Source organism: Thalassococcus profundi (assembly GCF_003344785.1).
Taxonomy (GTDB): domain Bacteria; phylum Pseudomonadota; class Alphaproteobacteria; order Rhodobacterales; family Rhodobacteraceae; genus Puniceibacterium; species Puniceibacterium profundi.
In genome coordinates this window covers 203095-259852 of the sequence record NZ_QPMK01000001.1, presented here as the reverse complement: position 1 = coordinate 259852, position 56758 = coordinate 203095, and the positions used below count along the sequence as shown (strand labels likewise).

General features: G+C 66.9%; 49 protein-coding genes and 1 tRNA gene (1 of these 50 cut by a window edge). 27 read left to right on the top strand and 23 right to left on the bottom strand.

All coding sequences use genetic code 11. The annotated features are described in order from the left end of the window. Positions 1 to 1001 carry the 5' portion of a tartrate dehydrogenase gene (locus tag DU478_RS01175; protein ID WP_114509090.1) on the bottom strand. The gene continues 142 nt to the left of window position 1, outside the view, so 1001 of the gene's 1143 nt are visible here — the first part of the coding sequence; the start codon lies at positions 999 to 1001; its stop codon lies off the left edge, out of view. A gap of 113 nt (positions 1002 to 1114) precedes the next feature. Between DU478_RS01175 and DU478_RS01170 the strand changes: the two genes are divergently transcribed. From DU478_RS01170 to DU478_RS01120, 11 genes are all read left to right on the top strand, one after another. Further along, a complete protein-coding gene (locus DU478_RS01170) occupies positions 1115 to 2029 on the top strand; it encodes a LysR family transcriptional regulator (protein WP_114509316.1) in 915 nt (304 codons plus the stop codon). Between the two features lie 125 nt (positions 2030 to 2154). Then, on the top strand, positions 2155 to 3120 hold the full coding sequence (locus tag DU478_RS01165; protein ID WP_114509315.1) for a TAXI family TRAP transporter solute-binding subunit: 966 nt from the start codon (positions 2155 to 2157) through the stop codon (positions 3118 to 3120). A gap of 91 nt (positions 3121 to 3211) precedes the next feature. After that, complete coding sequence (locus DU478_RS01160; RefSeq protein ID WP_114509089.1) at positions 3212 to 5416, top strand: TRAP transporter permease; 2205 nt, start codon at positions 3212 to 3214, stop codon at positions 5414 to 5416. An 814-nt stretch (positions 5417 to 6230) separates the two neighbouring features. Beyond that, positions 6231 to 6830, top strand: coding sequence for a ZrgA family zinc uptake protein (locus tag DU478_RS01155; protein ID WP_114509088.1), 600 nt, complete (start codon positions 6231 to 6233; stop codon positions 6828 to 6830). A 2-nt stretch (positions 6831 to 6832) separates the two neighbouring features. Beyond that, positions 6833 to 7522 carry an ABC transporter ATP-binding protein gene (locus DU478_RS01150; protein WP_114509087.1) on the top strand — a complete coding sequence of 230 codons (690 nt, stop codon included), beginning with the start codon at positions 6833 to 6835 and terminating at the stop codon, positions 7520 to 7522. Then, positions 7519 to 8769, top strand: a complete 1251-nt coding sequence (locus DU478_RS01145) for an ABC transporter permease (RefSeq protein ID WP_114509086.1) — start codon at positions 7519 to 7521, stop codon at positions 8767 to 8769. Before DU478_RS01150 ends, DU478_RS01145 begins: the two co-directional genes overlap by 4 nt. Positions 8770 to 8774: 5 nt before the next feature. After that, positions 8775 to 9278 (top strand): DUF3299 domain-containing protein, encoded by a 504-nt coding sequence (locus DU478_RS01140; protein WP_114509314.1) that lies wholly within the window; start codon positions 8775 to 8777, stop codon positions 9276 to 9278. Next, entirely contained in the window at positions 9269 to 9769 is a 501-nt protein-coding gene (locus DU478_RS01135; RefSeq protein ID WP_114509085.1) for a DUF3299 domain-containing protein, read from the top strand. The genes DU478_RS01140 and DU478_RS01135 overlap by 10 nt, the downstream gene beginning before the upstream one ends. A gap of 373 nt (positions 9770 to 10142) precedes the next feature. Continuing rightward, positions 10143 to 11594: a xylulokinase gene (xylB, locus tag DU478_RS01130; protein ID WP_114509084.1), complete on the top strand. Its 1452-nt coding sequence runs from the start codon at positions 10143 to 10145 to the stop codon at positions 11592 to 11594. Positions 11595 to 11708: 114 nt separating this feature from the next. Beyond that, complete coding sequence (locus DU478_RS01125; protein WP_114509083.1) at positions 11709 to 12593, top strand: MBL fold metallo-hydrolase; 885 nt, start codon at positions 11709 to 11711, stop codon at positions 12591 to 12593. Between the two features lie 33 nt (positions 12594 to 12626). Continuing rightward, positions 12627 to 14369: a SulP family inorganic anion transporter gene (locus DU478_RS01120; protein WP_114509082.1), complete on the top strand. Its 1743-nt coding sequence runs from the start codon at positions 12627 to 12629 to the stop codon at positions 14367 to 14369. Here DU478_RS01120 and DU478_RS01115 read toward each other — a convergent pair whose 3' ends face one another. The 7 genes from DU478_RS01115 to DU478_RS01085 all read right to left on the bottom strand — a co-directional run bounded on the left by DU478_RS01115 (position 14370) and on the right by DU478_RS01085 (position 25302). Continuing rightward, positions 14370 to 14978 carry a ferric reductase-like transmembrane domain-containing protein gene (locus DU478_RS01115; protein WP_114509081.1) on the bottom strand — a complete coding sequence of 203 codons (609 nt, stop codon included), beginning with the start codon at positions 14976 to 14978 and terminating at the stop codon, positions 14370 to 14372. A gap of 2 nt (positions 14979 to 14980) precedes the next feature. After that, positions 14981 to 15469: a peptidase associated/transthyretin-like domain-containing protein gene (locus tag DU478_RS01110; protein ID WP_114509080.1), complete on the bottom strand. Its 489-nt coding sequence runs from the start codon at positions 15467 to 15469 to the stop codon at positions 14981 to 14983. A 629-nt stretch (positions 15470 to 16098) separates the two neighbouring features. Beyond that, positions 16099 to 16175: transfer RNA gene (locus tag DU478_RS01105), tRNA-Pro, on the bottom strand. Positions 16176 to 16219: 44 nt separating this feature from the next. Further along, entirely contained in the window at positions 16220 to 17185 is a 966-nt protein-coding gene (locus DU478_RS01100) for a DMT family transporter (protein WP_114509079.1), read from the bottom strand. A gap of 89 nt (positions 17186 to 17274) precedes the next feature. After that, a complete protein-coding gene (gene pbpC / locus DU478_RS01095) occupies positions 17275 to 19296 on the bottom strand; it encodes a penicillin-binding protein 1C (RefSeq protein WP_114509078.1) in 2022 nt (673 codons plus the stop codon). Further along, complete coding sequence (locus tag DU478_RS01090) at positions 19286 to 19846, bottom strand: putative glycolipid-binding domain-containing protein (RefSeq protein ID WP_114509077.1); 561 nt, start codon at positions 19844 to 19846, stop codon at positions 19286 to 19288. The genes pbpC and DU478_RS01090 overlap by 11 nt, the downstream gene beginning before the upstream one ends. Further along, a complete protein-coding gene (locus DU478_RS01085; RefSeq protein WP_114509076.1) occupies positions 19843 to 25302 on the bottom strand; it encodes an alpha-2-macroglobulin family protein in 5460 nt (1819 codons plus the stop codon). The genes DU478_RS01090 and DU478_RS01085 overlap by 4 nt, the downstream gene beginning before the upstream one ends. A gap of 146 nt (positions 25303 to 25448) precedes the next feature. On the opposite strand from DU478_RS01085, the gene DU478_RS01080 reads away from it, so the two are divergent. Further along, positions 25449 to 27959: a response regulator gene (locus DU478_RS01080; protein WP_114509075.1), complete on the top strand. Its 2511-nt coding sequence runs from the start codon at positions 25449 to 25451 to the stop codon at positions 27957 to 27959. 9 nt (positions 27960 to 27968) lie between these two features. Here the strand turns inward: DU478_RS01080 and yaaA are convergent, their stop codons facing one another. The 3 genes from yaaA to DU478_RS01065 all read right to left on the bottom strand — a co-directional run bounded on the left by yaaA (position 27969) and on the right by DU478_RS01065 (position 31519). Beyond that, positions 27969 to 28739, bottom strand: coding sequence for a peroxide stress protein YaaA (gene yaaA, locus DU478_RS01075; RefSeq protein WP_114509074.1), 771 nt, complete (start codon positions 28737 to 28739; stop codon positions 27969 to 27971). 275 nt (positions 28740 to 29014) lie between these two features. Next, positions 29015 to 31066, bottom strand: coding sequence for a DNA helicase RecQ (gene recQ, locus DU478_RS01070; RefSeq protein ID WP_114509073.1), 2052 nt, complete (start codon positions 31064 to 31066; stop codon positions 29015 to 29017). A gap of 159 nt (positions 31067 to 31225) precedes the next feature. After that, on the bottom strand, positions 31226 to 31519 hold the full coding sequence (locus DU478_RS01065) for a YggT family protein (RefSeq protein WP_114509072.1): 294 nt from the start codon (positions 31517 to 31519) through the stop codon (positions 31226 to 31228). Positions 31520 to 31649: 130 nt separating this feature from the next. Here DU478_RS01065 and DU478_RS01060 point away from each other — a divergent pair, with 130 nt between their 5' ends. The 6 genes from DU478_RS01060 (at position 31650) to arfB (ending at position 36957) form a co-directional block, all read left to right on the top strand. Then, entirely contained in the window at positions 31650 to 32186 is a 537-nt protein-coding gene (locus DU478_RS01060; protein ID WP_114509071.1) for an acyl-CoA thioesterase, read from the top strand. Between the two features lie 200 nt (positions 32187 to 32386). Further along, positions 32387 to 33724 (top strand): MFS transporter, encoded by a 1338-nt coding sequence (locus DU478_RS01055; protein ID WP_114509070.1) that lies wholly within the window; start codon positions 32387 to 32389, stop codon positions 33722 to 33724. Beyond that, positions 33721 to 34662: a penicillin-insensitive murein endopeptidase gene (gene mepA / locus DU478_RS01050; protein ID WP_114509069.1), complete on the top strand. Its 942-nt coding sequence runs from the start codon at positions 33721 to 33723 to the stop codon at positions 34660 to 34662. Before DU478_RS01055 ends, mepA begins: the two co-directional genes overlap by 4 nt. 9 nt (positions 34663 to 34671) lie before the next feature. Further along, positions 34672 to 35550 carry an esterase-like activity of phytase family protein gene (locus tag DU478_RS01045; protein ID WP_233501077.1) on the top strand — a complete coding sequence of 293 codons (879 nt, stop codon included), beginning with the start codon at positions 34672 to 34674 and terminating at the stop codon, positions 35548 to 35550. Between the two features lie 94 nt (positions 35551 to 35644). Next, positions 35645 to 36286: a queuosine precursor transporter gene (locus tag DU478_RS01040; protein ID WP_114509068.1), complete on the top strand. Its 642-nt coding sequence runs from the start codon at positions 35645 to 35647 to the stop codon at positions 36284 to 36286. 251 nt (positions 36287 to 36537) lie between these two features. After that, positions 36538 to 36957 (top strand): alternative ribosome rescue aminoacyl-tRNA hydrolase ArfB, encoded by a 420-nt coding sequence (arfB, locus tag DU478_RS01035; RefSeq protein WP_114509067.1) that lies wholly within the window; start codon positions 36538 to 36540, stop codon positions 36955 to 36957. Between the two features lie 174 nt (positions 36958 to 37131). Here the strand turns inward: arfB and DU478_RS01030 are convergent, their stop codons facing one another. The 3 genes from DU478_RS01030 to DU478_RS01020 all read right to left on the bottom strand — a co-directional run bounded on the left by DU478_RS01030 (position 37132) and on the right by DU478_RS01020 (position 42430). After that, entirely contained in the window at positions 37132 to 39750 is a 2619-nt protein-coding gene (locus tag DU478_RS01030; RefSeq protein WP_233501076.1) for a TIGR02302 family protein, read from the bottom strand. Positions 39751 to 39786: 36 nt separating this feature from the next. Beyond that, positions 39787 to 41052 carry a diaminopimelate decarboxylase gene (lysA, locus tag DU478_RS01025; RefSeq protein ID WP_114509066.1) on the bottom strand — a complete coding sequence of 422 codons (1266 nt, stop codon included), beginning with the start codon at positions 41050 to 41052 and terminating at the stop codon, positions 39787 to 39789. A 199-nt stretch (positions 41053 to 41251) separates the two neighbouring features. Beyond that, positions 41252 to 42430 (bottom strand): acetyl-CoA C-acyltransferase family protein, encoded by a 1179-nt coding sequence (locus tag DU478_RS01020; protein WP_114509065.1) that lies wholly within the window; start codon positions 42428 to 42430, stop codon positions 41252 to 41254. A 164-nt stretch (positions 42431 to 42594) separates the two neighbouring features. Here DU478_RS01020 and DU478_RS01015 point away from each other — a divergent pair, with 164 nt between their 5' ends. The 3 genes from DU478_RS01015 (at position 42595) to tdh (ending at position 45578) form a co-directional block, all read left to right on the top strand. Beyond that, positions 42595 to 43161 (top strand): helix-turn-helix domain-containing protein, encoded by a 567-nt coding sequence (locus DU478_RS01015; RefSeq protein WP_114509064.1) that lies wholly within the window; start codon positions 42595 to 42597, stop codon positions 43159 to 43161. Between the two features lie 189 nt (positions 43162 to 43350). Beyond that, entirely contained in the window at positions 43351 to 44535 is a 1185-nt protein-coding gene (locus DU478_RS01010) for a glycine C-acetyltransferase (RefSeq protein WP_114509063.1), read from the top strand. Further along, the gene (tdh, locus tag DU478_RS01005) at positions 44535 to 45578 is read left to right on the top strand and encodes an L-threonine 3-dehydrogenase (RefSeq protein WP_114509062.1); all 1044 of its coding nucleotides are present in this window, start codon (positions 44535 to 44537) and stop codon (positions 45576 to 45578) included. The genes DU478_RS01010 and tdh overlap by 1 nt, the downstream gene beginning before the upstream one ends. Before the next feature lie 159 nt (positions 45579 to 45737). Here the strand turns inward: tdh and DU478_RS01000 are convergent, their stop codons facing one another. From DU478_RS01000 to DU478_RS22820, 3 genes are all read right to left on the bottom strand, one after another. Next, positions 45738 to 45953, bottom strand: a complete 216-nt coding sequence (locus DU478_RS01000; protein WP_114509061.1) for a hypothetical protein — start codon at positions 45951 to 45953, stop codon at positions 45738 to 45740. Positions 45954 to 46000: 47 nt separating this feature from the next. After that, positions 46001 to 47344 carry a mechanosensitive ion channel family protein gene (locus tag DU478_RS00995; RefSeq protein ID WP_114509060.1) on the bottom strand — a complete coding sequence of 448 codons (1344 nt, stop codon included), beginning with the start codon at positions 47342 to 47344 and terminating at the stop codon, positions 46001 to 46003. A 70-nt stretch (positions 47345 to 47414) separates the two neighbouring features. Further along, positions 47415 to 47555, bottom strand: coding sequence for a hypothetical protein (locus DU478_RS22820; RefSeq protein WP_158545722.1), 141 nt, complete (start codon positions 47553 to 47555; stop codon positions 47415 to 47417). 334 nt (positions 47556 to 47889) lie between these two features. Between DU478_RS22820 and leuC the strand changes: the two genes are divergently transcribed. Next, positions 47890 to 49290, top strand: coding sequence for a 3-isopropylmalate dehydratase large subunit (leuC, locus tag DU478_RS00990; RefSeq protein ID WP_114509059.1), 1401 nt, complete (start codon positions 47890 to 47892; stop codon positions 49288 to 49290). 83 nt (positions 49291 to 49373) lie between these two features. Next, positions 49374 to 49979, top strand: a complete 606-nt coding sequence (gene leuD / locus DU478_RS00985) for a 3-isopropylmalate dehydratase small subunit (protein WP_114509058.1) — start codon at positions 49374 to 49376, stop codon at positions 49977 to 49979. Between the two features lie 39 nt (positions 49980 to 50018). On the opposite strand, the gene DU478_RS00980 is transcribed toward leuD, so the two are convergent. Beyond that, complete coding sequence (locus DU478_RS00980) at positions 50019 to 50234, bottom strand: hypervirulence associated TUDOR domain-containing protein (RefSeq protein WP_114509057.1); 216 nt, start codon at positions 50232 to 50234, stop codon at positions 50019 to 50021. A 492-nt stretch (positions 50235 to 50726) separates the two neighbouring features. On the opposite strand from DU478_RS00980, the gene DU478_RS00975 reads away from it, so the two are divergent. The 3 genes from DU478_RS00975 to leuB all read left to right on the top strand — a co-directional run bounded on the left by DU478_RS00975 (position 50727) and on the right by leuB (position 53704). After that, entirely contained in the window at positions 50727 to 51545 is an 819-nt protein-coding gene (locus DU478_RS00975; RefSeq protein ID WP_114509311.1) for a hypothetical protein, read from the top strand. Positions 51546 to 51601: 56 nt separating this feature from the next. Further along, complete coding sequence (locus tag DU478_RS00970) at positions 51602 to 52519, top strand: endonuclease/exonuclease/phosphatase family protein (protein ID WP_114509056.1); 918 nt, start codon at positions 51602 to 51604, stop codon at positions 52517 to 52519. 78 nt (positions 52520 to 52597) lie between these two features. Next, entirely contained in the window at positions 52598 to 53704 is a 1107-nt protein-coding gene (gene leuB, locus DU478_RS00965; RefSeq protein ID WP_114509055.1) for a 3-isopropylmalate dehydrogenase, read from the top strand. 37 nt (positions 53705 to 53741) lie between these two features. Here the strand turns inward: leuB and DU478_RS00960 are convergent, their stop codons facing one another. The 4 genes from DU478_RS00960 to argH are packed head-to-tail and all read right to left on the bottom strand — an operon-like array spanning position 53742 to position 55775. After that, positions 53742 to 54059 carry a DUF2834 domain-containing protein gene (locus DU478_RS00960; protein WP_199488276.1) on the bottom strand — a complete coding sequence of 106 codons (318 nt, stop codon included), beginning with the start codon at positions 54057 to 54059 and terminating at the stop codon, positions 53742 to 53744. Next, the gene (locus tag DU478_RS00955; protein ID WP_147276310.1) at positions 54056 to 54241 is read right to left on the bottom strand and encodes a hypothetical protein; all 186 of its coding nucleotides are present in this window, start codon (positions 54239 to 54241) and stop codon (positions 54056 to 54058) included. The genes DU478_RS00960 and DU478_RS00955 overlap by 4 nt, the downstream gene beginning before the upstream one ends. Beyond that, a complete protein-coding gene (locus tag DU478_RS00950; protein ID WP_114509052.1) occupies positions 54238 to 54387 on the bottom strand; it encodes an argininosuccinate lyase in 150 nt (49 codons plus the stop codon). The genes DU478_RS00955 and DU478_RS00950 overlap by 4 nt, the downstream gene beginning before the upstream one ends. Continuing rightward, positions 54384 to 55775 (bottom strand): argininosuccinate lyase, encoded by a 1392-nt coding sequence (gene argH / locus DU478_RS00945; RefSeq protein WP_114509051.1) that lies wholly within the window; start codon positions 55773 to 55775, stop codon positions 54384 to 54386. Before argH ends, DU478_RS00950 begins: the two co-directional genes overlap by 4 nt. Before the next feature lie 24 nt (positions 55776 to 55799). Here argH and DU478_RS00940 point away from each other — a divergent pair, with 24 nt between their 5' ends. After that, positions 55800 to 56354 carry a TlpA family protein disulfide reductase gene (locus DU478_RS00940; protein ID WP_114509050.1) on the top strand — a complete coding sequence of 185 codons (555 nt, stop codon included), beginning with the start codon at positions 55800 to 55802 and terminating at the stop codon, positions 56352 to 56354. Positions 56355 to 56362: 8 nt separating this feature from the next. Here the strand turns inward: DU478_RS00940 and DU478_RS00935 are convergent, their stop codons facing one another. Then, positions 56363 to 56572, bottom strand: coding sequence for a hypothetical protein (locus DU478_RS00935; RefSeq protein ID WP_114509049.1), 210 nt, complete (start codon positions 56570 to 56572; stop codon positions 56363 to 56365). Positions 56573 to 56758 lie beyond the last annotated feature (186 nt).

Here is a 56758-nt window from a genome sequence, read left to right as displayed (position 1 = left end):
TCGCCCAGGTGGTCGAGCATCTGGCTTGCCGTCCAGAAGGTGGCGACGGGGTTCGCGATGCCCTTGCCGGTGATATCGAAGGCCGAGCCGTGGATCGGCTCGAACATCGACGGGTAGCGACGCTCGGGATCGATATTCGCCGTCGGCGCGACGCCAAGGCTGCCCGCGAGCGCGCCGGCGAGGTCCGACAGAATGTCGGCGTGCAGGTTCGTCGCCACGATGGTGTCGAGGCTCTTGGGGTCCTTGACCATGCGCACGGTCATCGCGTCCACCAGCATCTTGTCCCATGTCACGTCCGGAAACTCTTGCGCGACCTCGGCGGCGATCTCGTCCCACATGACCATGCCGAAACGCTGCGCGTTCGACTTCGTCACCACGGTCAGAAACTTGCGCGGCCGCGAGCGCGCCAGTTCAAACGCGTAACGCATGATCCGCGTGACGCCGGTGCGGGTGAAGATCGAGACCTCTGTGCCGACCTCCTCGGGCATCCCCTGGTGCGTGCGCCCGCCGTTGCCGGAATACTCGCCTTCGGAGTTTTCGCGCACGATCACCCAGTCGAGATCGCCGGGCCCGACGCCCGCCAGCGGTGAAGTGATGCCCGGCAAGATCTTCGTCGGGCGGACGTTGGCGTACTGGTCGAAGCCTTGGCAGATCGGCAGGCGCAGCCCCCAGAGCGTCACATGATCGGGCACGTCCGGCGCGCCGACGGCGCCGAAGAAGATCGCGTCGAAATCCTTGATCTGGTCACGGCCATCCGCGGGCATCAGCGCGCCGGTCTTCTTGAAGCGGTCAGAGCCCCAGTCGAATTCCGTCACGTCGAAGGTGAACCCGCCATCACGCCGCGCAAGCGCGTCAAGTGCCTGAAGACCGGCGGCGATGACCTCGGGCCCGATCCCATCGGCGGGAATCGACGCGATCCTATAGGTCTTGACCGCACCATCTGCCGGGGAGGCGCGGGTTCCGGATGCGGTCTCGGCGCCGTGGTCTTGCAGGATCGTCATGCAGTCTCCTCCTCGCGTCACATGATTTATCGACAAGCGTACAGGCCGCCGGAGGAGCTTCTCAATTCCGGCGTGATTATATACAGTGATGAAATAATAATTTGGGCCGAATGATGAACATCACGCAGGTTAAGTGCTTTCTGGCGGCCGCGGACAGCCTTCATTTCGGGCGTGCCGCACAATCGCTTGGCATTCTTCCCGCGACGCTTGGCCGCCATATCCGTCAGCTTGAGGATCATCTTGGCGTCACGCTGTTCATTCGGACAACCCGGTCGGTTTCGCTGACCGAAGCCGGTTCGCAGGTGGTCGCGGACGCGCGCACGCTTCTGGAGCAGGCGGAGGCCCTCGAGACCAAGGCACGTGCCGCGCGCAGTAGCCGGGCTCATGTTCTCAGGGTCGGTGCGATCGACAGTGCGGCGGCCGGTCTGATCCCGCAGATCCTGCAGCCGATGCACGAGACGCATCCCGATCTCGAGATCCAGATCGTCGAACAGAAGACGATCCACCTGCTCCCAAAGCTGCTGAGTGGCGGGCTCGACATCGCCTTTTGCAGACCGCCCGATGTACGTGACCCGCGGCTTGTATTTCGAACCCTGTTCTACGAAACGGCCGTAGTGGCGGTCCCCCAATCGCACCCGCTTTGCGGACGCGAAAAGATCGAGATCGCCGACCTTTCGGAAGAACCGCTCATCGTTCCGGACCGACGATCGCGGCCCCACTCGCACGACCTGACAATGTCACTGTTCATGCGCGCAGGGCTTGCCGCCCGCGTTGCACAGGTCGCCGAGGAAAAGCAGACGATCGTCAATCTCGTGGCGGCGGGGACGGGCCTGGCGATCGTGCCGCGATGGACCTCGCGGCTGCGGGTGAAGGGCGTGCGGTTCATTCCGATCAAGACGCCAGGCGCAACGGCCCAAGCCAAGCTGATCCTGGCGGCAGCTTGGCCGCGCGGTACTCGGGACCCGTTGCGCGACGCGTTCATGTCTGTCCTCGACGCAGAGATCGAGGCGCTGGAAGCATCTGCCTGATTATATCATAAAAGAATATAATCTTCGGTCAGTTGGCCGATGGCGATCCTTCACCCACTCTGGATTTCGGAGAACGCACCGAAGCAAATGCGGTGCGTTTCTGGGAGAAAACGGAGGAGGAAACAATGAAGTTCACAGCATTCCTGACAGCCGCCGCTTGCGTGGCCGCACTTCCTGTTGCGGCACAGGACAATGCCGACTGGCCGGCCAGCATCACCATCGGTACCGGCAGCCAGGGCGGCACCTATTTCGGCTATGGCAGCGGATTCGGCGCAATGATCAGTGAAGAGCTGGGCGTCAACGCGGGCGTCGAGATCACCGGCGGCCCGGTCCAGAACGTGACCCTGGTGGAAACCGGCGAGCACCAGCTTGGCTTCGTCACGCTTGGCCCCGCCGACGAGGCGCGGCGCGGTGAAAGCCCCCTGATGCCGACTCCGCACGAAGGCGTGCGCGCGCTGTTCCCGATGTACCAGACGCCGCTGCAGGCCGCGGTCCTCGCGTCTTCGGACATCGAAAGCTTCGAGGATCTGCAAGGCAAGCGCGTCGGCGTCGGCCCGGCCGGCGGGACCTCGGCCACTTATTGGACGCGGTTCTTCGAGAACGCCGAAGGCTATGACAACGTCACAATCTCGAACGCGGGCGGTTCGGACACGGCCGGCCAGCTCAAGGACGGGTTGATCGATGCCTTCGTCTACGCGGCCGGCCTTCCGACCGGCGCCTATTCGCAGCTCGCGGTCGAGAACGACGTCCGGTTCCTGTCGATGGACGACGAGACCCGCGGCACGATGAAGGACATCGTACCGGCCATGTCCGACTTCACGATCCCGGCGAACACCTACGAGGACCAGCCCGAGCCCCTCGAGACCACTTCGCTGTGGAACTTCGCCATCGCCCATGAGGACATGTCCGAAAGCCTCGCCTACGAGATCACCGCGCTGGCGATGGAAAACCACGACCGCATGATGACGAACCACGCCGCGGCACGCGAAACGCTGCCGGAGAACGTGGGCAAGAACACCGTGATCCCGTTCCATCCGGGCGCCGCCCGCTGGTTCGAGGAAAACGGCTATGACGTGCCGTCGGTCGAGTAATTCGGCACCCTCCCTGTCGAAAACCTGACCATTCCGGGCGACGCTTGTGCGGCCGCCCGGATCACTCCCTGTGTGCCGAGGGGTCCGAACGATGAGCCAAGCGCAGCAAACGACGCCCGGTGACAGCCGGGAAGATGGCAAGACCGCGATCGAGCAGGAACTGGCCCGGGCCAACGTGGACAACGACCCCGTGGCCGCGAACCAGAGACTATTCACGGGCGGCCGCAACGCCCTTATCGCGATCCTTTGCGTCGCCTACACGGTCTTCCACCTCCTGGTGATGAACGTCTATCCGCTCGAGACTTGGGCGTATCGCCTCACCCACGTTGGCGGCGGCCTGCTTCTGGGCTTTCTGCTGTTCGGCTCGACCGCGTTTCCGGACGGTACGGACGCAACTCAGCGAGAGAGCATCGCATCGAAAATTCTGCTGGCGCTCTCCGGTGCCGGTATCCTCTACGGGCTGCTTGGCGTCGCGGCGATCTGGATCAACGGCACGATCCTCGGAGAGCGCATGCCGCCGCAATGGGCCATGTCGACGTTCGGCATACCGCTGACGCTGGGAACCGCGCTGGCCATCGTGCACGGGTGGATCTTCCCGCATCACGGCCGGATGCGTTTCGCGCCGGGTGACGTGCTGCTCGCGCTGGCTGCCATGGCGTTCACGGGTTACCTCATTTTCTTTGCCCGACAGCTGCAGCTCCGCGCCGGGATGCCCATGGCGCTGCCCGGCGACATGTGGTCGGCCATCACGGGCGTGTTGCTGATCATCGAACTGACGCGCCGCCTCGCGGGCCTGGCACTTGTCATCATCGCATCGGTTTTCGTTGCTTACGCCTTTGCCGGGCCTTGGCTTCCGGGGATATTCGAACACCGCGGTTACGACGTGAAGCGGTTCTTCTCGTACATCTTTACCGACAACGGCGTGCTGGGCGCGCCGATCGCTATCTCGTCGACCTACATCATCCTGTTCGTCGTCTTCGCGGCCTTCCTTCAGACCACCCGCGTGGGAGAGTACTTCGTGAACTTGGCGTTCGCCGCAGCAGGGCATCGGCGCGGCGGGCCGGCCAAGGTGGCGATCTTCGCCTCTGGCCTGATGGGCATGATCAACGGGACCTCGGCGGGCAATGTCGTGGCGACTGGCTCGCTGACCATCCCGATGATGAAGAAGGTCGGCTACCGCAAGCAGACCTCCGCAGCCGTCGAGGCGGCAGCCAGCACCGGCGGGCAGATCATGCCGCCGATCATGGGGGCGGGCGCTTTCATCATGGCCGAGATCACCGGCATTCCCTACATGGACATCGTCTATGCCGCGATCATCCCAGCGGTCATCTACTTCGTGTCGGTCTACTTCATGGTCGATCTGGCCGCGAAGAAGGCGAACATGAAAGGCTTGCCGCGCGACGAACTGCCTAAGCTCGCGAAGCTGGCCAAGCAAATCTACCTCTTCCTGCCGATCGTGGTGCTGATCTACGCGCTGTTCGCGGGCTACTCGGTCATCCGTTGCGGGACGCTGGCTATGATCACGGCGGCCGTGGTGTCGTGGCTCACGCCGCACCGCATGGGACCGCGGCAGTTGTTCCAGGCGCTCGACAACGGCGCGCGCATGGTGCTGCAACTGGTCGCCGTCTGTGCGACGGCCGGCATCATCGTCGGTGTCATTGCGTTGACCGGCATCGGGTCGCGCTTCTCGACCGTGCTGCTGGCGCTTGCGGATCAAAGCCAGATCCTCGCGCTGTTCTTCGCCATGGTCGTATCGATCATCCTTGGCATGGGTATGCCCACGACGGCTGCCTATGCCGTTGCAGCAAGCGTGATCGCGCCGGGCGTCATCAATCTTGGCGTGGCACCCCTGACTGCGCATCTCTTCATATTCTATTTCGCAGTGATGTCTGCGATCACACCGCCAGTGGCTCTCGCCGCCTATGCAGGCTCTGCCCTCGCAGGGTCCGACCCGATCCGGACCAGCGTCGAAAGCTTCAAGATCGGCCTGGCGGCTTTCGTCGTACCCTACATGTTTTTCTATTCACCAGCGATGCTCCTGAACGGAACCTGGTTCGAGATCGGCCATATAGCCGTCACCGCCATCATCGGCGTGTACCTTCTGTCATGCGCCGTTCAGGGCTGGTTTTTCGGACATGCAAACCCCGCGGTGCGGATCGCTCTTGCAGCAGGTGGGCTCACGATGATCGCCGGCGGCTGGATCACGGACGGGATCGGGCTGGCCATTGCGATTGCGTTGATCGCTGTTCAAAGGGGGCGAGTCGGCGCATCAGAATTCGCGCATGGCTCCGATTAAATCCGGAAGGTCTGAGACTGCACGCCTTGATCTCTTGCGGGCCTTCCAAGGGCTCTCACGATCAGTCTCGATAGCCACACCCACGGGATAGGAATTTTGGATATAGGGTAGGCTCCTGCGTAGTATCATGACCGAATGATGCCGTCTGCAGCAATGAGCTGCTCTGGCATTGGGAAAAAGGATGCAAACTGCCGAAGCCAATTTCTACTCGGCGTGATCGATTAGCCGGAACTTAGAGCAATCTCGCAGCATCATTTAATGTCCGGTTTCGACTGATCGGCTTGCTCTTCTCGCACTCTTGGCGAACTTCCGGTTTCCGCCCAATCTTCGTGCATTGGATCACTGATAGGCAATGGGCTTGCCGATGCGCGACATCGGTCGACAGCGATGTTTGGTCGGGTTCCCGCGATGCGAAAAATATGGGCGAACACGACGAAAAAATGTGGTCACGCTTCTGCGGCTAACCGTCTAATTTCATTGAATTCCCTACGAAGAAATATTCGCGCCCCTACACCGGTGACGGCGCGCCGTGGGTTTCACGGCGCGGCGTTTTGCAAGGGCGCTATTCAGGACGTTTGACAGTGTGCGGTCCGGGCTGAATCCGCGTTCAGACGCAGGAAACAATACCGGACGCGCTTTCCTCGATCACACAATTAGTGGCGGGCCGCGATCCGGCGCCTGACGGGCAGAGGTGGGATGGCGTCCTGATGCTCGGCCCGCCGCCCGAAAAACGCGGATGTGACCGCGCCGCGTGGCGCCGGGGCGTTGCAAAGGTCCGTGCAACTCTTCATCAATCGTCGGGAAAGGACCTGCCATGAGACCGATCCCTCTGACGCTCGTCGCCGCTTCGCTCGCCACGGGAGCCGTCGCACAGGACAGCCGCGAAATCGACGCGCATGTGCACGGCGTTTCCACCGCGGAAATCGCCATCGAGGACGGCACGGTACATGTCGGCATCCTGGCCCCCGGCATGGACATCGTCGGCTTCGAATACGAGTCCAGTTCTGCCGAGGACAGGGATGCGGTCGAGGCCGCCATCCGCCAGATGCTGATGCCCGAGAATGTGGTGACCCTGCCCGCCGCCGCCGGTTGTCACCTGACAAAGGTCCTGGCCGAACTGCACTCCGGCGATCGCGACCATGACGATGCGGAAGATCACATGGCGGAGGATCACGAGCAAGAAGAACACGCCGGGGACAACCATGACGGCAATCACGCCGACGAGGCCCAGCACAGCGCGTTCCATTTGACCTATGCCTTCGACTGCGAGGACCAGGGTGCGCTGACCACCATCGGCTTCCCGTTCTTCGACACCTTCGAAAACGCGCAGGAAATCGCGGCGCAATTCGGCACCGAATCCGGCGCCGGTCGGGCCGAGATCGGCCGCGCCGCGCCTGAATTGAAGCTGGAGTGACCATGACGGACCCGGCACTGGCCCTGGACGACGTCCGCTTCCGCTGGCCGGGGCGGTCATCGTTCGCGCTGTCCGTGCCGGAGTTCCGCATGGCGCAGAGCGAAAGCGTTTTGCTTCTGGGTGAAAGCGGGTCGGGCAAGTCGACGCTGCTGTCGCTGATTTGCGGCATCGTCACCGCCGACAGCGGCTGTGTCGCGGTCGGAGGCACCGATATTGCGACCCTGCGCGCCGGAGCGCGGGACCGGTTCCGGGCCGAACGGATCGGCGTGATCTTCCAGCATTTCAACCTGCTGCCCTATGCCAGCGTATCGGACAATATCCTGCTGCCGCTGCGTTTTGCCCCGGAGCGGCGCAAGCGCGCGGCACCGGACGAGGCCGCGGGTCTCTGTTCGGCCCTCGGCTTGCCCGACGGGATCACCGGCACCACAGCCGGTCGCCTGTCGGTCGGTCAGCAGCAGCGGGTCGCCGTCGCGCGCGCCCTGATCGGACAGCCGCCGCTGATCGTCGCCGACGAACCGACCTCGGCCCTGGATGCCGCGACGCAGGACAGCTTTCTCGGGCTGCTCTTCGACCGCATCGCCGCCACCGGATCGTCGCTGCTGATGGTCAGCCACGACGAACGCCTGGGCGCGCGGTTCGACCGGGTCGTGCGCCTCGCAGACATCGCGCGAACCGAACGGAGGACGGCATGATCCTGCGCCTCGCCCTTGGCTCGCTCATGGCGCGGGCTCTGACGGTCGGGATGACGATCCTCGCCATCGCCCTGTCGGTCGCGCTGTTCCTCGGTGTCGAAAAGGTTCGCACCGGTGCGCGGGCCAGTTTCGCCGACACGATCTCGGGGACCGACCTGATCGTCGGCGCGCGGTCCGGGTCGGTCCAGCTGCTTCTGTATTCGGTGTTCCGGATCGGCAATGCGACGAACAACGTGACCTGGGAAAGCTACCAGGACATCGCCGCCCGGCCCGAAGTCGACTGGATCGTGCCCATCTCCCTCGGCGACAGCCACCGGCAGTTCCGGGTGATGGGCACGACGCAGGCGTTCTTCGACCACTACAAATATCGCGGCGGTCGGTCTCTCGAGATCGGGCAGGGCCACGGTCTGGACGACCTTTACGATGCGGTGATCGGCGCCGAGGTCGCGGCGACGCTGGGTTACGAGGTCGGCGACCCCGTCGTGGTGTCGCACGGGCTGGCCAGTTTCACCGACCACGACGATCAACCCTTCCGCATCGCCGGGATCATCGACCGCACCGGCACGCCGGTCGACCGGACGGTGATCGTCAGTCTCGAAGCCATCGAGGCGATCCACGTCGACTGGCGTTCGGGCGCGCAGGTCCCCGGCCAGACGACGCCGGTAGAGCGGATCCGGGAGATGGACCTGACACCTTCCGCCATCACCGCCGCCCTTGTCGGCGTCGAGTCTCGTCTGCAGATCTTCGGCCTGCAACGCGCGATCAACGAATACCCCGAAGAACCGCTGCTCGCGATCCTTCCCGGCGTCGCGTTGCAGGAGCTCTGGCAGATCGTCGGCGTGGCCGAAACCGCGCTCATCGGCGTCTCTGCCATGGTGGTGATAACCGCGTTGCTGGGCATGATGGCGATGATCTTCTCCTCTCTGAACGAACGGCGCCGGGAAATGGCGATCTGGCGGGCCATGGGGGCGCGGCCCGCGACGATCCTCGGCCTGCTGGTGCTCGAAGCGGCGCTGATGGCCGCCATCGGCGCGGTTCTGGGGCTGGTTCTGCTCTACGTCGGACTGACCGTCGCGCAGCCGCTGGTCGACAGCGCTTTCGGCCTCTGGCTGCCGATCGCCCCACCGTCGGCGCGGGAACTGTCGGCTCTCGCAGCTGTGATCGGTGCGGCGGCGCTGACGAGCCTGCTGCCCGCGCTTCGGGCCTATCGCCTGTCGCTGGCCGATGGCATGATGATCCGGATATGACCCAGATGCCCCTGTCCCGACGCACCGTCCTTGCCTGCGCCGCAGCGAGCCTCGTGCCCGGTCGTGCCTTGGCCAACCCGTTCCGGGAAATCACCTGGGACGATCTGATCCCCTCCGGCGTCCCCTATGGCGAGATCGTCGGCCCCGGCCAGATCGACGAGGTGAACGACACCTGGGTTCCCGAGTTCGACGCGAATGCGCGCAAGGTGAACACCCGGCTGGACGGCAAGCCGGTCAAGCTGCCCGGCTACATCATCCCCTTCGACGTGACCTCGGCCGGTGTCACCAGCTTCATGCTCGTGCCTTACGTAGGGGCCTGTATCCATGTGCCGCCACCGCCGCCGAACCAGCTTGTCTTCGTAACCACGCAGACCCCCTGGCCCAACGAATCCCTCTGGGATCCTGTCTGGGTCTACGGACGTCTGTCGGCCAAGGCGATGTCGACCCAGATCGCCGATGTCGGCTACCAGCTCGAGGCCAAGACGATCGAGGCCTACCAATGGCAATAGCCGTGCCGTCGCGCCGTACCCTGCTGCTCGGCCTCGCAGCCGCGGGCCTCGCCCGCGCCGGTTTCGCCGATACCGTGATCGACATCGAATGGCGCGACCTCTTGCCCGAAGACGATTTTTCGCTTCCCGGCAACCTTGCAGGCATCCTGCCGCATGACGAAAGCAGTCTTGCCGCGCGCCAGCCCGCGTCGACGGGCGTGCGCACCGACTGGACGGGCCGGATCGTCAGGTTGTCGGGCTTCATCGTTCCGATCGACCAGAGAGCGACCGGCGTCACCGCATTTATCCTGGTGCCCTATGTCGGTGCCTGCGTGCACGTGCAGCCGCCCCCGGCCAACCAGCTTGTCTTTGTCACCACCGAAACGCCCTATGAAAGCTCTGGCATGTTCGAACCGGTGACCGTGACCGGCATGTTCGGAACGGCGTCGATGTCGACCCAGCTGGCCGATATCGGATATGCACTCTCCGCCGAGGATATCCGCGCGTACTAGGACAGCGTCGGAACGGCTATGCCCGTGCCCTCGCTCTGAATACCCGTCCGGACCGCTTTGCCATGGCGGCCGCGGTGAAGGCGCTGCACCGACCGACGGACAGATCGTGCGAAAAGCCATGCCAGTATCGCGGCTTCGGAGCGCGCCGACACGGCGGCGCGGAACAACTGCGCTTCCATGCAGGCAGCGAAAGCAGTAGGAGACGGATCAGGTCGCGCACCGCCGGTGCCGCTGACCCTGGAAACCGACGGCGAACATCCCTGCGCGCCGTCCGCGACATGTGTCCGGCGCGGCGTATCGGCATCGGAAACCATCGGGCCCGCGCATGACGCGCCCCGGCACACGACGGCGAAGCGCAGGAAGGAGGAGGACCATGGCCTATCTGGGAATTGATCTCGGCACGTCCGGGTTGCGGGCGCTGCTTGTCGATGCGGACGGCGTGCCGCTGGCCTCGGCCGAGCGGCATTACGACGTTGCGCACCCCCATTCCGGCTGGTCCGAACAGGATCCGGCCGACTGGATCGCCGCGCTGGACGGTGCGGTCGAGGAGTTGCGCGCCAATTGCCCGGAGTTCGCAGGCCTGCGCGGCATCGGCGTCGCCGGTCACATGCACGGTGCGACCCTGCTGGATGCCTCCGACGCGGTTCTGCGGCCCTGCATCCTCTGGAACGACACCCGGTCCCATGCCGAGGCCGCCCGGCTCGACGTCGCCGACGACGTCCGCGCGCTGTCGGGCAACATCGTCTTTCCGGGCTTCACCGCGCCCAAGCTGGACTGGGTCCGCGCCCATGAACCCGAGGTTTTCGACCGCGTCGCCAAGGTGCTTCTGCCGGCTGCCTACCTGAATCTCTACCTCACCGGCGATCACGTCGCGGACATGTCCGACAGCGCCGGGACCTCGTGGCTCGACGTCGGCGCGCGGGACTGGTCCGACCGGCTGCTCGACGCAGGCCACATGCGCCGCGACCAGATGCCGAGGCTTGTGGAGGGGGCGGCCGAGGCGGGCCGTCTACGCGAGTCGCTTTGCAGCAAGTGGGGCCTGAAAGGTCCGGTCAGCGTCGCCGGCGGGGCCGGGGACAACGCCGCCGCGGCCTGCGGCATCGGCGCGCTGGCCGAAGGCGACGGCTTTGTCTCGCTGGGCACCTCGGGTGTGCTGCTGGCGGCGCGGGACGGCTACCGCCCGGCGCCCGACACCGCGCTGCACACCTTCTGCCACGCGGTGCCGGGGCAATGGTACCAGATGGGCGTGATGCTTTCGGCCACCGACAGCCTGAACTGGCTGGCGCGGATCGCCGGGTGCAAACCCGCCGACCTGACCGCTGGGCTCGGCCCGGATCTGCAAACGCCCGGCCCGGTGCGGTTCCTGCCGTACCTTTCGGGCGAACGCACGCCGCATAACGATGCGGAGATCCGCGGCGCCTTTACCGGCCTTGCCGCGGGCAGCGACCGCGACGACCTGACCCGCGCCGTGCTCGAGGGCGTGGCCTTTGGCCTGCGCGACAGTTTCGAGGCGCTGCGGGCGACCGGCGCGCGGCTCGACAGCCTCATCGCCATCGGCGGCGGGACGGCCTCGGCCTATTGGCTACGGCTGATCGCGACGGTGCTGGGCGTGCCGCTGAGGCGTCCCGAGGGCGGCGAATTCGGCGCGGCGCTGGGTGCCGCGCGGCTGGGCATGGTGGCCGCGACGGGCACCGATGCGGGCGAGGTGATGACCCGGCCTGCGCTGGGCGACGCCATCGACCCCGACCCCGGAATGCGCGATGCGTTCGACGACGCCTATGCGGCGTTCCGCGCCGCTTATCCGGCGATCAAGGCGGTGCAATAGCGCGGTGCGACAGCCGTTGACATCGGCGGCGCAAAACACATAAAAATTAATGAATATGATGTGGGGCATGTGACGACTGCGCCGCCCATCACGCCTTGCCTTCGGGAGGACTTCATGACCGCATATCCCATCGACCTCACCGTGCAGCCCGAGGTCACCGCGCATTTCGACGCGGCGACCAACACCATCAGCTATATCGTCAAGGACCCGGGCTCCGACGCATGCGCCATTGTCGATTCGGTGATGGACATCGACTATGCCGCCGGGCGCATTACCTACGACCACGCCGACGCGCTGATCGCCGAGATCGAAGAGCGGGGCCTGACGCTCGAATGGATCATAGAAACCCATGTCCATGCCGACCACCTGTCGGCGGCGCCGTACCTGCAGCAGCGGCTGGGCGGCAAGATCGGCATCGGGTCGAAGATCATGGAGGTGCAGGACACCTTCGGCAAGATCTTCAACGAAGGCACCGAATTCCAGCGCGACGGGTCGCAGTTTGACGCGCTCTTTGAAGATGGCGACACCTACCGGATCGGCGGCATGACGGCGGTGGCGCTCTACACCCCCGGTCACACGCCCGCCTGCATGGTGCATGTGCTGGGCAACGCTGCCTTTGTGGGTGACACGCTCTTCATGCCCGACGGCGGATCGGCCCGCGCGGATTTCCCCGGCGGCGATGCCGGGCAGCTCTACGATTCGATTCAGAAGGTGCTGAGCCTGCCGGACGAGATGCGGCTTTTCATGTGCCACGATTACGGCCCCGGCGGGCGCGACATCCAGTGGGAGACCTCGGTGGCCGAGGAGAAGGCCAACAACATCCACGTCGGCGGCGGCAAGACCCGCGAGGAGTTCATCCGTTTTCGTACCGAGCGCGACGCGCAGCTGGCCATGCCCAAGCTCATCATCCCGTCGCTGCAGGTGAACATGCGCGCCGGCACCGTGCCGACCGACAAGGACGGCCGCCCGATGCTCAAGGTGCCGCTGAACGGACTCTGAGACCTTCGCGCCCGTCGATAGAAAGACAAAGTCATGCCTCCGCGCCTGCGCAGCTACTTGCCGATCCTCGACTGGGGCGCGCGCTATGACCACGCGGCGCTGTCGAACGACCTGATCGCCGCCGTCATCGTCACCATCATGCTGATCCCGCAGTCGCTGGCCTACGCGCTGCTGGCCGGGCTGCCGCCAGAGGCGGGCCTCTACGCCTCCATCGCGCCCATCGTCCTCTACGCGATCTTCGGCACCAGCCGGGCGCTGGCGGTTGGGCCGGTGGCGGTGGTGTCGCTGCTCACCGCCTCGGCCATCGGGCAGGTCGCGGAACAGGGCACGGCGGGCTACGCGGTGGCGGCGCTGACGCTGGCGTTCCTGTCGGGCGGCTTCCTGGTGCTGCTGGGTGTGTTGCGGCTGGGCTTCCTGGCCAATTTCCTCAGCCACCCGGTGATCGCGGGCTTCATCACCGCCTCGGGCATCCTGATCGCCACCAGCCAGCTCAGGCATATCCTCGGTGTCGATGGCTCGGGCCATACGCTGCCCGAGATGCTGCACGGTCTCTGGTCGCATCTGGGACAGATCAACGTCATCACCGGCCTGATCGGGCTGGCCGCCACGGCGTTTCTATATTGGGCGCGCAAGGGTCTGAAACCGGCGCTGCGCCGCGCGGGCCTTGGCGCCAGGGCGGCGGACGTGGCGACCAAGGCCGGGCCGGTAGCGGCGGTGGTGCTGACGACGCTGGCGGTCTGGGTGCTGGACCTCGACGCGCTAGGCGTGCGGATCGTCGGCGCGGTGCCGCAAAGCCTGCCGCCGCTGACTCTGCCCGGCCTCACGCCCGACTTGCTGGCCCAACTTCTGCTGCCCGCGATCCTGATTTCGGTGATCGGATTCGTCGAATCCGTCTCGGTCGCCCAGACGCTCGCCGCGAAGAAGCGCCAGCGTATCGATCCGGATCAGGAGCTGATCGGCCTCGGCGCCGCCAACCTTGGCGCCGCTTTCACCGGAGGCTTTCCGGTCACGGGCGGGTTTTCCCGCTCGGTGGTGAATTTCGACGCCGGCGCCGAAACACCCGCCGCAGGTGCCTTTACCGCCGCAGGTCTTGCCATCGCGGCGGTGGCGCTCACGCCGCTGGTCTATTACCTGCCCAACGCCACGCTCGCGGCGACGATCATCGTCGCGGTTCTCAGCCTCGTGGACGTCACCATCCTGCAGAAGACCTGGGCGTACAGCCGCGCCGATTTCACCGCCGTCGCCGCGACCATGGCGCTGACCCTGCTGGCGGGGGTCGAGGTCGGAGTCGGTGCGGGCGTCGGCCTGTCGATCCTGCTGCACCTTTTCAAGACCTCGCGCCCGCATGTGGCCGAGGTGGGCCGCGTTCCGGGGACCGAGCATTTCCGCAACATCCACCGGCACGAGGTCATCACCCAGGACGACCTTGTGACGCTGCGGGTGGACGAGAGCCTTTATTTCGCCAATGCGCGCTTTCTCGAGGACCTGCTGCAGGCGCGGGTCAGCGACGGCTGCGACGTGCGCAACGTGGTGCTGATGTTCTCGGCGGTGAACGCAGTGGATTACTCGGCGCTGGAAAGCCTCGAGGCGATCAACAGCCGACTGTCGGACATGGGCGTCGGTCTTCACCTGTCCGAGGTCAAGGGGCCGGTGATGGATCGGCTGCGGGCGACGCATTTCCTCGACCATCTGAACGGCAAGGTCTTCCTGTCGCAATTTCACGCATGGCAAGCCTTGGCCCGGCCCGAAACCGACCCGGCGCTGGCAACGCAATGATCAGGCGCGACGCCGCATGAACAGGCGCCAGACGCGCAGATCAGCCAGCACCTTGGCGGTGGCGGCAAGCGCGAGTGCGCAGAGCATCCATTTCGACACCGTGCCCATCGTCCCGTCGATCAGCGCGGCGTGGACGACGGTGGTGAGGACGACCACGGCGACCAGCGCGCTGTGACCGAGGCGGAAGCGCCGGGGCGACAGGCGCGGGCGCAGGGCCGCTACCAGCGCCGCCGCAAAGGTGGCCCACATGGCGATCACGCCCCAGGCGGAGAACGATGTGGCCGAGGTGAAGGTCAGCGCATCCACCACGTCCGGCGGACTTGTGATCCAGAGGCCGCCCACATGCACAAGGACGGCGACCAAAAGACCAACGCCGATGAACCGGTGCACATACCGACTGCGCCGCATGCCAAGGCCGGGCAGGAGCCCGCCCGCCAGCAAAGGTTGCAGCAACAGACAAGAAAGGCCGATCACACCGGCAAGACCCGCCGCGATATAGACCGGCTGGCGCCATTCCAGCAGCGGGCTGGTGGCGGCCACGGCGACAGGTCCGCCAAGGGCCGCCGCCAGACCGCCCCAGAGCAATGCGGATTTGATCCGGGGCGTCACGCTCAGGCGGGTTGCAGGACGAAATCGGCCTGCAGCGACGTGTCGCGCGCGCTGGCCATCACCGGGCGCAGGAACACGGTCTGAAAATCGCCGCTGTCATAGGCGAGATGCCCGTGCGCCTGTCCGAAGGCCGGCACGATCTGCGGCATGTCCATCTGGAACTGCCCATTGGCGTCGGTCAGCGTGGCGCCATGGCTCTGCGGGTCGCGCTCGTGGCCTTCGGTCGTATGCGCCCAGATCTGGATGCGCTGGTTCGGCAGCGGTGCGCCGTCGCCGGCGCGGCGCACGGTGCCGGTCATCAGGAACCCGCCGCCGCCGATGCTTTCGACGATGGGTGCGCCGGGACGGTAGTTGTTGGCCCCGCCGCGCATCGACGGCGTGGGCGCCACGCCCTGCGCGCGGGCAGGCACGATCAGGCCGTTTGCCGCGGTGAGGATCATCGCACCGGCTCCGGCGAGGACGGTACGGCGATTGGGGTGATCAAATGTCATGTCGGTCCTCCGTCTCTGGACGCGTGTTGCAGGCGTTACGGGTTTGATTGCTTCATAACATAGACACGCACGGATCGTTGGCGAACCGGTTGCACAGCATCGTGAAGACCGCCGTGCGGAGACGGGTCGGAGTGTGAGACTAGCGAACCATGGGACTTCTTTGGGGCGGTTTCCGCCAGCTTGAAGTCACGTAGCCCGATCTTGAGACGGCAAAGAGAGCGCCCAGTTTCCAAGCGCGGCTTGTCCGAAACGAGCGCAGCCCCAGAGCAACGTTGCGGACGAAGCGGACGTTGCCAAGCCGCGCATCGACGGGCCGCGGTGCGGCGATGCAACGTATCTGTGGCAGAGCTTTATGCCCGCAGATCCGAAAGAGATCGGATCGGTGCGATTGTGGCAGACACATCGCCGTGCCGGGGGGCGGCCCGGCGATGCGCGGCGGCCTTCGGCCTTGATTCCGCGCGGGCGAGAGTTGCGAAAGGCTCGTCGCCGATCCTCAGGGCGTCATGAATCGGCGCGTCCGCAACGCGCGCAAAGGACATGACTGGCACGCCGACCAAGGCCACAGCGCCATCCGAAGTCCATTGCCGGACCCGACAGGGCGGAGGCGTCGATCATTCATCAAGGGAAACTGGTCGGAGTGAGAGGATTCGAACCTCCGACCCCCTGCTCCCGAAGCAGGTGCGCTACCAGGCTGCGCTACACTCCGACCGTGCGGGCGGGATAGTGCGTAACGCGCGGTTTGGCAAGGGGTCAGTCGCGCCGCGCGGTTCGACGTGCAAAGAGCTGCAAGAGCGTGCTGATCCGCGGCAGGATCGCGGTATCGTAGCGGCTGCGATTGCGCAGCACCGGCGTGTTCTCGGAGGCGCCGCCGCCGCCTTCGCGCAGCACGATGTAGACGCCGCTGGCGATGATGATCGCCGCACCGAAGAGCGTCACGCCATCGGGCCATTCGTCGAAGAAGGCCGCGCCGAAGACCACCGCCCAGAGGATCTGAGAATACTGCATGGGCGCCACGATCACCGCCTCGGCCGCCTTGTAGGCGTAGATGATGACGACCGAGGCGACAAAGCCCAGCACCGCCATGGTCGCGTTGAGCGCCAGGTGTTCCAGCGGCATCGGCACGTAGACGAAGGCCGTAAGCGCGCCCATCACAACAAAATTCGTCAGCATCGGGTAGAGCACCAGCACCTCGGCGCGTTCGTCGTTGCCGATCTTGCGCACGATGATCGAGGCAAGCGCCGATCCGACGGCGGCCACCAGCCCGGCAAGGTGCGCGGGCGTCAGGGCGGTGACCCCGGGGCGCAGCACCACGATCACGCCGCAAAGGCCGACGATCACCGCGATCCAGCGGCGCAGGCGCACGCGCTCGCCCAGGATCGGGATCGACAGGATGGTGATGATCAGCGGCGCCGCGAAGATCAGCGCGTAAACCTGCGCCAGCGGCAGGTTCGAAAAGGCATAGAAGGCGGCACCGCCGGTGATCACCGCGGCCGCGGTGCGGATCGCGGTCCACCAGGGATGCACCGGGCGCAGGTGGCCGGGCTGCGAATCGCGGATCAGCATGACCACCACCAGCGGAAAGCTGAACAGCACGCTGAAGAACACGATCTGGAACGGGCTGTAGGTCGCGCCCAGCCCCTTCACGATCAGGTCGTGCGTGGCGTAGAGGGCAAAGGACAAAAGCGACAGCAGCGCGCCCCTGGCATTGGGTCCCATGACGGCTCCGCGGAAATGGTGGCGTTAACATCGCCTCCTTAGAACGGGGCGCGGGCAAGGGGAAACACAAAAGCCGCGACAGGCGGGCTTCAGCGCAGTTCGATCTGCACCCGCGCCGCGCGACCGGCGCTGTCGATCACCGAAAGGGTGGAAAAGCCGGGTTCGGTCAGCGGCACGGTAAAGGCCGGTTGGCGGAGGTTGGCGGCGATCACCGCGCCGTTGGCCAGCACCGTGTAGGGCGGGGCGCCGTCGCGCAAGCGCATCGGCACGCCGTCGCCGCCTGCCATCCGCGCGCCGTCGGGGGGGAAGGCGAGGGTCAGCGGCGGCACGTTCGGTTCGGTTCCCGCGCCGAAGCGGCGCAGCGGCAGCGGCAACTCGGCGTTCGCGACCAGCAGCGCGTCGGGAGGCGGCGGCGGCAGCGGTTCGTGCCGCACCTGACCCAGCACCTCGAACAGCAGCGGCGCGGCGAGGTCGCCGCCGAAGGCGCCCGGCACCGGCGTGCCGTCGGGCCGGCCCATCCAGACGCCGGCCACGTGCCGCCCGTCGAAGCCGATGGCCAGCGCGTCGCGGTGGCCGTAGGACGTCCCTGTCTTGAAGGCCACGCGCCCCGGTTGGCCGGCACCGGGCGGCGGCGCGATCCCGGCCAGCACATGCCCGACCGACCAGGCAGCGCGGGCGCTCATCACCCGTTCGGCCTCTGCCGTGGCGGCGTCCATCCGCCAGCGCAGGGGCCGCGCATCGCCCTGCTGCGCCAGCATCGCGTAGACCTGCACGAGGTCTTCGAGCGCGAGGCCCAGCCCGCCAAGGCTGATCGCCAGCCCGGCCTGTCCGCCGGGCAGGGCGGGCGTGGCGCCGCTGCGGCGCAAAGCGGCCATCACATGCGCCGGTCCCAGCGCCTCGGTCAGCCGCACCACGGGAATGTTGAGCGACAGCTGCAGCGCCCGCGCCACCGACAGCTCGCCGCGGAACACGCCGTCGAAATTCTGCGGCGCGTATCGGCCGAACTGCACGGGCGTGTCCGAGATCAGCGTTTCGGGATGCGCCAGCCCGCGGTCGAAGGCCAGCCCGTAGACCAGCGGTTTCAGCGTCGAGCCGGGCGAGCGCAGCGCCCGGGTCATGTCGACGAAGCCCTGCCCGGCGCCGGTGTCGTATCCCGGCGATCCGACCGAGGCGAGGATGTCTCCGGTCTCGTGATCCGCCAGGACGATGGCCAGCGACAGCCGCGGGTCGCGGCGCGCCATGGCGCGTGTCGCCAGCTGTTCCAGACGCGCCTGCAGGCGGGCGTCCACGGTCAAGGGATGCCGCCCCGGTCCGATTGCCACGGCCCGGTCGGCCAGGTGCGGCGCCAGCATCGGCATCGGCAGGCGCCTGTCCGGCGACGGGTCGCGCCGGGCTGCCGCAGCCGCCTCCGCGCTCAGCACGCCGGCGTCGGCCATTCGCGCCAGCACCCGATCGCGGGCTGCATGGGCTGCGTCGGGAAAGCGGTCCGGGCGGCGGGCCTCGGGCGCCTGCGGCAGGGCCACCAGCAGCGCCGCCTCGGCCGGGGTCAGGCGCAGCGGTTCCTTGCCGAAGTACGACAGCGTCGCGGCGCGCAGCCCCTCGATATTGCCGCCGTAGGGCGCCAGGTGCAGGTAGAGCGACAGGATCTGCGTCTTGTCCAGCCGCCGCTCCAGCGCCAGCGCCACACGCACCTGCCGCAGCTTGCCGCGCCAGTCGCCGGTCGGCCCGTCCTCGAGCAGACGCGCCACCTGCATCGTCAGCGTCGAGCCGCCCGAGACCACGCGCCCCGCACGTATCGTCTGGCTGGTCGCGCGCAGCATCGCCCAGGCATCGACCCCACCGTGCCCGTGGAACCGCTTGTCCTCGTAGGCCAGCAGCATCCGCAGGAACAGCGGATCGACCCGGTCGGCGGACACCGCCATGCGCCAGAAATCTCCCGGCACCGTGTAGGCGCGCAGCAGCGTGCCATCGCGCGCCCGCACCTCGGCCGAGGTGTCGTGCACCAGCGGCGGCAGCACCGTGTCGGCGATCCACAGGTCCAGACGGTCCCGTGCCAGCGCCCCGGACCAGAGCACCAGCACCAGCGCCAGCAGCCAGCGTTCAGGGCGCATGATTCGCTTCCCAGAGGTCCGGGTAGAGCGTGACGAACCCGTGCTCGTTCACCTTGAGCTGGGTCTGGTAGCCGGTCTGCGCGGCGGTGTAATGCACAAGGCCGCCGCGGGCGCGGGTATAGGTCTGGTCCAGCGGCTCCAGCGGCAGGTCGGGACTGCGCAGCCAGGCCGCGCGCACCGTCATGCGGCCGATGTCGGGCAGGCGCCGCAGCGGCATCAGGTTGGTGGCGGGGGTGAAGCCCAGGTCGATGTCCACCGCGCCCGCGAGCTGCGGCTGTGGCGCGTCGTTGACAGTCCAGTCGTTTCCCAGATGCAGCACGTGTAGCGCGATCTTGTCGCCGCCGTGCAGGCCGGAGATATCGGCGCTCGTGGTGTGCCAGTCGGTATCGCAGCGCACGACGTAATCGAGCGCCGACCAGTCGCCGTCGATGCCGAAGCGTGCATGGCCCACCAGCATCCAGCCGCTGGGCAGCTGGCTCAGCCGGCAGCTGTCCTCACCCGAGCGGTCGAGGGCGCGCCAGTGCAGGGTGGCGACGGTGCGTGCGGTCATGGCGCGATGCTGACCTGCCCGGTCTCGGTGCGGGCACGGTATTGCGGGCGGTACATGTCCTCGACCGAGGCGGCGGGATGATGGAACGTGCCGGGGCTCACGGCCCGGACGATATAGGCCAGCCGCAAGGGCCGGTCGCTGCGCCAGTTCACCGCCGCGAGGAACCGGTCGGCGCGGAATTCGGCATGTTCGGCCTCGGCCGTTTCGAGCCATTCCAATGCCGCGATATCTCCTCCGCGCAGCAGGTTGGGGTTGTCGATCTCGAACCCCGCGGGCAGCGGATCGTCGATCATCAGCCGTGCGCCGGTCTCTTCGGCCGGGCGCACGGTCAGCACCGTCACCAGCCGGTCGCCCTGCGCCACGGGGCTGTCCAGCGGCGTGCCATCCATGCGGAAATAGGCGCGTTCTATGGCATAGCCGTATCCGCCCGCCGGGGCCGGAACCTCGGGCACGCCGAGGGTCGTCAGCGTGATGTCGGTGGGTCCGGTGCCGGTGTTGGCGATTTCCTGCGCGGTCAGCGCATCGCCCTCCAGCCGCCGCACGAAGGGCCCGGTGACCGGCGTGCCGTCGACCGTCAGGCCTGACACCGTCGGGTCTTGCACCAGCGCATGGGCGGCCAGCAGCGCCCAGCTTTGCTCCTGCGTGGACAGGGTGCGGCCGGCGGCGGCGACCCGCGTCACCAGGGCCTCGCGGTCCACGGCGGTCGACCCGTTCTCCGCCGCCAGCGTCAGCAGCCCCGCCGCGTCGCGCAGCGCTGTGCCGTAATCCTCGCGCCAGACCGGCGCATCGTCCTGCGGCGCAGCAGAGAGTCGCGCGGCAGCCTTGGCGAACATCGCATCGGCGCGGGTCTGGTCGCCGTATTGCGCCAGCGCGGCGCCCAGCTGCGCCAAGGCCAGGGGCGTGGCAAAGCTGTCGGACTTGGTGTCGGCATAGTAGCGCAGGTCGCCCATCGCCGCCTGTCCTTCGCGCGCCAAGACCATCAGCGCATAGGCGATGTCGGCGCCGCCGCCGTTGCTGTCGGCATCGAAATCCGGCGCATAGGAAATCCGGTTGCGCAGATTGTCGAGGGCCGCGTCGAAGGCGCGCTGCGGCACGTCATGTCCGGCGGCGCGGGCGCGGCCCAGGAAATCCGTGACGTACCCATCGAGCCAGAAATCCCCCGAATCCGCCCGCCAGAGGCCGAAGGCGCCGCCTGCCGTCTGCCGGGTCAGGATTCGCGTCACCGCCTCGTCGATGCGGGTTTCCATCCGGTCCCGGTCGCCCAGCCCCATCGCCTCGGTCACGGACGACAGGTACAGCAGCGGCATCGCCTGCGATGCCACCTGTTCGGTGCAGCCATAGGGATAGCGGTCGAGCGATGCGATCAGCCCGGGCGCGTCGAGCCGCGCCAACGGTCCGGCCGAGAGGTACGCCGACGCCGTGTCGGGCCGCAACCCGTCGAACACCGCGCCGTCCAGCGTGAAGGTCTGCCCGGGCGCGAGGCTGAAGCGCCGCGTGGCCGAGACCGGCGGATCGTTGGCCCGAATGCCCAGCGTCAGAGTCTTGTCCAGCCGCGTGCCGTCCGGCGTGGTCAGGGCCACGCGCAGCGTCGGGTCGCCGGGCTGACCGGCGGTCAGCGGCACCGTGATACGCTGCGTGGCGCCTGCCGCAAGGTCAAACTCGGACGGCAGGGCGGAGGTGTCGAGTTGCAGCCCCGCATCGGAGACGACCTCGATCCCCATGCGGCCTGCCGGACCCGAGGCGTGCACGATGTCCAGCTGCAGCCGGGTGCTGTCGCCGGGGGCGAGGAACCGAGGCAGGGCGGCACTCACCACCACCGGGTCTCGCACCAGCACATCCGCTTCGGCCTCTCCGACGCCGTTTGCCGTCCAGGCCACGGCCATCAGCCGCACGGTGCCGTTGAATTCGGGAATGTCGAAGGAGAGGGCGGCGGTGCCATCCGGCCCGACAGTGATCGGTCCCGAGAACAGCGCCACCAGCTCTTCGGTCGGCGGCGGGGATTGCAGGCGCATGTCCGACAGCGCATCGCCGCCCGACCGAACCTGCCCCATGGCGCCGTTCATGCCGTCGATGAGGCGGCCATAGACATCGCGGATCTCGACTCCCAGCCGCCGTTGCCCGAAGTAATGCGCGGACGGATCGGGGCTGTCGAACCCGGTGAGGTTGAGGATGCCCAGGTCAACCGCGGCGACGGTGGCATAGGCGGTGTCGCCCTCTGCCGCGCCGTCGACGCGCAGCGTGGCCTCCAGCGGTCCGCGCGGCTGCGACTCTGCCGGCGCGTCGAGGCTGACCGACAGCCGCTTGTCGCCGGGGTCGATGCCGGCATGGGCGAGGCCAAGGCTCCGTGCCGGGTTCTGGCCCGCCGCCACGTCCATCGGGCGGATCACCTGCGCGGTGACGTAAGCGCCTGCGCCCCAGTCGTCCGTCACCTCGAGCGGGATCACCGTCTCGCCTTCGCCGACCTCGACCGCCTGCATGGAGATCACCCGGTCGGCCAGCACGGTGACCAGCGCCGTGCCCGCGTAGCGCGGCACGATGCGCAGCTCTGCCGTGTCGCCGGGGCGATAGGCTTCGGCATCGAGCGACAGCTCCAGCGTGTCGGGCGTGGCGGAAGTGTTGGCGGGCGCGTACCAGCCCGCGTAGAGCTCGACCGACGACGCGACATAGGCGCCGTCGCTGCGTTCCACGACCAGCTCGTACCGGCCCCATTCCACCGGCGCCTCGACCGTCACAGGGTCCACGCCCAGTGTCGCGTCGCCGGTCGCGACGCTGCTGCGGGTGGTGACCGGTTCCCAGTCCCAGTTGCCGTAAAGCTCGTACCACTGGTAGCGCGTGGTGATCCGGTTGAGCGTCCAGCGGACCTCCATCTCGGCCGGTTCAAGCTCAGGGCTCACCGCACGCAGTTCGAACCCGGCGCGGGTGTTCTCGGCCACCACTCCATCGAAGAGCGGCCTGATGCCGATCATCGGCGCGGCGGGGGCAACGGGGCGGGTGATGCGGCGTTCGACCGGGCGGCCCGATCCTTCGGACAGGCGCAGGGTCGCTGTCATCTCGAACGGCGTGCCATCGGTTTCCGGCTCCGGCAGCGTCAGCGCGATGCTGGCACTGCCCCCGGCGTCGGTGCGCAGATCGCCGGGCAGGCTGCGGGCGGTGCGTCCCGTCTCGGCGTCGAAGCGGCCGAAGAGGTAGCCGGGATAGGCGTCGAGGCTGCGCTGCGGCGCCAGAGACACCTCGCCCTCGATTGGCAGGTCGGCCCCCGGCGCGCCAAAGAGGTAACGGGCGTAGACGTCGAGCCTTGGCGGTTCGGAGACCCGGATCGGCCCCTCGGGCAGGGTCAGGTCGAAGTCGATCTTCTCGGGCACGAAATCCTCGACCAGCAGGGTGCGGTCGGCGAGCGGCGGGGCCTCGGGGTCGGCGAAAAGCGCCAGCCGCCAGGTACCGCGCGGCACCGAAGGCGCCAGCGGCAGGTCGAAGACATGACCGCCGGCGCGATCCTCGGTCGACACGAGGCGCGCATGTTCCACCCCGTCGGGCCGGGTCAGCACCGCCGTCACCGGCAGGTCCGGCAAGGCGGCGGCCTGCGCATCGCGCATCAGCGCGGTGGCATGGATCACCTCTCCGGCGCGATAGGCCCCGCGGTCGGTGGCGAGGAAGGCGTCGATGGCGCCGGCGGGCGCGCGCCCCTCGACGCCCCGGTCCGACAGGTCGAAGGCCGGATCGGTGAGCGACAGGAAGGCCATGTCGTCATCGCCTCGCGTCGCCATGACCAGCGCCGGGGCCGCCCCGCCGGTGCCCCGCATCAGACCCGCGCCGAAGCGTGCGACGCCCTCCGCGTCGGTCTGCGCCGTGTCGAGCACCCGGTTCGATGCGGAGAGCAGCGTGACCTCCAGCCCCTCGAGCGCCGCGGCATCGCCCAGACCGCGGGCAAAGACCGTGAGCCCGTCGGTGCCTGCGAGCGTGGTCAGGCCGATGTCCGACAGGATGAACCATTGCGTCGCGCCCGGGTCGTCGTAGACATCGACCCCCGGCACCGCCGCGGACAATGTGTAAACCCCGGCGGGCAGGTCGCCCAGCACATCGCCCATCGGCAGGCGGGTCAGCACGTCGGCGTTCAGCCGGTTCTCGACCGTGCCTTTGCCGGTCCAGATCTCCTCGGCGATCTGGTCGTCGAAGCGCTGCTTCTGGTACTGCGACAGGGGGCGTCCGAAGTAATCGTCCTGCATGGTGCGCAGCAGGTTGCGGTCGCTGACCCGACGCAGGGTCAGATCGACTTCGGAGAGGTTCACCGTCTCGATCGGGATGCCCGCATCGGCGCTGCGCGGCAGCACGTAGGCGCGGCCGGGGAACCGAAGGTCGGGTTGACGGTCGCGGACGTAGAGGTCGAGGCTCACGTCCTTCACCGTCTCTTCGCCGCTGGCGGCGGGCAGACCGGCGCGGAAGGTGATGCGGTAGCGGCTGCCGTGGGTCACGCCCTCGACACAGACGCGGCGGTCCTCGGCCTGCACGGCGAGGCGCGGATCGGGCAGGCCGACGAAAGGTGTGTAATCGAGACCGGCCCGAACCAGCGGTTCCGAGAATTCGGCGCAGATGCGCGGGCTGGCGAGGTCCGATTCCACCGTGTGCTCGACGATGCGGAAGCCGTATTTGCCGATGGCCTCGTCGAGCAAAGCGGTGATCTCGGGCCGCGGCGCCAGTGCGTCGGCCAGCCGCAGCGCCGGGATCGTCTCGGACCCGCGGTTGTCGTCTTCCAACGCGCGGGCCAGGGTCAGCAACGCCTCGGCGCGCAGCGGCGCGGGACCGGCGCGCAGGTAGGCGTTGATCGCGGCAAGCCGCACGCGGTCGCGGAAATTCCGGGCCTCGGAGCCGTTCAGCGTCGCGGCAAAGCGCTCCGACAGCCGCGCGTAATCCAGCCAGCCCGCCGCCGCGTCGGTCTGCGCGAGCGCCGCCCCGGTCCAGTGCACGGCGCTGCGCAGGTTGCCTGCGGCCTCCTGCTCGCGCGCGGTCTGGGTCAGCTGGTCCACCGTCCACTGCCCGCCGCCGTGGCGCACGGCGAGCGCTTCGGCCTCGTCCCGCGCCGCGGCAAGGTCGCCGCGTTCGAGAAAGCCAAGGTCGGTGGCGCGGGCGGGGGCGAGGCTCAGCGTGTCGGGGTCGGTGGGCAGCACCTGCGCCGAGATCGCACCTTCGTAGGGCTGCCGGTCGCTGATCGTGCTTTTCGGGAAACAGGCATTGGATCGGCTGTTGAAGGTGAAGGCCCGGCAGGCGGAATTGTTGAGGCAGGCGGCCTGGCAGGCGTCGAGCGTGGTGTCGAACAGCGCCTGAAGATCGGCGCCGTAGAAATCCACGTCGCGGGTGACCACAAGCCGCCGGTCGGGCACCGGGGTCCCGTCCGTGGCCTGCGCCAGCGCCGGACCGGCCAGCAACAGCATAAAGGCGAGGGCGGACAGGATGGGGCGCATGACAAATCTCCCGATGCGGAAATATCTTATCGTGGCATGCCGGGTGCCGCACTGGCAACGATTCCCCCACCCCATCCAAAGCTCGGCGGTTAAACGGATATTCACCACCATCCGCCAAGACGGTTCCCGGCGGGACGGAGGGCGGCATGGACATCGCCAAGAAGCTGGCAGAGGAACGGCGCGCGCGGCTGGCGGCGGAGCGCCTGCTCGAACTCAAGCAGGCAGAGCTTTTTGCGGCGAACCGCAAGCTGGGCCTGCATGCCAAGCAGCTGGGCCACGAGATCGTCGAAACCAGGGCCGAAGTCGCCACCGTCCGGACCGAGAACCAGCGGGTGAAATCCGCGCTCGGCGTGGCGCAGCAAAAGATCGTCGTGGTCGAAAGTCAGCTCTGGAAAGCGCTTGAGACGGTGCGCGACGGCTTTGCCATGTTCAATGCCGACCGGCTGCTGGAACTGGCCAACCCGTCCTACCTGCGCATCTTCGATGGGCTCGACACGATCCGCCCCGGCGCGAGCTTTGCCCATGTGGTCGACATGATGGTCGAAGAAGGCATCGTCGACCTGCAGGGCGAAGCGCCGGAGACATGGAAACTGCGCATGCTGTCGCGCTGGGACGAAACCCCGATCCCGCCCGAAACCATCCGCCTCTGGACCGGGCAATTCATCAAGATTCAGGACCGCCGCACCCCGGACGGCGGCATCGTGAGCCTTGCCGTCGACATGACCGATCTCATGCGGATGTGGTCGGCGATGCATGAGATCCCCGACGGTTTCGTACTCTATGATGCCGAGGACCGGCTGCTGGTCTGCAACGAGCCCTGCCGCCGACTTTACGCGCAAAGCGCCGATGCCATCGTCCCGGGCGCCACCTTCGAAGAGATCCTGCGCGCCGGTCTGGCCAGGGGTCAGTACCTCGATGCCATCGGTCGCGAGGAGGACTGGCTCGAGGAACGGCTGGCCCATCATCGCCGCCCGATGACCGAGCTGGAACAGCGCCTGCCCGACGGCAGATGGATCAGGGTCTTCGAAAAGCAAACCTCGGACGGCGGGCGGGTCGGGCTGCGCATCGACATCTCCTCGCTCAAGGCGACCGAGGCCGACCTCAAGGCGGCGCGCGAACGCGCCGAGGCGGCCAACCGGGCGAAATCGACCTTCCTCGCCAACATGAGCCACGAGATCCGCACGCCCATGAACGGCGTCGTCGGTATGGCCGACCTGCTGCTCGAGGCCGATCTGAGCGAGGAACAACGGCTCTATGCCGAAACGATCCGCAATTCCGGCGAGTCGCTTCTGGTGATCATCAACGACGTGCTGGATTATTCCAAGATCGAGGCCGACAAGCTGATCCTGCACCCCGAGCCCTTCGATCTGGAAAAGGCCGTGCACGAGGTGATGATGCTGCTGCAGCCGATCGCGCGCGACAAGGGCCTGGCGCTGCTGGTGGATTACGACATGTTCCTGCCGACGCGGTTCATCGGCGATCCGGGGCGGCTGCGGCAGGTGCTGACCAACCTTCTGGGCAACGCGGTGAAATTCACCGTTCAGGGCCATGTGCTGGTGCGGCTTCTGGGCGTGCCGCAGGACGACGGCCGGATCGCCCTGACCCTCACCGTGGAGGACACCGGCATCGGCATTCCACACGACAAGATCGAGCACGTCTTCGGCGAATTCAACCAGGTCGAGGACGACCGCAACCGCCAGTTCGAAGGCACCGGCCTGGGCCTGGCGATCACCCGCCGGCTGGTCACCCTCATGGACGGCGAGATCTGGGTCGAGTCGGAGCTTGGCCGCGGGTCGTGCTTCGGATTCCGCGTGACCTTGCCGGTGGACGAACCCGTCGAGGTGCCGGGTATCGCCCTGCCTGCCCAGATGCGCCGCGCGCTGGTGGTCGACGATCTTGGCCCCAATCGCAGCATCCTGGCCCGACAGCTCGAATTTCTTGGCCTGCAGGTCGATTTCTGCCAGACCGGCGGAGACGCGCTGGATGCCATGACCGATCCTGCCGACCTCGTGGTGATCGAACAGGATCTGCCCGATACCGACGGCCTGACTCTGGCCGCAAAGCTGCGACATCAGGGCCGTGCCTGTCCGATCCTCGTGATGAGCGGCTCACCCGCCGCCCTCAACGGCGATCCGGCGCGCACCGCGGTGCAGGCGGTCCTGCAAAAGCCGGTGCAGCGCCGGACGCTGTTCACCGCGCTTGCCGCGTTGAACACCGGGGCTGCGGCGCCGCCCCAGGCAGCGCCCGCAAAGGCACATCCGGGCGGGTCGCTGCGGGTCTTGCTGGCCGAAGACAACAAGACCAATCAGATGGTCTTCCGCAAGATGGTCAAGGCGCTCGACCTCGACCTGCGCATCGCCAACGATGGGTTCGAGGCGGTCGCGGCCTTTCAGGAGGCGCGGCCCCACCTTGTCTTCATGGACATTTCCATGCCCGGCATGGACGGCAAACAGGCGACCCGCGAAATCCGCGGGCTGGAAGGCGCGGGGCCGCATGTGCCGATCGTGGCGGTGACCGCCCATGCGATGGACGGCGACCGCGCGGCGATCCTTGCGGCGGGATTGGACGACTACCTCACGAAACCGCTGCGCAAGGCCGATCTTGTCGCGATGATCGCGAAATACGGCACCCTCACAGCGACGGCGGCGCGGGCGTGATGCGCCGGCTCAGGCTTCTGCCGGCCGCACAAAGACCGGCTGGTCCGGGCTGCTCAGATCGGCGCGGTAGGCATAGCCGCCGGTGTCGAAGTCCCGCAAGGAGTCGGGGTCGGTCAGGCGGTTCTGCACGATGAACCGCGCCATCGCGCCACGCGCGCGCTTTGCATAGAAACTGACGATCTTCGGCACGCCGGTCTTGTCTTCCATGAACTGCGGCGTGACGATCCTGAGGCCCAGTTTCCCTTGCGGCACCGCGCCGAAATATTCCTGACTGGCGCAGTTGACCAGCACATTCGTCCCCAGCGCCTCGGCCTGCGCGCGCAAGCCCTTCGCCAGCGTGTCGCCCCAGTAATCGTAAAGCGACGTGCCACGGCGGGTCTTGAGGCGGCTGCCCATCTCCAGCCGATAGGGCTGGATCGCGTCGCGCGGGCGCAGAAGACCGTAAAGCCCCGACAGGATGCGCAGGTGATCCTGTGCCCAGTCCATGTCCTCGGGATCGAAGGATGTGGCCTCGAGCCCCTGGTAGGTGTCGCCGGCAAAGGCCAGCGCCGCGGGGCGGGTGGCGTCGGTGCCGGGATCGGTGGCGAAGGCGCGGAACCGGTCGCGGTTGAGCCTGGCCAGGTCGTCCGACAGGTCCATCAGCGCCTTGAGCCCGCCCAGCGTAAGGTTACGCGCGGTTTTGGCAAGCCGGACGGCGTCCTCCGCATAGTGCGGCGCGGTCTGCGCCATGTCCCGTTCGCTCCAGTTCAGCCGCTTGGCCGGAGAGATCACCACCAGCATCCGTCGCTCCCGTCGTCGTCGTTCGGGGGCTATCTAGTCCAGCCGGACGGAGCGGGAAAGCCGTTCGGCATGGGATTCGGTCGGGATGTGGCTTTTGGCCGCTTCGGGGGGGGGGCGCCCGTGCCGGACGGTACGATAGACGTCGTCCGATGCGCTTGGGCCTCAGCGCATAAGTATCGCCCCAAGGGGCGATACGAGAGACCAGTCTCTCGTGCTCTCTGAGGGTTATTGTAAACCGAAGAAGGAGCGAGACTTGCGCACCGGGAACAGAGAGGTCAGTCGCGCGTGGCGAGGATGTCGAGGAAGGCGGCGCCGAAGCGGTCCATACGCCTGTCGCCCAGCAGGCGCGCCAAGGGGGCGGAGCCGTCGCTGCGCAGCTCAGCCACCTTGGCCAGCAGGGAGGCAGAGCAGCTCAGCGGCTTCTCGGTGCCGTCGGCACCGCGGGCGAGATCGGCCTGGGCCTGCATCAGCCGGTCGTAGACCGCGCCTTCGCGGCGGCCGGCAAGACGGCGCCGGGTCGGGTGCATCTCTTCGCCGGCGCCGGTGATGACCGACAGGAAATCGGCGCCGTATCGTTCGAGCTTCTTGGCGCCGACACCGCTGATCCGGGCCATGGCATCAAGGCTGTCGGGCCGGGTTTCTGCCATTTCGATCAGGGTCTTGTCGGGAAAGATCACGTAAGCGGGCACATGCGCGGCCTCGGCCAAGGCGCGTCGCCTGGCCTTGAGCGCCGAAAGCAGCGGCGCGTCCTCGTCGCTGACCATGGCGCGGACGGCGGGGCGGCGCTCGGCCGCCTGCATCGTGTCGCGGCGCAGGTCGATCGTCTCTTCGCCGCGCAGGAGCGGGCGGGCGGATTCGGTCATCACCAGCGCGCCGTGGCGGCTGGCGTCGGGACGCATCAGGTCGCGGCCCATCATCTGCCGGAACACCGATTGCCACTGCAGGCGGCTGAGGTCGCGGCCGACGCCGAAGGTCGGCAGGCCGTCGTGTCCGCGCTGGCGGATCTTGTCCGTCTCGTTGCCGGTCAGGATGTCGATCAGGTGCCCGGCGCCGAAGCTTTCGCCGGTGCGCAAGGCTGCCGACAGGGCCTTGCGCACCGCCTCGGTGCCGTCGAAGGATTCGGGCGGGCTGTCGCAGAGGTCGCAGTTGCCGCAGGGGTCATGGCTTTCGCCGAAATAACGCAGCAGCTGTTGACGCCGGCAGCCCAGGGCCTCGGCCAGACCGAGCAGCGCATTCAGGCGGCCATGATCGGCGGCCTGACGCTCTGCCGGGGCCAGACCTTCGTCGATCTGCGCGCGGCGCAGGCGGATGTCGTCGGCGCCGTAGAGCGTCAGCGTTTCGGCCGGGGCGCCGTCGCGCCCGGCGCGGCCGATTTCCTGGTAGTAGCTTTCGATGCTTTTCGGCAGGTCCGCGTGCGCGACCCAGCGGATGTCGGGCTTGTCGACGCCCATGCCGAAGGCGACCGTGGCCACGACGATCAGCCCGTCCTCTGTGGCGAAACGTTCCTCGACATGGCGGCGTGCCTCGGCCTCCATCCCGCCGTGGTAGGCACAGGCGAGGTGGCCGGCCTCGGTGAGCGCCCGCGACAGGGTCTCGGTCTTGGCCCGGGTGCCGCAGTAGACGATGCCCGACTGGCCCTTGCGCGCCGCGGCGAAACTCAGGATCTGGTTGCGGGGATTGTTCTTGGCGGCGAAGGCCAGGTGAATGTTCGGCCGGTCGAAGCCGCGCAGGAAGGTCTGCGGTGCCGTGCCGTCGAAGAGCCGGGTGACGATCTCGATCTGCGTTTCCGCATCCGCGGTGGCGGTGAAGGCGGCCAGCGGCACGTCGAGCGCCCGGCGCAATTCGCCGATGCGCAGGTAGTCGGGGCGGAAATCGTGGCCCCATTGGCTGACGCAATGCGCCTCGTCGACGGCGATGAGCGACACGCCCGCCTGCGAGAGCATCCGCTGAGTGCCGGCGTTCGCCAGCCGTTCGGGCGCGAGATAGAGCAGTTTCAGCGTACCGGCGTGCAACTGGACCCAGACCGCGTCGGTTTCCTCTTCTGTGTTGCCCGAGGTCAGGGCGCCCGCGGCGACGCCCGCTTCGCGCAGTCCGCGGACCTGGTCGCGCATCAGGGCAATGAGCGGCGAAATCACCACGGTCACGCCGGGACGCATCAACGCGGGCAACTGGAAACACAGGGATTTGCCGCCGCCCGTGGGCATGATCGCCAGCACGTTTTCGCCCTGCGCCACGGCCTCGACGATTTCGCCTTGGCCGGGACGGAAGGCATCGAATCCAAAGACGTCACGCAGCAGCGTGTCGGCGCCGGAAAGATCGCGGGGCATCGGGCAACCTGTCGGTTTTGTCTATATCTGCTCTTATTGCGACAGTCGCATACTAAGAATCGGTTAACAAGACAGGGACGCCCGCCACGGCTTCATCTTGCCAATAAACCTCCGGGGGTGTCGCGGCTAGCCGCGACGGGGGCAGAGCCCCCTCCTGCATCAGTAGCTGTAGAAATATCCGGCGTTGTTGGCGAGGATGATGCGCAGCGCATAGACGCCGATCAGGGCCACCAGCGGCGCGAGGTCGATGCCGCCCATGGCCGGCAGGATGCGGCGGATGCGGGAATAGATCGGCTCCAGCAGGCGGTTCAGGCCGTCCCAGATCTGTGCCACCAGAGGCTGACGCAGGTTCAGCACCTGGAAATTGATCAGCCACGACATGATCACGTGGGCGATGATGAAGAACCACACCACGTCGAGCAGCAGCATCAGGATCTGGAAAAGCGATTGCATCTGGCCGGGCCTCTTGCGTTGAACCGCCCCAGACCTAAGCGCCGCCTGACCAAAGGGCAAGAGTGCCGCGAGGTCGCGGTTGACGCGGCGCGGCCGGTGGCGGACTCCGGGGTCTGAAAGGAGCCTGCCCATGTATCCCTTCCTGCGCCTGGCCAAGGATCTCTGGATCACCCGCAACGCGCCGCCTCTGGAGCCGTTCGAGACCCATGTGTCGCAGCACATCTGCTGGCCCTGGGATCTCGATTTCTGGAACGAGCTCAACAACGGCCGGACGCTGACGCTGTATGATCTGGGGCGCATCCCGATGGCACGGCGGGCCGGGCTGATCGCGGCGATGAAGCGCGAGCGCTGGGGGCTGGCCATCGCTGGGGCGTCAGTGCGCTACCGCCGGCGGGTGCACGGGATGGAGCGGATCGAGATGCGCTCGCGCCTGCTGTGCTGGGATGCGCGGTTCATGTATATTGAGCAGAGCATGTGGAAACGGACCGGCGACTGTGCCAGCCACGCGCTGTATCGCGCGGCGGTCACCGACCGGAACGGCATCGTCGGGACGGACCGCGTGCGCGCGGCGATCGGTGTCGAGGGCGAGGCGCCCGAGGTTCCGACCTGGGTGCGGGCCTGGATCGACGCCGAGGACGCCCGGCCTTGGCCGCCGATGCAGGACTGAAGGCAGGTTTCGGTCGCAAGATCGGTCGGAGCCTGCCTCGGAATGCTTGCCCAACCGGCGGCCAGCCCCCGAACGCCGGGAAAACCGGGGGCCAGCCCCCGGACCCCCGGAGGTTTATAGGCAAGATGAAGGCCCGGACGGCAGCGCGCTCTTGCGCCGTGGCGCGCGGGCGGGTCATATCGCGGCAAACGGGGGGCGACATGGCACAACCTTCACCGCGCAAGCGCATCTGGGGCTGGTTCTTTTTCGACTGGGCGAGCCAGCCCTACAACACGCTTTTGCTGACCTTCATTTTCGGGCCCTACGTGACCCAGGTGCTGGGCGACGGGACGGCGGCGCAGACGGCCTGGGGCTTTGGCATCGGGGCGGCGGGCGTCGTCATCGCGGTGCTGGCGCCGGTTCTGGGAGCGCTCGCGGATACCGGCGGCAACCGGCTGCGCTGGATCTGGGGGTTCTCGGCGCTTTTCGTGATCGGGTCTGGGATGCTCTGGTTCGCCGAGCCCAATGATTTCGATCTCTACCGGACCCTGTTCTTCTTCGCGCTGGGCCTCATCGGCATGGAGTTCGCGACGATCTTCACCAATGCCATGCTGCCCGACCTCGGCCCGCGCGACCAGATCGGCAAGCTGTCGGGCAACGGCTGGGCCTTCGGCTATGTCGGCGGGCTGGTGACGCTGGTGATCATGCTGACGCTCTTTGCCGAAAGCGGCGACAGCGGGCGCACGATGATCGGTCTCCCGCCGATCCTGGGCCTCGATCCGGCGCAGCTCGAGGGGACGCGGTTCGTCGGGCCGCTGACGGCGCTCTGGTACGCGGTCTTCATGATCCCGTTCTTTCTCTGGGTGCGCGATCCGCGGCCCGTGAAAGCGCCGCAGGGGGCTCTGGGCTTGGCGCTGCGCGATCTTCGCGGCACGCTGAAAGGACTGCCGCGGACACCGTCGCTTTTCGCCTATCTCGCCAGTTCGATGTTCTACCGCGACGGGCTGAACGGCATGTATGCCTTCGGCGGCATCTACGCGGCCGGCGTGCTGGGCTGGTCGGTGGTCGACGTGGGCATCTTCGGAATCAGCGCGATCATCGCCGGCGCGGTTTTTGCCGTCATCGGTGGCCGCGCCGACAGCGCCTTCGGTCCCAAGCCGGTGATCACCGCCTGTATCCTGCTGCTGACGCTTGTGGCGGTGGGCATCGTGCTTGTCAGCCCGACCTCGGTCTTTGGCGTCGCGGTGCCGGAAGGTTCGCCCGCGCCCGACGTCGCCTTCTACGTCTTCGGCGCCACCATCGGAGCGGCGGGCGGGGCGCTGCAATCCGCGAGCCGCACGATGATGGTGCGCCAGGCGGATCCGGCGCGCATGACCGAAGCGTTCGGGCTTTATGCGCTGGCGGGCAAGGCGACGTCGTTCCTGGCGCCGACGCTGATCGGCTTTGCCACCTGGGTCAGCGGATCGCAGCAAATCGGTGTTGCCCCCCTGATCGGGCTTTTCGTGATCGGGCTTTTTCTGCTAGTCTGGGTCAAACCCGACGGAGATCGAGCAGCATGAGATACCCCCTGATCCTGGCGAGCCTTGTCCTTGCCCTGACCGCCTGCGGCGGCGGCAACGACGCGCCCGAGCGCAGCGGCCCGGCCGTCCCCCTGCCCACCGTCGGCGACAGCGCCGGGGTGCTGTCGAGCAAAGAGGCCAAGCAGCTTTTCGGTTACAAGCGCTCCGGTTCGCAACAGGCGCCCGCACCCTACGGCAGCTATGCCAAGGGGTGCGTCGCGGGGGGCGTGGAACTGCCCGAGACCGGCCCGACCTGGCAGGCCATGCGGCTGTCGCGCAATCGCAACTGGGGCCATCCGGAGGTCGTCGATTTCGTCCAGGACCTGTCGCGCAAAGCGGCGCAGCAGCCGGGTTGGAACGGGCTTTACATCGGCGATATCAGCCAGCCGCGGGGCGGGCCGATGCTGTCGGGCCACGCCAGCCACCAGATCGGCCTCGATGCGGATATCTGGATGCTGCCGGCGCAGAACCTGACGCTCAGCCGCCAGCAACGCGAGGAGATCTCGTCGGTGTCGCTGCGCCGGGCCAACGGTGCCTATACCAACGATCAATGGACGCGGCAGCATCACGAGATCATCAAGGCCGCCGCATCCGACCCTCGCACGGCGCGGATCTTCGTTTTTCCCGGCGCCAAGGTGCGGATGTGCAACGACGAGACCGGCGATCGGGCCTACCTGCGCAAGATCCGTCCCTGGTACGGGCATCACTACCATTTCCACGTGCGGCTCAACTGTCCGGCGGGAGCCTCGGGCTGCGTCGACCAGACACCGCCGCCAGCGGGAGACGGCTGCGCCGATGCGCAGGCCTGGGTGAACAACATCCTGAACCCGCCGCCGCCGAAACCGCGCGATCCCAACGCCAAGCCTCCGGCACCGAAGCGGCCTATCACCCTGGCCGATCTGCCGCGGCAATGCGCCGACGTGCTGGCTGCGCAATAACCTCTGCGCATGGCCCGCTCTGTCCTGCTCGGCTTCGCCGCCGTGATGCTTGTTGCCGAGTGCGCGCAGCCTGCCATGGCGCAGCAGGTCGGATATCTGGACCGCATCGAATTGCCCGCTACCTTGCCGGGCGGCCTTTCGGGGCTCGAGATTACCGAAACCGGAAACCGGCTCTTTGCCATCGGGGACCGTGGCCAGATCGTGACTGCACGGGTGGAACGCGATGCCGAAGGGATGCTCGGTCTGTCCGACCTTCGTGTGTGGCCTCTGCGCAACCCCGACGGCAAGGAGGTGCATGGCCTCAGCGCCGATGCCGAAGGGCTGGCTCTGGCGGAGGACGGAACGCTCTTCGTCTCGTTCGAGGGACGCGGCCGGGTCTGGCGCTATGCCGAGCCGGGCGGGCCCGCCACTTATCTGCCGAGGCATCCCGATTTCGACCGCCTTCAGACCAATTCCGGCCTCGAAGCTCTGGCGGTGGACGCGCGCGGGCGGCTTTACACGCTTCCTGAACGGTCGGGTGCGCTGACTCGGCCCTTTCCGGTCTACCGCCTGGCAGGCGGCACCTGGGATCAACCCTTCAGCGTTCCCCGACGCGGCGGGTTCCTTCCGGTCGGTGCCGACATCGGACCGGACGGGCGGTTCTATCTGCTGGAGCGCGCGTTCAATGGGTTTTCCTTCCGGTCCCGTGTTCGACGTTTCGACCTGGGCGAAACGCACCTGTCGGGCGAAGTGACACTGCTCGAGACACCACTCTTTGCCCGCGGCAATCTCGAAGGCCTGTCGGTCTGGCGCGACGGCAGCGGCGTCCTGCGCCTGACCATGGTGGCCGACGACAACGACAACGCGCTGCAACGCCGCGAACTGGTCGAGTATCGCGTGACGGAGTGACTTGCGCCGCCGCCTAGCACGGTTTATGCGCACGCCCGTCCCCACGACGTGGGGGCCAAGTCCCCGCAACCTTGGAAAAACGGGTCCATACACCATGACACGTCACCACCTTCCCGGCATTCTTGCCATGGCCGCCATCGTGCTGGCCTCGAATATCCTCGTGCAGTTCCTCTTCGGCAATTGGCTGACCTGGGGCGCCTTCACCTATCCGCTGGCGTTCCTCGTCACCGACGTGATGAACCGCATCTACGGCGCGCAGGCCGCCCGCCGCGTCGTCTTTGCGGGCTTCGTCACCGGCATCCTGTGCTCTCTGATCGGCACCCAGATCATGTTGCAGGGCGACGGCTACACCTATCCGGCAGTGACCCTTCGCATCGCGCTGGGGTCCGGGATCGCTTTCCTGACCGCGCAGCTGCTGGACGTGGCGATCTTCGACCGGCTGCGGCAGGGCGCCTGGTGGCGCGCACCGCTGGCCTCGACGTTGGTGGGCAGCAGCGTGGACACGGCGCTGTTCTTCACCATCGCCTTTTCCGGCGCGCTGGCGTTCCTCGAACCCGGCAACGACGTCGCCTGGGCCGGAGACATGCTGCCGCTCCTAGGCGCAGGCCCAGAGGCGCCGCTCTGGGTGTCGCTCGCGGTGGCCGACTGGAGCGTGAAGCTGGCGCTGGCGCTCATCGCGCTCATCCCCTTCCGGCTGATCGTTTCCTGGGCACTGTCGCAAAAATCTTTGGCCTGAATCAAAAAACGCTTTGCGATTCAAACATCCCGTGCGACTCTTTCAGTGAGTTCAACAAAACTGAAAGGAGGTGATCCAGTGTCGAGAGAAACATTGGAGAGAGGTGTCGGAACAGTTCGGAGGATCGCGCCCTAGGGCAGCCCCGCGGGTCAAGCGACCCCCGAATTGGTGAGCGCCTAACCGGCCCCACCTCCTTAATTCTCGAAGGGCCGTCCGACATCGGGCGGCCCTTTTTGAACGGATGAACGCCCATGCTGCGGATCAACGATCGGATCGCCATAGAGGACTGGGAGCTGACCGAACAGTTCATCCGCGCCTCGGGTCCCGGCGGTCAGAACGTCAACAAGGTGTCGAGCGCGGTGGAACTGCGGTTCGAGGCGGAACGCTCGCCGAACCTGCCGCCGCCGGTCAAGACCCGGCTGCGCAAGCTCGCCGGGCGCCGCTGGACCAAGGACGGCGCCCTGGTGCTGCAGGTCGACGAGACCCGGAGCCAGGCGCGCAACCGCGACATCGCAAGGGACAGGCTGGCGGAACTGATCGCCAAGGCCTGCGAAAAACCCAAGCGCCGGGTGCCGACGCGGCCCACGCTGGGCTCCAAGAAACGCCGGCTCAAGGCCAAGAAGGTGCGCGGTGAAGTGAAGGCGCTGCGTGGCAAGGTCGATCCGGACTGAACCGTCGCCGGGACTTCGCCCTGCCCGCGCGAAGGCGTGGACTCCCCGGAGGTGTCCCGCGAGTTTTGCATCGTAAAACTTCCGGTCCAAGATGAAGTCGGAGCGCTGCGCCCGAGATTCATCTTGCCCATAAACCTCCCGCCGGAGGCTCCGGCGATTGCATCGCGCGCGAGATCAGAACCGTTCGAGCAGACGCTCCAGATATTCCAGCTCTTCGTCGGGCCGTTCGCCATCGCCCGAGCGGCGGCGGATTTCGTCGAGCAACTCGCGCGCGCGGCGGTAGACGTCTTCGCTGCCCAGCATGTTTTCGTCCGATCCGATCTGGCCGTTCGATCCGGCGTTTCGCCCCAGCGGATCGCGTTGCGCGCCGGGCTCCGTGCCTTCGGCCATGCCCTGCTGGCCGGGGTTTTCGCCCTGCTGCTGCGCCATGGCCTCGCCGAGGTTCCGCATGCCTTCGCGCAGGGCTTCCATCGCTTCGGATTGCTGGTCCATCGCTCCGGCAAGATCGTTGCCGCGCAGCGCCTCTTCGGCGCCTTCCATGGCGCCTTCGGCGCGGCCGAGCGACTCGCGCGCCGCGTCGCCTTCCTCGGTGCCGGCGCCGGGCAGGTTGCCGCGCTGGCGATTCAACTCGTCGCGCAGGGCGCGCTGCCGGTCGGCGAGGCTTTCTTCCAGCGATTGCTGACCCTGGCCCTGACCCTGTTGCTGGCCTTGCCCCTGGCCTTGGCCCTGACCCTGCTGCTGGCCTTGCTGGCCCTGTCCGCGCTGACCCTGCTGGCCCTGGCCCTGTTGGCCCTGCTGTTGCCCCTGCTGCTGCCCGGGCTGTTCGCCCTGGCGCTGCTGGCCGGGGTTGAACTGCTCCTGCATGTCGCGGAAGGCCTGATCGGACAGCTCCTGCTGTTCGCGCAGCGTCTCGGCCAGATCGTCCATCGCCTGCTGACCCGGAGAGGGCTGCCCCTGGCCCTGGCCCTGAGTGACCTGCATGTTCTCCATCATCTCGCGCAGCTCTTCCAGCGCCTGCTGCGCTTCGGCCATGCGGCCCTGTTCCATCAGTTCCTGGATGCGGTCCATCATGCGCTGCAGGTCGTTCTGGCTCATCTCCATGCCCTGCTGGTTCTCGCCCATCTGCTCGCCGTTCTGTTCGGCGTCGCGCTGGGCCTGCTGAGCCAGCTGGCGCATGTAGTCGTCCGTGGCCTCGCGCAGCTCCTGCATGAGCTCGGCGATCTCCTGGTCGGAGGCGCCGTTCTTCATCGCCTCGGACAGCCGGTCCTGCGCCCGTTGCAGGCGTTGCAGCGCGTCTTCGAGGTTGCCTTCCTCGAGAAGCAGGGCGAAGTCCCACATCGCCTCGGCCAGTTCGGCCTGCTGGTCGTCGGTGATGCCGTGGTCGTCGAAGGCTTCGAGCCGCCGCAGGATGGTCTTGAGCCGCAGGTAATGCACCGCAGACCGGAACGCGTCGTCGGGGCGGTTGGAAATGGCCCGCAGGATCTGGCTGATGTCGCCGGCATTGTCGCGGTTCCAGAGCAGCGCCTGCCGCTGTTCGATCACCGCCGCCGCCATCGGATCGAAGAACCGGCGGCCGGGCAGGGTCAGAACCTCGTCCACGGAGGTGCCGGTCTGGCCGGCCGCATCGGTGACCTCGAGCGAGATCGTCACCGGCAGGTTGGCCCAGGGATGTTCGGAGAAGTTGTCGATCATCGCCTCGGTGAACTCGGACCGGTCGCCGGCGATGGGCATCGGCAGCGGCACCTCGATGGTGCTGCGCGGCTCCGGCTCGCGCGCCAGGCCGTAGCGGCGGGTGACATCCTCCACTGCCAGCTCGATCCGGGCGACACCGGCAGTCACGGCATAATCGTCGCTGGCGACGAAGGGCAGCGAGGCTTCGCCGTCGTAGGTCACTTCGAAATCGCCGTCGCGGGCCACGGTGGGCGCGGCGTCGGGCGCCATCACCACATCCCAGACGCGGCCGCCGTCGCCTTCGATCGCCACCTGGCCGGATTGCACGACAGTGAAATCCTGCGCGGTCTCGGCCGCGGCCTCTTCGTTCGGCAGGGGGACGCCGGACACCGATTCGGCGACCGTCAGCGCCCCGGCCTCACCATACAGCCGCAGCGTGATGCGGGCGCCTTCGGGGGCGGTCAGTTCAGCGGCGGAAATGTCGTTGAGGTAGACCGAGGGCAGGCGGGTGTAGGCGGGCGGCTCCATCCAGCCTTCCCAGGTCGGGCCGGAGGCGAGCCCGCTGTTGCCGGGGCCCATGCCGGTCACCGATTGCACCCGCAGCACCGACCCGAAAAGCAGCGCCGCACAAAGCGCCGTCAGCGCCACGTAGCGCAGGGCGAAGGGATCGTTGCGGGCGACGCGCAGGTCCGGTTCCACCGCGCGCGCCTCGGCCAGCCGGGCGCGCATCCGCGCCTGGTGCGCCTGCCACACTGCCAGCGATGCGGCATCGCTGCCGCCGATGGCCTGCGTGTCGCGCACGGTCTGGATCGGCCGCCCGGCCATGGTCGCATCGAGCCGGTCCAACGCCTCCTGATACGCGGGCAGGCGGAATCGCCGCACGCCCCAAGCCAGAGCGACAAGGGCAGCGATCAGCGTCACGGCACCTGCGGCCCAGACGACCTCGGTGCGGACCATGTCCTGCAGGCCCAGCATCAGCGCTGCCAGCACCACGATGAGCACCGACCACAGCGGCCAGAAGGCGCGCACGACGCGTTCGGCCAGCATGCCGAGCCGGGTCAGACGCAGCGGCCAGCGCAGGGTGGAAAGGATGGGCTTGGGCAGCGGCGGTTGCGATGCCATGGACGCTCCTGCGGGTTCGGTCGCAGGAAGGATGCCCTACAACCACGCAGGAATGGTATCGCGGGATATGATTTCGTCAAAGGTCGGGCGCGCCCGGATGACCGCAAAGTGATCGTCTTTCACCAAAACTTCCGGAATCAGCGGCCGGGTGTTGTATTCCGAAGACATCACCGCGCCGTAGGCGCCCGCCGAACGGAAGGCGACCAGATCGCCTGCCTGAATTTGCGGCAGCATGCGGCCCTTGGCAAAGGTGTCGCCGGATTCGCAGACGGGCCCGACCACGTCATAGGCCATCTGTTCGGCGCCCGGCGCGGGTTCGATGACCGGCACGATGTCGTGCCAGGCGTCGTACATTGCGGGCCGGATCAGGTCGTTCATCGCCGCGTCGAGGATCAGGAACTGCCGGTCCTCGCCTTCCTTGACGTAGATCGCCTCGCTCACCAGAAGCCCTGCGTTGCCGACGATCAGCCGTCCCGGCTCGATCTCGATCTCGCAGCCCAGATGCCCAACCGTGCGCTTGATGAGCGCGCCGAAATCGGTGGGCAGCGGCGGGGCCTCGTTCGAACGGGTGTAGGGAATGCCAAGGCCTCCGCCCAGGTCCAGCCGCCGGATGTCGTGGCCGTCGGCGCGCAGCGTCTCGGTCAGCTCCGCAACCTTCAGGAAGGCCGCCTCGAACGGCGCGAGGTCGGTGAGCTGGCTGCCGATGTGCACATCGATGCCGATCACCTCGATCCCCGGCAGCGCCGCGGCCTCGGCATAGACGGCGCGGGCGCGGCTGATCGGGATACCGAACTTGTTCTCCGACTTCCCGGTCGAAATCTTGGCGTGGGTCTTGGCGTCGACATCCGGGTTGACCCGGATCGTCACCGGCACGACCTGGCCCATGGCGCTGGCGATCTCGCTCAGCAACCGCATCTCGGGCTCGCTTTCCAGGTTGAACTGGCGGATGCCTCCGGTCAGCGCCTGCGCGATTTCGGCCCGCGTCTTGCCGACGCCGGAAAACACGATGCGGTCGCCGGGCACGCCAGCGGCGCGCGCACGAGCGTATTCGCCGCCCGACACCACGTCCATGCCCGCGCCGAGCGCCGCGAGGGTCCGCAGGATGGCCTGGTTGCTGGCCGCCTTCATGGCATAGCAGACCAGGTGTTCGGTGCCCGACAGCGCCTCGTCGAAGAGCCGGAAGTGGCGTTCGAGCGTGGCGGTGGAATAGACGTAGAAGGGCGTGCCGACCGCGGCGGCGATATCGGCGATCGCCACGTCCTCGGCGTAAAGCGCGCCGTCGCGGTAGAGGAAATGATCCATGCCAGGCCTCTCGGGTACAGTTGCCGCCCCATACCCCAGCGCAGCCGGCAGGGCCAGACCCCAGCGCATTGCCAAAAGAACTTGGATGCCTCCGGCGGAAAAATTTTTTTCAACCGGAGAAAGGCTGGTGGTCTTCTTCGGTTTTCAAATMCCTCGGGGGGTGKGGGGGGCTGGCCCCCCACTCTTCGCCGGTGCCGGATCAGAGCCGTTCGATGGCCAGCGCGATGCCCTGGCCGCCGCCGATGCACATGGTGATGAGCGCACGGGTGCCGCCCGTGCGCTCCAGTTCGTAAAGCGCCTTGACCGTGAGGATCGCGCCGGTGGCGCCGACCGGGTGGCCCAGGGCGATGGCGCCGCCGCTGGGGTTCACCTTGGCCGCGTCCAGCCCCAGCTCCTTGTTGACCGCCAGCGCCTGCGCGGCGAAGGCCTCGTTGCTTTCGATGACGTCGAAATCTCCGGCGCTCAGCCCGGTCTTTTCCATCAGTTTGCGCACCGCCGGGACCGGCCCGATGCCCATGACCTCGGGCCGCACGCCGGCATGGGCGTAGCCCAGCACGCGCGCGCGAGGTTTCAGACCGGCGGAGTCGGCCGCCGACGCCCGGGCAAAGACCAAAGCCGCGGCGCCGTCGTTGATGCCGCTGGCATTGCCCGCCGTGACCGTGCCGTCTTTCTTGAAGACCGGTTTCAGCCCGGCGAGTTTTTCGAGGCTGGTCTGCTTGGGATGTTCGTCGGTGTCGAAGGCCACGGTGTCGCGCTTGACCTTCACCTCGACCGGCACGATCTGCTCGGCGAACCGGCCTTCGGCGATGGCTTTTGCCGCGCGCTCCTGGCTTTCCATGGCAAAGGCGTCCTGCGCTTCGCGGCTGATGTCATGCTCGCCCGAGACATTCTCGGCCGTGACGCCCATGTGGCCGGTGCCGAAGGGGCAGTTGAGCGCGCCCAGCATCATGTCGAGCGTGCGGATGTCGCCCATCTTGGCGCCCCAGCGCTGGTCCGGGATGATGAAGGGCGAGCGCGACATGTTCTCGGCGCCGCCCGCCAGCGCGAAATCGGCGTCGCCCAGCATCAGGGATTGCACCGCCGAGACGATGGCCTGCGCGCCGGACCCGCAGAGCCGGTTGACGTTCATCGCGGGGGTGGTATCGGGAATGCCCGCCTCCATCGCGGCGACCCGGCTCAGGTACATGTCGCGCGGTTCTGTGTTGATGACGTGGCCAAAGACCACGTGGCCGATCTGGCCTCCCTCGACGCCCGCGCGCTCCAGCGCGGCTTTGGCGACAACGGCGCCCAGCGCGATGGGCGGGGTGCCGGCGAGACGGCCGCCGAAAGTGCCGATGGCGGTGCGCGCGGCGCTCAGGATGACGATATCGTCGGACATGGGGGTCTCCTCTCTGGTCTGGCTGGACTATGCGCGCGGGCAAGCGAGTTGTCAGCCGCGACGTGCCGTCAGGGTGCGGCTCTTCAAGCCCTGGCGGGCTTTCTTCGCCGCGTCCCGCCCGCGGCGCATTGACAGGATGCGGGTGGGCGGGCATCACATCCCATATGACGGACGATGCCGACGATATCCTGCAACGCTTGCCCGCGCGGCTCAAGGAAGCGCGGCGCGCGCAGGGGCTGTCGCTGGACGCGGTGGCCAAGCTGTCGGGTGTGTCGCGGTCGATGGTGAGCCAGATCGAGCGCGGATCGTCCTCGCCCACCATCGCCACGCTCTGGAACCTCACCCGCGCGCTGCAGGTTGATTTCGCAGGGCTGCTGGACGGTGCGGCGGGGGCCTCGCAGATCGAGGTGCTGCGCGGTGCCGAAGTGCCAACCATCGACAACCGCGGCACCGCCTGCCGCCTGCGCATCCTGTCGCCGCCGGAAGAGGCCGGGCGACACGAGGTCTACGAGCTTGTTCTCGGCCCCGGTGGCGCGCTGGTCAGCGACCCGCACCGGCGCGGCGCGCGCGAGCATCTGACGGTGATCGAGGGGCATCTTTCGGTGCAATCCGGCGAGAATACCGTTGTGCTGTGCGCAGGAGACACGGCGCGGTACGCGGCGGACGTGGCGCATGGTATCCGCACCGAGGACGGCACGGCGCGGGCATTCCTTGTGGTGCAGGACGCCTGAAGGTTTCGCGGGTGTTGGCATTTGGCAGCGAGGGGCCAGCCCCTCGCGCTCCCTGGAGATTTATTGGCAAGATGAAGATGATACGTTCCGTAATAATGGAAAATTTCCGCTTTAGTGAATTTCCGGCATTTCGGAGTGCTATCTGCTATGCTAGAAACTCTGCAACTGAGGACCGACTCGGAGGATGAGATGACACAGGCATTCCTGACCCAGGTGACCGAGACCCTACGGGAGATCGAGGGCGACGGGCTATGGAAGACCGAACGGCCGCTGACCTCTCCGCAAGGCGCGCGGATCACCGTGGATGGCAAGGGGATGCTGAACCTCTGCGCCAACAATTACCTTGGTCTTGCCGATCATCCACGGCTGATCGCGGCGGCCAAGGATGCGATGGACAACCTTGGCTACGGCATGGCCAGCGTCCGGTTCATCTGCGGCACGCAGGAGCTGCACCGGGACCTGGAGCGGAAGCTGGCGGCGTTCCTGGGCAAGGATGACGGCATCCTGTTCGCCGCCTGTTTCGACGCCAACGCCGCCGTGTTCGAGCCGCTGCTGGGGCCGGAGGATGCCATCGTCAGCGACAGCCTCAATCACGCCTCGATCATCGACGGCGTGCGGCTCTGCAAAGCCAAGCGCTACCGCTATGCCAATGCCGACATGGACGATCTCGAGGCGCAACTGAAACAGGCGCGCGCGGACGGGGCGCGGCACGTGATGATTGCCACCGACGGGGTGTTCTCGATGGATGGATACCTGGCGCCGCTGCCGGAGATCGTGGCGCTGGCAGAGAAATACGAGGCGCTGACCATGGTGGACGACTGCCATGCCACCGGCTTCATGGGCCACACCGGCGCAGGCATGCCGCAGCATTTTGGCGTCGACGTGGATATCCTGACCGGGACGCTGGGCAAGGCGCTGGGCGGGGCCATCGGCGGCTATATCGCCGGGCCGCAGCCGGTGATCGACCTGCTGCGCCAACGCGCGCGACCCTACCTTTTCTCGAATGCGCTGCCGCCCGCGGTGGTCGCGGCGGGGATCGAGGTGCTGGACCTGATCGCGGAGGGCGACACCCTGCGCGCGCGGCTCTTCGAGAATACCGCTTACTGGCGTGCCGGCCTGGAGGCGCTTGGGTTCGAGCTGCTGCCGGGGGAGCACCCGATCATCCCGGTCATGACCCATGACGCGCAGCGCGCGCAGGCGATGGCCAACGGTCTGTTCGACAAGGGTATCTACGTCTCGGGTTTCTTCTACCCGGTCGTGCCCAAGGGCCGCGCGCGCATCCGCACGCAGATGAATGCGGCGCTGGGCCGCGACGACCTCGACACCGCCCTTGCCGCCTTCGAGGCGGTCGGCAAAGACACCGGAGTGATCTGATGCGCAACGACATGAAAGCCCTGGTGAAGGCCGAGCCGCGCGAAGGGCTTTGGATGCAGCGCGCGCCGGTGCCCGAGATCGGGCCCGAGGACGTGCTGATCAAGGTCAACAGGACCGGGATCTGCGGCACCGATGTGCATATCTGGAACTGGGACGACTGGGCGCAGCGCACCGTGCCTGTGCCGCTGATCACGGGGCACGAATTCGCCGGGGAGATCGTCGAACTGGGCCGCGCGGTCGAGGGGCTGGAACTGGGGCAACGCTGTTCCGGCGAGGGGCACCTGATCGGCAAGACCTCGCGGCAGAGCCGGGCGGGCAAGTTCCACCTCGACCCGGCGACGCGCGGCATCGGGGTCAACGAACAGGGTGCCTTTGCGCAGTACCTGCGGCTGCCCGCCTTCAACGTGGTGCCGCTGCCCGACGCCATCGACGACGAGATCGGTGCCATTCTGGACCCGCTGGGCAATGCCGTGCACACGGCGCTCAGTTTCGATCTGGTGGGAGAGGACGTGCTGATCACCGGCGCCGGGCCGATCGGCATCATGGCGGCCGCCGTGGCGCGTCATGTGGGCGCGCGGCATGTCGTCATCACCGACGTGAATCCCGAGCGGCTGGAACTGGCGGCCCGGGTTGTGGACGTGGTGCCGGTGAACGTCGCCGAAGAGGAACTGGCCGAGGTCATTCCTCGGCTGAAGATGAAGCAGGGCTTCGACGTGGGCCTCGAGATGTCCGGCAACCAGCGTGCGCTCGACCAGATGGTCGAGGCGCTGGTCATGGGCGGACGGATCGCGCTTCTGGGTATCCCGCCGGGCAAGTCGCCGGTGGACTGGAGCCGCATCGTCTTCAAGGCGATCACGCTCAAGGGTGTCTATGGCCGCGAAATCTTCGAGACCTGGTACAAGATGATCGCCATGCTGGAAAACGGGCTGGACGTGCGCGGGGTCATCACCCATCGGTTCGCCGTGGATCGCTTCGCCGAAGGGTTCGCGGCGATGCGGTCGGGACAGTCCGGAAAGGTCGTGCTGGACTGGACCGGGGCCTGAGCGCCGGCGCTGCGTGATCGCTGCCAAGGGCCGAGCACCCGCGGCGCTTGAGCGCGGCCAAAGCCGGGGCGCGGAGGGGGCGTAATCGCCGCCAAGGGGTCCGTCGCCCCAAAAGACGCCGCGCGGCCAAGGTTGGGCGCAGGAAGGGTGGGACCGCCCTCAACCACGCTGCGACCGGCCGGAGGCATTGAAGGCGCCGCCGGGAAGGTGGCGCAGGGTGATCATCGCAACAAGCCGCCGCAAACGCGGCCAGGGCCTGGGCCGGGGGCCCGGCGGCGGGGTGGCGTCGCGCCGCGAGGCCACATGCGGTCCGCAATCCACGAAATCCGGGATCGGGCTGAAGTCCTTGGGCTGGTAGATCGGTGTCTGGCGCATGACCCGACACTGGACCGGGAAACTTTAGAAACCGTGAACGCCGCCGATCAATCGAGCGCCTTCGCGGTCTCGAGCCGCGAGCCTTCGAGCACCTTGACCTCGCGCTGCGGGAAGGGGATCGAAATACCGTTTTCCTGGAACGCATCCCACAGCGCGAGATAGACATTGCCGCGGATGTTGGTGAGCCCGCCGGTCGGGTCGCGGATCCAGAAGCGCAGGATGTAGTCGACCGAGGAATCTCCGAAGCCGACGATGTGGCAGACCGGGGGTTTGTCCCGCAGCACCCTTGGCGTGTCGGCGGCGGCGGCGATGGCGATCTTGCGCACCTTGTGCGGATCGTCGCCGTAGGCGGTGCCGAAATAGATGTCGAGCCGGACGAAATCGTTGGAATGAGACCAGTTGACCACCTGTCCGGTGATCAGGTCCTCGTTGGGGATGAGGTATTCCTTGCCGTCGCGGGTGGTGATCGACACGTAGCGCGCGCCAAGCGAGTTGATCCAGCCGAAGGTTTCGCCCAGCGAGATCACGTCGCCCGGCTTGATCGACTTGTCGAGCAGGATGATGATGCCCGACACGAGGTTCGACACAACCTTCTGCAAGCCGAACCCGAGGCCCACGCCGATGGCACCGGACAGCACCGCGAGGCCGGTCAGGTCGACGCCCACCAGCTTGAGCCCGATGAAGAGCGCCGCACCGTATAGCGCCACCTGCAGGAACTTGACCGCCAGCACCTGCATCGAGGGGCTGATGTCCTCGTTGCTTCGGATCCGCGCGGAACTGGTCACGGCCAGGAACCGCGCGACGATGATCAGCACCGCCACGGTGATCACCGCCTGCACCGCCAGCCACATTGTCAGCCGCGTGTCGCCGATGTTGACGGCCATGTTCTCGAGCAGGTTCTGGGCCTCGCCGGTGAGGTGCAGGATGTGCAGCGTGACCCAGGTCCAGGCACCGTAACGCACCACCGAGCGCAGCAGCGGATTGCCGATCAGCCGGGTCGAAAAGGCGATGAAGAGCCAGGCGGTGGCGAGGTTCGCGATGACGCTGAGCAAATAGGAGCGCGACGGCCAGGTCACTTCGCGCATGATCCAGACGGCGATCCAGATCAGCACCACGAAAAGCACCATGCGCAGCCGCCGGTGCAGGATCAGCAGAACCCGCAGGCGCCACTTGGGCCAGCCTTCGCGGGCGCGCATCCAGTCGTGCAGCCGCGGGCGCAGAACCACCGCCAGCCCCCAGGCCAAGAGGAATACGCAAAGCGCGATTCCGATCTGGTAGGCGTTCCAGGGCCGCATCAATCCGCTGGCAAAGACCTCGGCGCGCGCGAGCAGGCCGAATGCGATCTCCTGCAACTGTTCCAGCGGCGGAATGTCGGCGTCTTCGGGGTTCATCCAGGTCTCGCGTCAGGGCTGTGCCAAAGCGTTGCACCCGCCGCCGCGCTGCGCAAGCCCCAAGGCCGGATCAGGGCAGGGCCGCCATGCGCTCCGGCGCGGGTTCGGCCAGCCCGCCGACGGCGCCCGCGTCACCGGTCACGATCGACAGGGTCGCCGCCACGAGGACGGAGATCAGGACGATGTTGAGCACGTTGAGTGGGCTTTGCATGGACAATCCCCGGTGAAGCGTTTGGATACAACCCTTGGTAACTGGGCCGCCTCTCGCCCGATTTCAAAGCGGAGCGCCCAGATGTCGCAGGTCCCCGCCGACCGGCTGGCGGCGCACCGGCGCGCAGCGGGCCTTGATAGACTCGGGCCAAAGCTGTATCTCGACCGGCATGACACCGGTTTTCGACATCGACGACCGCGCGCGCCTGAGCGAGCGCTTTTTCGGAGCCACGCACACCGTGCTGGCGCGCCTATAAGGCTGCCTTTCCCGCCGCCCAATGCGGCTTCGGACTCGATGAATTTCACCAAGACAGCTTGAACAAGGGAGAGGACGGATGTCCCCCAAGACACTCTATGACAAGATCTGGGATGCACATGTCGCGCATGAAGCCGACGACGGCACCACGCTTCTTTATATCGACCGCCATCTCGTGCACGAGGTGACCAGCCCGCAGGCCTTCGAAGGGCTGCGCATGGCGGGGCGCACCGTGCGCGCACCGGACAAGACCATCGCCGTGCCGGATCACAACGTGCCTACGACCGAGGGCCGCGAAAAGGGCATCGAGAACGAGGAAAGCCGGATCCAGGTCGAGGCGCTCGACAAGAACGCCAAGGATTTCGGCATCCACTATTACCCCGTATCCGACGTCCGCCAGGGCATCGTGCACATCGTCGGGCCCGAACAGGGCTGGACCCTGCCCGGCATGACCGTGGTCTGCGGCGACAGCCACACGGCGACCCACGGCGCTTTCGGTGCGCTGGCGCACGGCATCGGCACGTCCGAGGTCGAGCATGTGCTCGCCACCCAGACGCTGATCCAGAAGAAATCCAAGAACATGAAGGTCGAGATCACCGGCAAACTCGCGCCGGGCGTCACCGCCAAGGACATCACCCTGTCGGTGATCGGCGCCACCGGCACGGCGGGCGGGACCGGCTACGTGATCGAATACTGCGGCGAGGCGATCCGCGACCTGTCGATGGAAGGCCGCATGACCGTCTGCAACATGGCCATCGAGGGCGGCGCCCGCGCCGGCCTGATCGCGCCGGACGAAAAGACCTTCGCATACGTGAAGGGCCGGCCCCACGCGCCGAAAGGCGCGCAGTGGGAAGCGGCGATGGACTGGTGGAAGACGCTCTATTCCGACGATGACGCGCAGTGGGACAAGGTCGTCACGATCAAGGGCGAGGACATCGCACCGGTTGTGACCTGGGGCACCTCGCCCGAGGACGTGCTGCCGATCACCGCGAGCGTGCCCGCGCCCGACAGCTTCAAGGGCGGCAAGGTCGACGCGGCCAAGCGCGCGCTCGACTACATGGGGCTGTCGGCGGGCACGCCGCTCAACGAGATCGCCATCGACACGGTCTTCATCGGTTCCTGTACCAACGGCCGGATCGAGGATCTGCGCGCGGCGGCCGAGATACTCAAAGGCAAGAAGATCGCGGTGAAGCGCGCCATGGTCGTGCCGGGCTCCGGCCTCGTCCGGGCGCAGGCCGAGGAAGAAGGGCTGGCGGACATCTTCAAGGAGGCCGGGTTCGAATGGCGCATGGCGGGCTGTTCGATGTGCCTGGCGATGAACCCCGACCAGCTGAGTCCCGGCGAGCGCTGCGCGGCGACGTCGAACCGCAACTTCGAGGGCCGTCAGGGCCGTGGCGGACGCACGCATCTGATGTCGCCCGCCATGGCGGCGGCGGCGGCCGTGACCGGGCATCTCACCGACGTGCGTGACATGATGTAACCGGCGCGCTCCTCAAGCCCTAGCGGGCTTTCCTCGCGAGGAGGCCCGCGCGGGCCGGGGAGCCGCCGCGACAGGAGACGAAAATGGAAAAGTTCGACAAACTCAGCGGCATCGCCGCGCCCCTGCCGATCATCAATGTCGATACCGACATGATCATCCCCAAGCAGTTTCTGAAGACCATCAAGCGGTCCGGCCTCGGCGTGAACCTCTTCGACGAGATGCGCTACGACGACGACCGCAACGAGATCCCTGGTTTCGTGCTCAACAAGCCGCAGTACCGCGACGCGCAGATCCTGGTCGCGGGCGACAACTTTGGCTGCGGCTCGTCCCGCGAACACGCGCCGTGGGCGATCAAGGATTTCGGCATTTCCTGCGTCATCGCGCCCAGCTTTGCCGATATCTTCTTCAACAACTGCTTCAAGAACGGCATCCTGCCGATCGCCCTGCCGCAAGAGCAGGTGGACGTCCTGATGAAGGATGCCGAGAAAGGGGCAAATGCCCGGATCGAGATCGACCTCGAGGCGCAGACCATCACCTCCTCCGATGGCGAGGTTTTCACCTTCGACGTCGACCCGTTCAAGAAGCACTGCCTGATGAACGGTCTCGACGACATCGGCCTGACGATGGAAAAGGCACCGTCGATCGACGCTTTCGAGGCGCAGGCCGCTCAGGCGCGCCCCTGGGTCTGACAGCAGAGCGCCGCGCCACCGCGCGCGGCGCATCCCGGCTCAGGAGGCGGAGCGCAATTCACTGTCGCCCTTGAGCACCTCGTCGCCGTCCTTTTGTTCGATCCGGTAGGCCGGATCGTCTTCGGAGGCATCGCGCGTCACCTCCGATCCCTTGATCTTGAGCGTGATCTTCTGCGTGTAGACCTTTTTGACCGTGCCGGTTCCGGTGCCGTTGCCCCAGTCCCATTCGACCGTGTCGCCTGTCTTGAATGCCATCTGTGGTCTCCTGCCGATGCGCGTGTCAACGCCGGTCAGGTTGCATGGTTCCGCCGGGCTGTCGGTATAGCCGTGCCATTGGCGCATCCGAAGGATGCCCGGTTTGGCTGTTCGCGCCGCAATTACCGCGTGACCTGATCGGCATCGGGCGCGCGTGTGTCGATTCATGGCGACTCTTGGTGGCCCGAGGCTTGCAGTTGTTTCCAAGCAACTTGGGGCAGCCGTGGCCTGGTCCACAAGATATTGTTATTGCTCACAACTGCGCCGCATTTCCGAGCCCAAGTTGATGCATTCCGGCACCAGCTTTTCCACGATCGCGCCATAAATCTTAGGGATTGTTTTCCTTGTTGTTGTTCCGACCTGAGAAAGAAGGCAAGAATTGGGCAAGAATGAGGCACGGCGCCACAATCGGCGCGATATGACCGAAAGCAGGGCACGGCAAAGCACCGTGGCCGCTCGGTCCGAGAGGGCAGGTAACCGGTGATCATCCGCATGATCAGCGCAGGCGTTCGCGCCTTTCTCGTGGCGATGCTGATTGCATTGCCCGCGCTGATGCTGCCCGGCGTGTCGGCAGACACGACGCAGATGATCGCCCTGCTGGCGCTTCTCGCGGCGATGCTGACATTCGTGGAATATGTCAGCGTGTTTCCAAGCTTCGTCGAATTCCGGGACGCCCCGCCGTTCAACCGGATGCGGTTCCTGACGCTGTTTCTGACAATCGTGACCTTGACGCTCGTGAGCCGCGGTCAAGGTGAACCAAACGGGCTGTCGGCGCTTCTGACCGCCGTGGGCGGGCAGTTGGGCCTGTTGCTGGATTTCCCGTTCTCCCCGGTGCGGCTGATGCTGCTGACCCTGCCGGCCGACGCGCCCGAGACGCTCCAGCAATCCCTGCGCACCCATGCGGGACTGGCTTACGTGATCTCGGTCCTGTCCACGATGCTGGTCTGGGGACTGGTTCACGCGATGCAATGGCCGCTGCGCAACGGCGCCTTCAACTTCTGGGTCAACCTGCCGCTTTTCGATCCGACCGCCGGTGGCGACGTGCTCTACCGCCTGAAACGGGATTCGCACGTTAACGTTGCATTAGGGTTTCTGCTGCCATTCTTGATCCCGGCGGTGCTCAAGGCCGCAAGCGCAATGATGGATCCGATCTCTTTCGATGATCCGCAGACGATGATCTGGACGATGACAGCATGGGCGTTCCTGCCTGCAAGCATGATCATGCGCGGCGTGGCGCTGATGCGCATCGCCGAACTCATCGAGGAAAAGCGCCGCCGCGCCTATGCCCAGGCCGAACTTCTGGTCGCCTGACCGGCGCCTTTCTTTCCCTCTGTCTGTTGCTTTTTCCCTCCGTCTTGTCAGCCGACATGCTGCGGATCGCGACCTGGCACGCCCCGCTCAGCCGCAAGGGCCCCGGCTTGCTGCTGCGCGACCTGCAAAGAGCTGAAGGCGGCGAACTGGCGCAGATCATGGCGACCATCGCCGAGGTGAATGCGGATGTGCTGCTGCTCACGCAGATCGACTACGACGCCGGTCGTGTGGCGCTCGAGACGTTGCGCGACGCTCTGGCGGAGCGTGGCGCGTCCTACCCGCACCTCTTTGCGCTTAGGCCCAACACCGGGCGCGAGACCGGGCGGGACCTCGACGGCGACGAGCGGCTGGGACAGCCGCGGGATGCACAGGGGTTCGGGTATTTCAACGGGCAGGGCGGCATGGCGCTGCTGTCGCGGCTGGCCGTCGACCGGGAGGCGGTGCAGGATTTCTCGGCGCTCCTGTGGCGCGACCTGCTCGGCAGCCTGATCGCCGCGGACGACCCCGGGCACGATGTGCAGCGGCTGTCTTCCGCCGGCCACTGGACCGTGCCGCTGATCCGGGAGACCGGCGCGCGGCTCACCGTCACCGCCTTCCACGCCACGCCGCCGGTTTTCGACGGACCCGAAGACCGCAACGGCCGCCGCAACGCCGACGAGGTGCGGTTCTGGTCGCTTTACCTCGACGGGGCCTTCGGGCCGGTGCCCGATCCCCTGGTGATCCTTGGCAATGCCAACCTCGACCCGGCGGCGGGCGATGGACGGCGTGACGCGGTTGCAGACCTGTTGGCCAGGCCGCAGGTGCAGGACCCGTTGCCCGGCCAGACCACCGCGTACTGGCCCGATCCCGGCCCCGGCGCCCTGAGGGTCAGCTACGTGCTTCCATCGGCCGACCTGACAGTGACAGCGGCGGGCGTGACAGACCCGGTCGGTGCGCACCGGATGGTCTGGGTCGACCTCGACCTCCCCGACTAGCCGCGGCGCTTTCTTGACGCCGCCCGCGGCGCGCAGTACCCGATGGCCGACCCAATGGTGACCAAAGGACAACCGCACATGAGCACCCCTTCCCTTCTTATCCTGCCGGGTGACGGCATCGGCCCCGAGGTGATGACCGAGGTGCGCAAGGTCATCGACTGGTTCGGCGCCAAGCGCGACCTGTCCTTCGACGTGAGCGAGGATCTGGTGGGCGGCGCGGCCTACGATGCGCATGGCACACCGCTGACGGACGCCACGATGGCCCGCGCGCAAGAGGTGGACGCGGTTCTTCTGGGCGCCGTGGGCGGACCGAAGTACGACGTGCTCGATTTCAGCGTGAAGCCCGAACGCGGCCTGCTGCGCCTGCGCAAGGAGATGGACCTCTATGCCAACCTGCGTCCGGCGCAGTGCTTCGACGCCTTGGCGGATTTCTCCTCGCTCAAGAAAGACGTGGTGGCGGGTCTCGACATCATGATCATCCGGGAACTGACGAGCGGCGTGTATTTCGGCGAACCGCGCGGGATCATCAACGAAGGCAACGAACGCGTCGGCATCAACACCCAGCGCTACACCGAGAGCGAGATCGAGCGCGTGGCGCGGTCGGGCTTCGAGATGGCGCGCAAGCGCGGCAACAAGCTCTGCTCGATGGAAAAGGCCAACGTGATGGAATCGGGCGTGCTCTGGCGCGAGGTGGTGCAGAAGATCGGCGACACCGAATACCCGGACGTGGAGCTGTCGCACATGTACGCCGACGCGGGCGCCATGCAGCTGACCCGATGGCCCAAGCAGTTCGACGTGATCGTCACCGACAACCTCTTCGGCGACCTGCTGTCCGACCTTGCAGCGATGCTCACCGGGTCGCTGGGAATGCTGCCCTCGGCGAGCCTCGGCGCGCCGATGGCCAATGGCCGGCCCAAGGCGCTCTACGAGCCGGTGCACGGCTCCGCGCCCGACATCGCCGGGCAGGGCAAGGCCAACCCCATCGCCTGCATCCTCAGCTTCGCCATGGCGCTGCGCTATTCCTTCGACAAGGGCGACGAGGCGACGCGGCTCGAAGAGGCGGTGAACGCGGTTCTGGCGCAGGGCTACCGCACCGCCGACCTGTTGGGCGAAGAGGGCCGCAGCCCGGTGTCGACGTCCGAAATGGGCGACGCCATCGTCGCGGCGCTCGACGCGTCTCTGTAACATCGATGCCCGGCACCTTTGCGGTGCCGGGCGACGCTCAGGCCACCGGTTTCGAGCGGAAGTAGAGATAAAGTGGCAGGCCGCAGCTGACCCCGATGCAGAAGATCGCCGGAATCGCCAGCAAAGCGATCCAGTTCCGCCGCACCGCCACTTCGGACAGGATCCAGAGAGTCAGAGCAATGGCCGCGATGGTCAGGTCCCAGACCAGCCCGGTGGTCGAGGCATTGACATACCAGGCGTCGATCAGGGCCGACAGGCTCCAGCCGTTCTGGGACATGTAGGTCATGAACCAGTACATCGGGTGAACGGCGCCCCAGAGCGCCAGCGCCAGCCAGAGATACCGCAGCATCCTCAGAACCCCACGCCCAAGGTGAACCAGCCCTTGCGCAGCGCCACGCCACCGCCCAGATGCGCGCCGCTGTTCGACAGCGTGACATCGGCGCGGGCGCTGGGAACGATCGGCACCGGCTCCCGCCTGTCATCCGGCGCGACGCAGGCCGCGAGGCTCAGCAGCGCGAGGGCGCAGAGCATCCTCATCCGGAAATGCCCATCTCTGCCTTGCCGGTGACGCTGACCGATACGCCGGGGCCGCTGTTGCGCGGTTCGGGCTCCGGCGTGACCGGTTCGCCATCCGCGCCGCAGGCCGCCAGGGCCAGAAGCGACATCACAAGAATTTTTCTCATCCAAGGTTCTCCTTCCACCGCGCCACCTGTTCGCGGACGCGTTCCGGGGACGTGCCGCCATAGCTCGTGCGGCTCGCCACCGAATTATGCACACCCAGCACGTCGAAAACATCCCCGGTGATGCCATTGTGAACGCCCTGCATCTGCTCCAGCGTGAGGTCCGGCAGGTCGCAGCCCTGCTTTTCGGCCAGCGCCACGAGGCTCCCAGTGACGTGATGCGCCTCGCGGAACGGCAGGTCCAGCACCCGCACCAGCCAGTCGGCAAGGTCCGTCGCGGTGGAAAACCCGCTTGCGGCCGCGGCTTCGAGCGCCGGGCGGTTGGCGGTCATGTCGCGCACCATCCCCTCCATCGCGGCCAGGGCCAGCATCAGGTTGTCGGCGGCGTCGAAAACCTGCTCCTTGTCCTCCTGCATGTCCTTGGAATAGGCCAGCGGCAGGCCCTTCATCACCATCATCAGCGCCACGTTGGCGCCGAAGATGCGGCCGACCTTGGCGCGGATGAGCTCTGCCGCATCGGGGTTCTTCTTCTGCGGCATGATGCTCGACCCGGTGCTGAACCGATCCGACAGGGTGACGAAGCGGAACTGTGCGCTGGACCATATCACCAGCTCTTCGGCGAACCGGCTGAGATGCATAGCGCAGATCGACGCGCAGCCCAGGAATTCCAGCGCGAAGTCGCGGTCGCTGACGGCATCCAGCGAATTGGCCATGGGCCGGTCGAACCCCAGCGCCTCGGCCGTCATCTGCCGGTCGACGGGAAAGGAGGTGCCCGCCAGCGCCGCAGCCCCCAGCGGCGATTCGTTCATCCGGGCGCGTGCATCGCGGACGCGAGAGAGGTCCCGCGCGAACATCTCGACGTACGCCATCATGTGATGGCCCCAGGTCACCGGCTGCGCCGTCTGCAGGTGGGTGAAACCCGGCATCACCCAATCCGCGCCGGACTCCGCCTGACCGACAAGCGCGCGCATCAGCGCCAGCAGCCCCGTTTCTGCCGCGTCCAGCTGATCGCGCACCCAGAGCCGGAAATCCGTCGCCACCTGGTCGTTGCGCGACCGGCCCGTGTGCAGCCGGCCCGCCGGCGCGCCGATCACCTCTTTCAGCCGCGCCTCGACGTTCATGTGGATGTCTTCCAGCGCTGCCGAAAAGGCGAAATCGCCGCTTTCGATCTCTGACAAAACGGTGAGAAGGCCTTTCCGAATGGCCTCCACGTCGCTAGCTTCCACGATGCCCGTGGCGCCCAGCATCGCGGCATGGGCCCTTGATCCGGCGATATCCTGCGCCGCCAACCGCTTGTCGAACCCGATCGAGGCGTTGATCGCCTCCATGATCGCATCCGGCCCGGCGGCAAAGCGGCCGCCCCACATCTGGTTCGAGGTTGTGTCAGACATCTTGATCGGCCCTTCGGAGGCAAAATGAAACGCAGTTTTCTCGCGCTCGTCTATACCGCCCTTGTCGGCCTTGCAAACCCGGGCGCGGCCGATCCCGCCACCGCGGAGGCGCTGCGCGACGGCGACATGAAAAAGCTCGTCTTCTCCGACCCGCAGCCTGCCGGCAGTTCGGATTTCCAGAGTTTCGAAGGGGAGCCGCTGAATCTGTCGGACTACCGGGGCAAATGGGTGCTGGTGAACTTCTGGGCCACCTGGTGCGCGCCCTGCCGCCACGAGATGCCGATGCTGTCCGAGTTGCAGCGCGAGCTGGGTGGCGACAGCTTCGAGGTGGTGACCATCGCCACCGGGCGCAACGCGCCGCAGGGCATGAAAAGTTTCTTCGAGGAGGTCGGCGTCGACAACCTGCCGCTGCACCGCGACCCGAAATCCGAGCTTGCCCGCGAAATGTCGGTGCTCGGCCTGCCGATCACGGTGATCCTCAACCCCGAGGGTCAGGAAATCGCCCGTCTGCGGGGCGATGCGGACTGGGCCTCGGACAATGCCAAGGCGGTCCTGGCGGCCCTCATCGGCACCAGCTGAGGCGCCGCTCAGACGACGCGCAGATCACGCAAAAGGATGCGCTCCGCCGGCGGATCCTGAAAGAGGTCCTCGGCCTGGATGCCGGTGCCTTCGGGAACACCGCAAGCCGCGGGGGCGGCCTGCGGTGCAAGGGTGTCCCCGGATCGGGACGCGCCGATCCACTCGGCTCCGGGCAGGAAGAGCGCGGATACAAGCAGACACAGGTAGAAGACGCGCATGGGCCGGCTCCGGGGTCGTGGGCCCCCACCCACGCGTCGTTCCTGACGCGAACCGCCCGCCAAGTCCAGCGTTTCGCCATAATTCTGCCACAATGTCGCCATTGCCTTGCCAATATTCGGCAGGCGGCGCCAGTGTTTCCGCATCCGACTGGTCAAAGGTGACGCAACGCCGCTTTTGACAGCGCG

Excerpts from the sequence above, each read along its gene's own strand:
- DU478_RS01055 (WP_114509070.1), top strand. The coding sequence starts at position 32,387 with ATGGCACAACCTTCACCGCGCAAGCGCATCTGGGGCTGGTTCTTTTTC.
- DU478_RS00970 (WP_114509056.1), top strand. The coding sequence starts at position 51,602 with ATGCTGCGGATCGCGACCTGGCACGCCCCGCTCAGCCGCAAGGGCCCC.
- DU478_RS01080 (WP_114509075.1), top strand. The coding sequence starts at position 25,449 with ATGGACATCGCCAAGAAGCTGGCAGAGGAACGGCGCGCGCGGCTGGCG.
- DU478_RS01085 (WP_114509076.1), bottom strand. The coding sequence starts at position 25,302 with ATGCGCCCCATCCTGTCCGCCCTCGCCTTTATGCTGTTGCTGGCCGGT.
- arfB (WP_114509067.1), top strand. The coding sequence starts at position 36,538 with ATGCTGCGGATCAACGATCGGATCGCCATAGAGGACTGGGAGCTGACC.
- DU478_RS01160 (WP_114509089.1), top strand. The coding sequence starts at position 3,212 with ATGAGCCAAGCGCAGCAAACGACGCCCGGTGACAGCCGGGAAGATGGC.
- DU478_RS01010 (WP_114509063.1), top strand. The coding sequence starts at position 43,351 with ATGACACAGGCATTCCTGACCCAGGTGACCGAGACCCTACGGGAGATC.
- DU478_RS01065 (WP_114509072.1), bottom strand. The coding sequence starts at position 31,519 with ATGCAATCGCTTTTCCAGATCCTGATGCTGCTGCTCGACGTGGTGTGG.
- DU478_RS01030 (WP_233501076.1), bottom strand. The coding sequence starts at position 39,750 with ATGGCATCGCAACCGCCGCTGCCCAAGCCCATCCTTTCCACCCTGCGC.
- DU478_RS01155 (WP_114509088.1), top strand. The coding sequence starts at position 6,231 with ATGAGACCGATCCCTCTGACGCTCGTCGCCGCTTCGCTCGCCACGGGA.
- pbpC (WP_114509078.1), bottom strand. The coding sequence starts at position 19,296 with ATGCGCCCTGAACGCTGGCTGCTGGCGCTGGTGCTGGTGCTCTGGTCC.
- DU478_RS01165 (WP_114509315.1), top strand. The coding sequence starts at position 2,155 with ATGAAGTTCACAGCATTCCTGACAGCCGCCGCTTGCGTGGCCGCACTT.
- DU478_RS00975 (WP_114509311.1), top strand. The coding sequence starts at position 50,727 with ATGATCAGCGCAGGCGTTCGCGCCTTTCTCGTGGCGATGCTGATTGCA.
- DU478_RS00935 (WP_114509049.1), bottom strand. The coding sequence starts at position 56,572 with ATGCGCGTCTTCTACCTGTGTCTGCTTGTATCCGCGCTCTTCCTGCCC.
- DU478_RS01150 (WP_114509087.1), top strand. The coding sequence starts at position 6,833 with ATGACGGACCCGGCACTGGCCCTGGACGACGTCCGCTTCCGCTGGCCG.
- DU478_RS00940 (WP_114509050.1), top strand. The coding sequence starts at position 55,800 with ATGAAACGCAGTTTTCTCGCGCTCGTCTATACCGCCCTTGTCGGCCTT.
- DU478_RS00980 (WP_114509057.1), bottom strand. The coding sequence starts at position 50,234 with ATGGCATTCAAGACAGGCGACACGGTCGAATGGGACTGGGGCAACGGC.
- DU478_RS01145 (WP_114509086.1), top strand. The coding sequence starts at position 7,519 with ATGATCCTGCGCCTCGCCCTTGGCTCGCTCATGGCGCGGGCTCTGACG.
- DU478_RS01135 (WP_114509085.1), top strand. The coding sequence starts at position 9,269 with ATGGCAATAGCCGTGCCGTCGCGCCGTACCCTGCTGCTCGGCCTCGCA.
- DU478_RS00950 (WP_114509052.1), bottom strand. The coding sequence starts at position 54,387 with ATGAGAAAAATTCTTGTGATGTCGCTTCTGGCCCTGGCGGCCTGCGGC.
- DU478_RS01000 (WP_114509061.1), bottom strand. The coding sequence starts at position 45,953 with ATGCGCCAGACACCGATCTACCAGCCCAAGGACTTCAGCCCGATCCCG.
- DU478_RS01120 (WP_114509082.1), top strand. The coding sequence starts at position 12,627 with ATGCCTCCGCGCCTGCGCAGCTACTTGCCGATCCTCGACTGGGGCGCG.
- DU478_RS01040 (WP_114509068.1), top strand. The coding sequence starts at position 35,645 with ATGACACGTCACCACCTTCCCGGCATTCTTGCCATGGCCGCCATCGTG.
- DU478_RS01140 (WP_114509314.1), top strand. The coding sequence starts at position 8,775 with ATGCCCCTGTCCCGACGCACCGTCCTTGCCTGCGCCGCAGCGAGCCTC.
- xylB (WP_114509084.1), top strand. The coding sequence starts at position 10,143 with ATGGCCTATCTGGGAATTGATCTCGGCACGTCCGGGTTGCGGGCGCTG.
- DU478_RS01125 (WP_114509083.1), top strand. The coding sequence starts at position 11,709 with ATGACCGCATATCCCATCGACCTCACCGTGCAGCCCGAGGTCACCGCG.
- lysA (WP_114509066.1), bottom strand. The coding sequence starts at position 41,052 with ATGGATCATTTCCTCTACCGCGACGGCGCGCTTTACGCCGAGGACGTG.
- yaaA (WP_114509074.1), bottom strand. The coding sequence starts at position 28,739 with ATGCTGGTGGTGATCTCTCCGGCCAAGCGGCTGAACTGGAGCGAACGG.
- recQ (WP_114509073.1), bottom strand. The coding sequence starts at position 31,066 with ATGCCCCGCGATCTTTCCGGCGCCGACACGCTGCTGCGTGACGTCTTT.
- leuD (WP_114509058.1), top strand. The coding sequence starts at position 49,374 with ATGGAAAAGTTCGACAAACTCAGCGGCATCGCCGCGCCCCTGCCGATC.
- leuC (WP_114509059.1), top strand. The coding sequence starts at position 47,890 with ATGTCCCCCAAGACACTCTATGACAAGATCTGGGATGCACATGTCGCG.
- DU478_RS22820 (WP_158545722.1), bottom strand. The coding sequence starts at position 47,555 with ATGCAAAGCCCACTCAACGTGCTCAACATCGTCCTGATCTCCGTCCTC.
- DU478_RS01045 (WP_233501077.1), top strand. The coding sequence starts at position 34,672 with ATGGCCCGCTCTGTCCTGCTCGGCTTCGCCGCCGTGATGCTTGTTGCC.
- DU478_RS01015 (WP_114509064.1), top strand. The coding sequence starts at position 42,595 with ATGACGGACGATGCCGACGATATCCTGCAACGCTTGCCCGCGCGGCTC.
- leuB (WP_114509055.1), top strand. The coding sequence starts at position 52,598 with ATGAGCACCCCTTCCCTTCTTATCCTGCCGGGTGACGGCATCGGCCCC.
- DU478_RS01110 (WP_114509080.1), bottom strand. The coding sequence starts at position 15,469 with ATGACATTTGATCACCCCAATCGCCGTACCGTCCTCGCCGGAGCCGGT.
- DU478_RS01060 (WP_114509071.1), top strand. The coding sequence starts at position 31,650 with ATGTATCCCTTCCTGCGCCTGGCCAAGGATCTCTGGATCACCCGCAAC.
- DU478_RS01100 (WP_114509079.1), bottom strand. The coding sequence starts at position 17,185 with ATGGGACCCAATGCCAGGGGCGCGCTGCTGTCGCTTTTGTCCTTTGCC.
- mepA (WP_114509069.1), top strand. The coding sequence starts at position 33,721 with ATGAGATACCCCCTGATCCTGGCGAGCCTTGTCCTTGCCCTGACCGCC.
- DU478_RS00995 (WP_114509060.1), bottom strand. The coding sequence starts at position 47,344 with ATGAACCCCGAAGACGCCGACATTCCGCCGCTGGAACAGTTGCAGGAG.
- DU478_RS00955 (WP_147276310.1), bottom strand. The coding sequence starts at position 54,241 with ATGAGGATGCTCTGCGCCCTCGCGCTGCTGAGCCTCGCGGCCTGCGTC.
- tdh (WP_114509062.1), top strand. The coding sequence starts at position 44,535 with ATGCGCAACGACATGAAAGCCCTGGTGAAGGCCGAGCCGCGCGAAGGG.
- DU478_RS01020 (WP_114509065.1), bottom strand. The coding sequence starts at position 42,430 with ATGTCCGACGATATCGTCATCCTGAGCGCCGCGCGCACCGCCATCGGC.
- argH (WP_114509051.1), bottom strand. The coding sequence starts at position 55,775 with ATGTCTGACACAACCTCGAACCAGATGTGGGGCGGCCGCTTTGCCGCC.
- DU478_RS01090 (WP_114509077.1), bottom strand. The coding sequence starts at position 19,846 with ATGACCGCACGCACCGTCGCCACCCTGCACTGGCGCGCCCTCGACCGC.
- DU478_RS01170 (WP_114509316.1), top strand. The coding sequence starts at position 1,115 with ATGAACATCACGCAGGTTAAGTGCTTTCTGGCGGCCGCGGACAGCCTT.